The organism is Leptospira terpstrae serovar Hualin str. LT 11-33 = ATCC 700639, from assembly GCF_000332495.1.
Classification (GTDB): Bacteria; Spirochaetota; Leptospiria; order Leptospirales; family Leptospiraceae; genus Leptospira_A; species Leptospira_A terpstrae.
The window spans coordinates 115,343-173,013 of record NZ_AOGW02000016.1; the positions used below are offsets into that span (position 1 = coordinate 115,343).

General features: G+C 38.7%; 55 protein-coding genes (1 of these 55 cut by a window edge). 22 read left to right on the forward strand and 33 right to left on the reverse strand.

Annotated elements, in window-relative coordinates; genetic code table 11:
• On the forward strand, positions 1–540 hold the 3' portion of the coding sequence (locus tag LEP1GSC203_RS15855) for a putative glycoside hydrolase (protein ID WP_002975087.1). The gene continues 423 nt to the left of window position 1, outside the view; the window shows 540 of its 963 coding nt (coding positions 424–963); its start codon lies off the left edge, out of view; the stop codon is at positions 538–540.
• Positions 541–589: 49 nt separating this feature from the next.
• On the opposite strand, the gene LEP1GSC203_RS15860 is transcribed toward LEP1GSC203_RS15855, so the two are convergent.
• The 4 genes from LEP1GSC203_RS15860 to LEP1GSC203_RS15875 all read right to left on the reverse strand — a co-directional run bounded on the left by LEP1GSC203_RS15860 (position 590) and on the right by LEP1GSC203_RS15875 (position 4,953).
• Positions 590–1,612, reverse strand: a complete 1,023-nt coding sequence (locus LEP1GSC203_RS15860) for a lipase secretion chaperone (protein WP_002974998.1) — start codon at positions 1,610–1,612, stop codon at positions 590–592.
• A 94-nt stretch (positions 1,613–1,706) separates the two neighbouring features.
• Entirely contained in the window at positions 1,707–2,618 is a 912-nt protein-coding gene (locus LEP1GSC203_RS15865; protein WP_002975094.1) for a lipase family alpha/beta hydrolase, read from the reverse strand.
• A gap of 102 nt (positions 2,619–2,720) precedes the next feature.
• Entirely contained in the window at positions 2,721–3,758 is a 1,038-nt protein-coding gene (locus tag LEP1GSC203_RS15870) for a hypothetical protein (RefSeq protein WP_002975148.1), read from the reverse strand.
• An 82-nt stretch (positions 3,759–3,840) separates the two neighbouring features.
• The gene (locus LEP1GSC203_RS15875; protein WP_002975032.1) at positions 3,841–4,953 is read right to left on the reverse strand and encodes a lipase family alpha/beta hydrolase; all 1,113 of its coding nucleotides are present in this window, start codon (positions 4,951–4,953) and stop codon (positions 3,841–3,843) included.
• A gap of 215 nt (positions 4,954–5,168) precedes the next feature.
• Between LEP1GSC203_RS15875 and LEP1GSC203_RS15880 the strand changes: the two genes are divergently transcribed.
• A complete protein-coding gene (locus LEP1GSC203_RS15880; protein WP_039938252.1) occupies positions 5,169–6,029 on the forward strand; it encodes a heparin lyase I family protein in 861 nt (286 codons plus the stop codon).
• A gap of 85 nt (positions 6,030–6,114) precedes the next feature.
• On the opposite strand, the gene radA is transcribed toward LEP1GSC203_RS15880, so the two are convergent.
• Both radA and LEP1GSC203_RS15890 read right to left on the reverse strand, forming a co-directional pair.
• Positions 6,115–7,482 carry a DNA repair protein RadA gene (radA, locus tag LEP1GSC203_RS15885; protein ID WP_002975140.1) on the reverse strand — a complete coding sequence of 456 codons (1,368 nt, stop codon included), beginning with the start codon at positions 7,480–7,482 and terminating at the stop codon, positions 6,115–6,117.
• A complete protein-coding gene (locus LEP1GSC203_RS15890; RefSeq protein ID WP_002975064.1) occupies positions 7,482–8,120 on the reverse strand; it encodes a ribonuclease D in 639 nt (212 codons plus the stop codon). The genes radA and LEP1GSC203_RS15890 overlap by 1 nt, the downstream gene beginning before the upstream one ends.
• Before the next feature lie 54 nt (positions 8,121–8,174).
• Between LEP1GSC203_RS15890 and LEP1GSC203_RS15895 the strand changes: the two genes are divergently transcribed.
• The 4 genes from LEP1GSC203_RS15895 (at position 8,175) to LEP1GSC203_RS15910 (ending at position 14,055) form a co-directional block, all read left to right on the forward strand.
• Positions 8,175–10,061 carry a glycoside hydrolase family 36 protein gene (locus LEP1GSC203_RS15895; RefSeq protein ID WP_002975039.1) on the forward strand — a complete coding sequence of 629 codons (1,887 nt, stop codon included), beginning with the start codon at positions 8,175–8,177 and terminating at the stop codon, positions 10,059–10,061.
• Positions 10,062–10,136: 75 nt separating this feature from the next.
• Complete coding sequence (locus tag LEP1GSC203_RS15900) at positions 10,137–10,595, forward strand: putative lipoprotein (protein ID WP_002975147.1); 459 nt, start codon at positions 10,137–10,139, stop codon at positions 10,593–10,595.
• Between the two features lie 353 nt (positions 10,596–10,948).
• Positions 10,949–12,436, forward strand: coding sequence for a hypothetical protein (locus LEP1GSC203_RS15905; protein WP_002975126.1), 1,488 nt, complete (start codon positions 10,949–10,951; stop codon positions 12,434–12,436).
• On the forward strand, positions 12,433–14,055 hold the full coding sequence (locus LEP1GSC203_RS15910) for a hypothetical protein (RefSeq protein ID WP_002975095.1): 1,623 nt from the start codon (positions 12,433–12,435) through the stop codon (positions 14,053–14,055). The genes LEP1GSC203_RS15905 and LEP1GSC203_RS15910 overlap by 4 nt, the downstream gene beginning before the upstream one ends.
• Here the strand turns inward: LEP1GSC203_RS15910 and LEP1GSC203_RS15915 are convergent.
• The 3 genes from LEP1GSC203_RS15915 to LEP1GSC203_RS15925 are packed head-to-tail and all read right to left on the reverse strand — an operon-like array spanning position 14,012 to position 16,866.
• Complete coding sequence (locus LEP1GSC203_RS15915) at positions 14,012–15,124, reverse strand: SpoIIE family protein phosphatase (RefSeq protein ID WP_002975028.1); 1,113 nt, start codon at positions 15,122–15,124, stop codon at positions 14,012–14,014. The genes LEP1GSC203_RS15910 and LEP1GSC203_RS15915 overlap by 44 nt on opposite strands.
• A gap of 27 nt (positions 15,125–15,151) precedes the next feature.
• Positions 15,152–15,967 (reverse strand): hypothetical protein, encoded by an 816-nt coding sequence (locus LEP1GSC203_RS15920; RefSeq protein WP_002974991.1) that lies wholly within the window; start codon positions 15,965–15,967, stop codon positions 15,152–15,154.
• Positions 15,967–16,866 carry a histone deacetylase family protein gene (locus tag LEP1GSC203_RS15925; protein WP_039938230.1) on the reverse strand — a complete coding sequence of 300 codons (900 nt, stop codon included), beginning with the start codon at positions 16,864–16,866 and terminating at the stop codon, positions 15,967–15,969. Before LEP1GSC203_RS15925 ends, LEP1GSC203_RS15920 begins: the two co-directional genes overlap by 1 nt.
• A gap of 91 nt (positions 16,867–16,957) precedes the next feature.
• Here LEP1GSC203_RS15925 and pyk point away from each other — a divergent pair, with 91 nt between their 5' ends.
• Positions 16,958–18,394, forward strand: a complete 1,437-nt coding sequence (gene pyk, locus LEP1GSC203_RS15930) for a pyruvate kinase (RefSeq protein ID WP_002975041.1) — start codon at positions 16,958–16,960, stop codon at positions 18,392–18,394.
• On the opposite strand, the gene LEP1GSC203_RS15935 is transcribed toward pyk, so the two are convergent.
• From LEP1GSC203_RS15935 to LEP1GSC203_RS15965, 7 genes are all read right to left on the reverse strand, one after another.
• Positions 18,387–19,637: an aminoacetone oxidase family FAD-binding enzyme gene (locus LEP1GSC203_RS15935; RefSeq protein ID WP_002975096.1), complete on the reverse strand. Its 1,251-nt coding sequence runs from the start codon at positions 19,635–19,637 to the stop codon at positions 18,387–18,389. The genes pyk and LEP1GSC203_RS15935 overlap by 8 nt on opposite strands.
• Positions 19,638–19,639: 2 nt before the next feature.
• Entirely contained in the window at positions 19,640–20,062 is a 423-nt protein-coding gene (locus tag LEP1GSC203_RS15940) for a VOC family protein (RefSeq protein ID WP_002975124.1), read from the reverse strand.
• Positions 20,063–20,070: 8 nt separating this feature from the next.
• Positions 20,071–21,255: a sterol desaturase family protein gene (locus tag LEP1GSC203_RS15945; protein ID WP_002975075.1), complete on the reverse strand. Its 1,185-nt coding sequence runs from the start codon at positions 21,253–21,255 to the stop codon at positions 20,071–20,073.
• A gap of 139 nt (positions 21,256–21,394) precedes the next feature.
• The gene (locus tag LEP1GSC203_RS15950) at positions 21,395–22,006 is read right to left on the reverse strand and encodes an ABC-type transport auxiliary lipoprotein, LBF_0736 family (RefSeq protein ID WP_002975162.1); all 612 of its coding nucleotides are present in this window, start codon (positions 22,004–22,006) and stop codon (positions 21,395–21,397) included.
• 5 nt (positions 22,007–22,011) lie between these two features.
• Complete coding sequence (locus tag LEP1GSC203_RS15955; protein WP_002975098.1) at positions 22,012–22,959, reverse strand: MlaD family protein; 948 nt, start codon at positions 22,957–22,959, stop codon at positions 22,012–22,014.
• Positions 22,956–23,723, reverse strand: a complete 768-nt coding sequence (locus tag LEP1GSC203_RS15960) for an ABC transporter ATP-binding protein (RefSeq protein ID WP_002975019.1) — start codon at positions 23,721–23,723, stop codon at positions 22,956–22,958. The genes LEP1GSC203_RS15955 and LEP1GSC203_RS15960 overlap by 4 nt, the downstream gene beginning before the upstream one ends.
• The gene (locus tag LEP1GSC203_RS15965; protein ID WP_039938232.1) at positions 23,720–24,844 is read right to left on the reverse strand and encodes an MlaE family ABC transporter permease; all 1,125 of its coding nucleotides are present in this window, start codon (positions 24,842–24,844) and stop codon (positions 23,720–23,722) included. The genes LEP1GSC203_RS15960 and LEP1GSC203_RS15965 overlap by 4 nt, the downstream gene beginning before the upstream one ends.
• Before the next feature lie 87 nt (positions 24,845–24,931).
• On the opposite strand from LEP1GSC203_RS15965, the gene LEP1GSC203_RS15970 reads away from it, so the two are divergent.
• From LEP1GSC203_RS15970 to fliE, 6 genes are all read left to right on the forward strand, one after another.
• Positions 24,932–26,020: a helix-turn-helix domain-containing protein gene (locus tag LEP1GSC203_RS15970; protein ID WP_039938233.1), complete on the forward strand. Its 1,089-nt coding sequence runs from the start codon at positions 24,932–24,934 to the stop codon at positions 26,018–26,020.
• A gap of 113 nt (positions 26,021–26,133) precedes the next feature.
• Positions 26,134–26,994: a sterol desaturase family protein gene (locus LEP1GSC203_RS15975; RefSeq protein ID WP_002975079.1), complete on the forward strand. Its 861-nt coding sequence runs from the start codon at positions 26,134–26,136 to the stop codon at positions 26,992–26,994.
• A gap of 300 nt (positions 26,995–27,294) precedes the next feature.
• Positions 27,295–28,152, forward strand: a complete 858-nt coding sequence (locus LEP1GSC203_RS15980) for an SDR family NAD(P)-dependent oxidoreductase (RefSeq protein ID WP_002975013.1) — start codon at positions 27,295–27,297, stop codon at positions 28,150–28,152.
• Between the two features lie 443 nt (positions 28,153–28,595).
• A complete protein-coding gene (flgB, locus tag LEP1GSC203_RS15985; protein WP_002975016.1) occupies positions 28,596–29,027 on the forward strand; it encodes a flagellar basal body rod protein FlgB in 432 nt (143 codons plus the stop codon).
• A gap of 10 nt (positions 29,028–29,037) precedes the next feature.
• The gene (gene flgC, locus LEP1GSC203_RS15990) at positions 29,038–29,499 is read left to right on the forward strand and encodes a flagellar basal body rod protein FlgC (RefSeq protein WP_002975027.1); all 462 of its coding nucleotides are present in this window, start codon (positions 29,038–29,040) and stop codon (positions 29,497–29,499) included.
• 104 nt (positions 29,500–29,603) lie between these two features.
• Positions 29,604–29,969, forward strand: a complete 366-nt coding sequence (gene fliE, locus LEP1GSC203_RS15995; RefSeq protein WP_002975092.1) for a flagellar hook-basal body complex protein FliE — start codon at positions 29,604–29,606, stop codon at positions 29,967–29,969.
• A gap of 15 nt (positions 29,970–29,984) precedes the next feature.
• Here fliE and LEP1GSC203_RS16000 read toward each other — a convergent pair whose 3' ends face one another.
• From LEP1GSC203_RS16000 to LEP1GSC203_RS16020, 5 genes are all read right to left on the reverse strand, one after another.
• Positions 29,985–30,413 (reverse strand): hypothetical protein, encoded by a 429-nt coding sequence (locus LEP1GSC203_RS16000; RefSeq protein ID WP_232225917.1) that lies wholly within the window; start codon positions 30,411–30,413, stop codon positions 29,985–29,987.
• A 13-nt stretch (positions 30,414–30,426) separates the two neighbouring features.
• Entirely contained in the window at positions 30,427–31,359 is a 933-nt protein-coding gene (locus LEP1GSC203_RS16005) for an MBL fold metallo-hydrolase (protein WP_002975073.1), read from the reverse strand.
• Between the two features lie 61 nt (positions 31,360–31,420).
• Positions 31,421–33,025 (reverse strand): glycerol-3-phosphate dehydrogenase/oxidase, encoded by a 1,605-nt coding sequence (locus LEP1GSC203_RS16010; protein WP_002975129.1) that lies wholly within the window; start codon positions 33,023–33,025, stop codon positions 31,421–31,423.
• Positions 33,022–33,873 (reverse strand): aminoglycoside phosphotransferase family protein, encoded by an 852-nt coding sequence (locus LEP1GSC203_RS16015; RefSeq protein WP_002975063.1) that lies wholly within the window; start codon positions 33,871–33,873, stop codon positions 33,022–33,024. Before LEP1GSC203_RS16015 ends, LEP1GSC203_RS16010 begins: the two co-directional genes overlap by 4 nt.
• Before the next feature lie 16 nt (positions 33,874–33,889).
• Positions 33,890–35,488 carry a xylulokinase gene (locus tag LEP1GSC203_RS16020; protein WP_002975000.1) on the reverse strand — a complete coding sequence of 533 codons (1,599 nt, stop codon included), beginning with the start codon at positions 35,486–35,488 and terminating at the stop codon, positions 33,890–33,892.
• Between the two features lie 109 nt (positions 35,489–35,597).
• Here LEP1GSC203_RS16020 and LEP1GSC203_RS20100 point away from each other — a divergent pair, with 109 nt between their 5' ends.
• Together LEP1GSC203_RS20100 and LEP1GSC203_RS16025 are read left to right on the forward strand one after the other, a co-directional pair.
• Positions 35,598–35,732 carry a hypothetical protein gene (locus LEP1GSC203_RS20100; RefSeq protein WP_002975067.1) on the forward strand — a complete coding sequence of 45 codons (135 nt, stop codon included), beginning with the start codon at positions 35,598–35,600 and terminating at the stop codon, positions 35,730–35,732.
• Positions 35,729–36,934, forward strand: coding sequence for an MFS transporter (locus tag LEP1GSC203_RS16025; RefSeq protein ID WP_002975165.1), 1,206 nt, complete (start codon positions 35,729–35,731; stop codon positions 36,932–36,934). Before LEP1GSC203_RS20100 ends, LEP1GSC203_RS16025 begins: the two co-directional genes overlap by 4 nt.
• 95 nt (positions 36,935–37,029) lie before the next feature.
• On the opposite strand, the gene LEP1GSC203_RS16030 is transcribed toward LEP1GSC203_RS16025, so the two are convergent.
• From LEP1GSC203_RS16030 to LEP1GSC203_RS16045, 4 genes are all read right to left on the reverse strand, one after another.
• Positions 37,030–37,428 (reverse strand): hypothetical protein, encoded by a 399-nt coding sequence (locus LEP1GSC203_RS16030; protein WP_002975131.1) that lies wholly within the window; start codon positions 37,426–37,428, stop codon positions 37,030–37,032.
• A gap of 15 nt (positions 37,429–37,443) precedes the next feature.
• Positions 37,444–37,938: a DUF7000 family protein gene (locus tag LEP1GSC203_RS16035; protein WP_002975043.1), complete on the reverse strand. Its 495-nt coding sequence runs from the start codon at positions 37,936–37,938 to the stop codon at positions 37,444–37,446.
• A gap of 72 nt (positions 37,939–38,010) precedes the next feature.
• A complete protein-coding gene (locus tag LEP1GSC203_RS16040; RefSeq protein WP_002975136.1) occupies positions 38,011–38,667 on the reverse strand; it encodes an HAD family hydrolase in 657 nt (218 codons plus the stop codon).
• Between the two features lie 54 nt (positions 38,668–38,721).
• A complete protein-coding gene (locus LEP1GSC203_RS16045) occupies positions 38,722–39,372 on the reverse strand; it encodes a TetR/AcrR family transcriptional regulator (RefSeq protein ID WP_002975130.1) in 651 nt (216 codons plus the stop codon).
• 166 nt (positions 39,373–39,538) lie between these two features.
• Between LEP1GSC203_RS16045 and LEP1GSC203_RS16050 the strand changes: the two genes are divergently transcribed.
• Positions 39,539–41,008, forward strand: coding sequence for an aspartate aminotransferase family protein (locus LEP1GSC203_RS16050; RefSeq protein ID WP_002975037.1), 1,470 nt, complete (start codon positions 39,539–39,541; stop codon positions 41,006–41,008).
• Between the two features lie 250 nt (positions 41,009–41,258).
• Positions 41,259–42,959: a flagellar basal-body MS-ring/collar protein FliF gene (fliF, locus tag LEP1GSC203_RS16055; protein ID WP_002975108.1), complete on the forward strand. Its 1,701-nt coding sequence runs from the start codon at positions 41,259–41,261 to the stop codon at positions 42,957–42,959.
• Position 42,960: 1 nt separating this feature from the next.
• On the opposite strand, the gene LEP1GSC203_RS16060 is transcribed toward fliF, so the two are convergent.
• A complete protein-coding gene (locus LEP1GSC203_RS16060) occupies positions 42,961–45,522 on the reverse strand; it encodes an adenylate/guanylate cyclase domain-containing protein (RefSeq protein WP_002975084.1) in 2,562 nt (853 codons plus the stop codon).
• Between the two features lie 77 nt (positions 45,523–45,599).
• Between LEP1GSC203_RS16060 and LEP1GSC203_RS16065 the strand changes: the two genes are divergently transcribed.
• The gene (locus tag LEP1GSC203_RS16065; protein ID WP_002975135.1) at positions 45,600–46,496 is read left to right on the forward strand and encodes an alpha/beta fold hydrolase; all 897 of its coding nucleotides are present in this window, start codon (positions 45,600–45,602) and stop codon (positions 46,494–46,496) included.
• 79 nt (positions 46,497–46,575) lie between these two features.
• Here LEP1GSC203_RS16065 and LEP1GSC203_RS16070 read toward each other — a convergent pair whose 3' ends face one another.
• Genes LEP1GSC203_RS16070 through dapA form a run of 4 tightly spaced genes read right to left on the reverse strand, consistent with a single transcriptional unit; the run spans position 46,576 to position 50,131 of the window.
• On the reverse strand, positions 46,576–47,622 hold the full coding sequence (locus tag LEP1GSC203_RS16070) for a CdaR family protein (RefSeq protein ID WP_002975160.1): 1,047 nt from the start codon (positions 47,620–47,622) through the stop codon (positions 46,576–46,578).
• Positions 47,619–48,449, reverse strand: coding sequence for a diadenylate cyclase CdaA (cdaA, locus tag LEP1GSC203_RS16075; protein ID WP_002975081.1), 831 nt, complete (start codon positions 48,447–48,449; stop codon positions 47,619–47,621). Before cdaA ends, LEP1GSC203_RS16070 begins: the two co-directional genes overlap by 4 nt.
• 1 nt (position 48,450) lies before the next feature.
• Positions 48,451–49,254 carry a 4-hydroxy-tetrahydrodipicolinate reductase gene (gene dapB / locus LEP1GSC203_RS16080; RefSeq protein WP_002975113.1) on the reverse strand — a complete coding sequence of 268 codons (804 nt, stop codon included), beginning with the start codon at positions 49,252–49,254 and terminating at the stop codon, positions 48,451–48,453.
• Entirely contained in the window at positions 49,247–50,131 is an 885-nt protein-coding gene (dapA, locus tag LEP1GSC203_RS16085; RefSeq protein ID WP_002975128.1) for a 4-hydroxy-tetrahydrodipicolinate synthase, read from the reverse strand. Before dapA ends, dapB begins: the two co-directional genes overlap by 8 nt.
• A gap of 77 nt (positions 50,132–50,208) precedes the next feature.
• Here dapA and LEP1GSC203_RS16090 point away from each other — a divergent pair, with 77 nt between their 5' ends.
• A complete protein-coding gene (locus tag LEP1GSC203_RS16090; RefSeq protein ID WP_002975090.1) occupies positions 50,209–51,276 on the forward strand; it encodes an MraY family glycosyltransferase in 1,068 nt (355 codons plus the stop codon).
• A gap of 27 nt (positions 51,277–51,303) precedes the next feature.
• A complete protein-coding gene (locus LEP1GSC203_RS16095; protein ID WP_002975170.1) occupies positions 51,304–52,287 on the forward strand; it encodes a DUF368 domain-containing protein in 984 nt (327 codons plus the stop codon).
• Here LEP1GSC203_RS16095 and LEP1GSC203_RS16100 read toward each other — a convergent pair.
• The 3 genes from LEP1GSC203_RS16100 to LEP1GSC203_RS16110 are packed head-to-tail and all read right to left on the reverse strand — an operon-like array spanning position 52,253 to position 56,357.
• Positions 52,253–53,758 carry an aromatic amino acid ammonia-lyase gene (locus LEP1GSC203_RS16100; RefSeq protein WP_002975078.1) on the reverse strand — a complete coding sequence of 502 codons (1,506 nt, stop codon included), beginning with the start codon at positions 53,756–53,758 and terminating at the stop codon, positions 52,253–52,255. The two genes, LEP1GSC203_RS16095 and LEP1GSC203_RS16100, sit on opposite strands and share 35 nt — an antisense overlap.
• Before the next feature lie 42 nt (positions 53,759–53,800).
• Complete coding sequence (locus LEP1GSC203_RS16105; RefSeq protein ID WP_002975083.1) at positions 53,801–55,270, reverse strand: sodium:proton antiporter; 1,470 nt, start codon at positions 55,268–55,270, stop codon at positions 53,801–53,803.
• Positions 55,271–55,325: 55 nt separating this feature from the next.
• Positions 55,326–56,357: an MBL fold metallo-hydrolase gene (locus LEP1GSC203_RS16110; protein ID WP_039938256.1), complete on the reverse strand. Its 1,032-nt coding sequence runs from the start codon at positions 56,355–56,357 to the stop codon at positions 55,326–55,328.
• Positions 56,358–56,438: 81 nt separating this feature from the next.
• On the opposite strand from LEP1GSC203_RS16110, the gene LEP1GSC203_RS16115 reads away from it, so the two are divergent.
• Together LEP1GSC203_RS16115 and LEP1GSC203_RS16120 are read left to right on the forward strand one after the other, a co-directional pair.
• On the forward strand, positions 56,439–56,840 hold the full coding sequence (locus LEP1GSC203_RS16115) for a hypothetical protein (RefSeq protein WP_002975101.1): 402 nt from the start codon (positions 56,439–56,441) through the stop codon (positions 56,838–56,840).
• A 30-nt stretch (positions 56,841–56,870) separates the two neighbouring features.
• Complete coding sequence (locus LEP1GSC203_RS16120) at positions 56,871–57,647, forward strand: YdcF family protein (protein WP_002975001.1); 777 nt, start codon at positions 56,871–56,873, stop codon at positions 57,645–57,647.
• The last annotated feature ends 24 nt before the right edge of the window (positions 57,648–57,671 follow it).

The window sequence follows — 57,671 nt, forward strand, 5'->3', positions numbered from 1 at the left end:
GGTGGAACCAACTTCAGTATGAGTTACGAAAAACGTTACGAATCAATCCTTGGAATCATCAAGGAACATAAAGAAAAAACCAAAGAGAGTTGTTCCAAAGACACTCGTTGGACTGCCGATATTTTCGGTAGAGTTCCCTTTATCGAAAATGATGTGATTGGCCAAAGAGTAGAACCTTTTAGCGAAGAGTTGAATGGACTTTATCCAATGCTTTATCCCTCTCATTTTTACGGACTTACCAAACGAGTAGCAGATCCCTATGGGACGATCAAAGACGGACTCGATTTAACAGTCAAACGTGCCAAACAAGGTACCAAAGCCATTGCTTGGGTCCAAGGATTCAATATGATGGTAGGACCAAGTAAACTCAGTTATACTGACTACATCAAAGTACAAATGCAAGGGGCGAAAGATTCTTTAGGTCATGGATTTATTGTTTGGAATGCTGGAAATGAATATAAAGACACCATGAATGCCTATGAAAAATACAAATCAGAGCCCACTCCAAACAACCAGAAAGTTACCAAAAACGAAGAATAGTTTTTTACAAAACCATATAAACACCTAAAAAAACTAAACAGGCGGGAACTTATTTTCCCGCTTCTTCAATATTTTTTCGCCTAACATAGGCATCTGCTTCTTCTTCAGAACCCAAAAATTGAATTCTTAAGTCTTTGAGTTTCTTTTCTTTCTCCGTAGCAGATAGATTGGCATTATCTCTCAAAAAATCCTTTTCTTTAGATTCATATTTGGAAATCGATTCTTTGAATTTAGTTTCTTTCGCTCTTTCTTCTGCCAAATTCGCAGCACGTTCTTTTCCAAAGTATTTTGTTTCGATCCGGTTTAGATACTTTTCTTTTTCTTTGGGATCACTGATGGCGCTGAATTCTTTTTCCCGAAGGCTCATTTCCAGTTGGTAATGATCAAATTTGTCTTCTCTGGAAACGAGAGAATCGTAATAGGTTCCGTATGTTTTTTTCTTTAAGTCTTCAAATTGTTTTACCCTTTGTTCGGCCGGTAAGTTTGCTGATTGTTTAATAAAATTTTGACTTCCTTCCAAAAAGGAAACTTGGGACTCTTCCATACCAAAAATCAAATCTGCTTTGTCTTCTAAGACATCTCTTCGTTTTGCTTTAATTTTTTCATACAACTCGACAAAGGATAAGTCAGTTGGTTGCTCCCATTTTCTATATTCTTCTTCATAACGAAAGTATGCGAGGAAAAGATCTTTTACTTTTTCTTTATCAGGTGATTCATATTCGGAATCAATATAGGCAAGGATTGTTGCATTACACTGGTCTGGAGTGTATTCTGCTTTGCACTTACGACGTAATGCCCAAACTTCCCAAACGAAGTTGACCCTTCCAGATTTCAGATCGTCTAACAACTCTAAATAGGGTTTAGCCTTATCTTCACGAAAAGGAGAGATTGCTTCTTCCCAAAATCCTTCTCCTGTTCCGAGTGGTGAAATTCGTTCCATTGCCATTTGTTCTTCTGGACTGAGTGAGCTTTTAGATTGGTTTGTGGAGGAATCTTGTTTTAAAAAGTATAATAAACCTAAGAAAAAAATAAGAAATAATACAACGATGATAATAATTTTTTTGAAATCCATACTGACTATGATTGAAACCTAATGAGGAGTTTAGACAAAAATTGTTTGGAAAGAAAAAAGCCGGACTTGGTATCCGGCTTTTGGAAGAGGGTTTTTATAAACCAGCTTTTGCGTTTTTCGCGATGTTCAAGTAATGACCTTGCACATCGTAATAGTTTTGTCCGCTCCAAGCCAAGTTGGTTGCTTGTAAGTGGTCAATTCCAGTAGCAAACCAATAAGAAGAAGGTGTTCCTTTCCAAGCTCCCCATTTTTGAGAGTTCAATGGAACCACACCATCGTTTGCACCACCTAATCCATAAAACAATCCACCAGCCCAAGTGATCGGGTGAGTGAGTGCCATGATCGGGTGTTGGATGAGGTCAGCCCAAGCCATTTGACTTCCATAAGAATAGTATTTAATTCCAGAGTTGTTAGGTGAATTTGCGTTAAAAGTCTTCACATAACTTACTGTTAGTGATTTTCCCATAGCGATTACATCTTGCGGACGACCATCGCGATAAACTAATTTCGCAAGCAAACTAAGAGCTGAGTTTGCAAAAGGTTGCAACCAACTAGGAATCACTCCGAGAACGATATCAGCCATTGGAGCCCCTTGGTGAAGGGAATTGATAGTAGTCACTGTTTGTGTTTTTCCAGAAAATCCTAAATTGGAAACCATATAACGAATGACAAGTCCACCTTGGCTATGGCCCATCAAATGAACCTTAGAACAACCGTTTGCTGTCATCCAAGAGGAAACAGAAGATTGGATTTGGCTTGCACGAGTAGGAATTGAGTTTGTCGCAGAACTTCCAGGAGTGGTGACTTTTGCACCTTGGCTGCGAAGGTAACCGTCAAGGCCTCCCCAATACTTTACGAGTCCACCAGCAAGTCCCTGTGTATCATCAAAACCAAGGATTCCATGGACAAGTGCAATGCACTGACCATCAAGAGGACCGGCAAACAGACCGGAGGTGGGGACGGAGAGGAGGGTCGCTAAAACCCCAATCAAGATTTTCTTTTTCATATTTCACCTGAACTTTCTATGTTTTTACAATATTTGCTCACAAGAATGACATGAGTCAATAACTTATGGCAATATTAAGTCAAATGTTTCGGAACAATGTTCTTAATTAACACCGTACGTTCTCTCGTCCTGGGCACGGAAATAGCCACTTGCCTCTTCATTTTTGATGATCTCAGCCTCTTCTCCGAAGTATTGTTTCCGTAAACTATCTAGCTGCTTTTCATCCTCAGGAGTCATACCTCCCTTTTTTGAGGAGAGTTGGGTGCGTTTGTCGGAATACTTCTGTTGGTTTTGCCAAGCCTTCTCCCTTTCTTCTTCCAAAGCATCCCATCGACCGAGGGCAGCGCTGTCCATTCCCATAGCAGAACGGATCTCTCGGAGGGCAGATTTCCTTTCCCCATAAGAAAGCACCTTTAAGTCTTTTTGCACGGAAACCATAAATCCTTCTGTCAGTTGTTGGCGTTTGTTCTCCATAATCCGAGGATATTCTTTCCCAAATTGTTCTCTTAAAGTTTGTGAATAGTTACTTAGTTTCGCATCTAAATTCCCTGCCGGACTTTCTTTGATCCGTTTCAAAGTATCTCCTATGGCAGTCATTTTCTTTTCCATTGCCCAAATTTGATCAGCCTTTTCTCCAAACAAACGGTATCTTTCTTTCCATACCATTTGTCTTCGGGCCTCGTCCGACATAAGACCCACCTTACTCATGTTTGATTCTCTAAATTTATTATAATTATAAAGATTTTCTGACATTCTCATGAGCTCTAATACTTTATCAGGAAAGGCATAACCAAGAATTTGATTTAAAACTTTTACCCAATCGTTAGGATAGAGTTTAGGAAGGTCTTTCATCAACTCTTCAATCATAGCAATTTGCGCGGCAGGGTTTTCAATGTTCTTTCCATACTTTTCCTGCAGAATCCGCGCAATCTCTTCGACAGAATATTCCATAAGTTTATGGTCGCCGTAGTCTTCCGGTAAAGTAGGAAGCTCACGGCTCTCAAAGGTTTTTCCTTCCGTCAAAATGGATTCAAAGTCTTTTTGGTTTTTGTCTTTTCCTGGTCGAAGGAAAAGAATGATAAGAAAAATTAAGGATATAGATAACAGAACAATGTATAAGAATTTTTTATTTTTGATCATAATAAGAAACTAAAAGGTATTATTTTTTTTCGATGGATTGGAATCCATTAGCGGCAACGATATGCCGCTAATGATCTTTAAGTTAACCGCCTTTGGTTACGATAAACTCTAAGATGGATGCGTAAAATTCTTCTTCATCAAATGTATCTGGTGGAACACCAACTACATCTAAATGGTCTTGGCTCACAACAGAAGATTTGGAAGTCATCTGTGCGGAAGTTGGTGCATTTAAGTTACTTACATAACCTAATGTAGAATTTACGGTAATGGTATCGAAACAAATTGCACATTCGTTGTATTGCAAACGATATCCCATTTGTTGGGAGTTGATCCCTACGAGTCCATCATCATCACCATTCCCACGAGTTCCGTCACCTTTCCCTGCAGCACCATCATTGTCACAGTCGTCTAAACAATACCCATCACCATCAATATTGTAGAAACCTTCTTTCAATAAAAACAATGCTGGATTTGTATTAAGACTGTCTTGTGCTGTGATGATCGATGCCCAATAGTTTGCAGTATCGGCACTTACATTATAATTGTTGTTAAATGCCTTCATCCCAGTGGTAACACCATCTGTAGAAGAATAATCATTATATACCAATTGTTTTGCAGCCGCAACTCCGTCGTTTCCCGATCCGTAGATGGTATTTCCGAATAGTTTTGCAAGTGCATCAATCACAGAAGTCACACCAGGACCTAAATCCAAAATGTATTTTGCCGTAGGGGATCCTCTATGAGGGCTGGATACAGAAATCATCACATGGACCACTTGTCTTCCATATCTTGCACGTAATACCGCCGCAGCTTTTCTTGCATCAATTCCCCCTTGCGAGTGACCAACGATATTTACCTTGGTAGCTCCAGTGGAAGTCATATAGTTTTGTATGCGGTCAGCAAGTTGAGTTCCACGTACTTCCGAAGATTGGAAGGGAGTGACACTGGCGGCTAATGCCTTTTGACCGGAGTGAATGCTACCGTTACACGCTGTTTCCAAAAACTCGTCACAAGGATCACCAACAAAGGTACCGTAATCGTTACCGAAGTAGTAGTATCCAAGTAAGTTGTCAAATCCGGAAAGCCCATGAGCAAATACCACCGGATATACTGTTTTCCTTGCACCAGCATGCAACCCAGTCGAAACGACAAGGAGGGCGATGAGGCAAACAAGGTTTCTCTTTTTAAAGTTCATAAATCACCTCTGAACAATCTACAAACCAGTACAAAATGTACGGATTTTGTCAAGCCAATTGTGTTAAATTTGTGTTAAATTGATATATTTAGTGCATATACTGAAGTTTTAGAAACATTTTAGACACACTTTAGGGATTTCTCTACGAAAAGGAAACTTGAAAAATGGCGGATGGATTTGTGAACTTAGTTCGTCTACAACCTGAGGAGAGGATCATGAAGACCCAATTGCTTAAATTCCTGACTTTAGGGATCTATCTCGGAATATGTTTCGCATTTTTCCAGTGCCAGAAGAAAGTAGAAGACCAAACGACAGACATTCTATTTGGTACTGCCCTTGCTTACCAAGCGGCCACTTCCATCACCTGTACCAGCGACCAATTGAATAAAACCCAAAATGCAAGGATCTTCCAAACTAGTTTCGAGTCCTCTTCAGAATTTGCTTCTTTTTATTCAGTTCCCTCTCCCTACCAGTCTGTTGCTACCCACGGCCAAAGCACTGAACAAAAACGTACTGGAACTTATTCTCATAAGGCTTCGATACTTGGGTTAGGACCTACTTGCCTTTACCCACAAAATTGTAACCATAGAGGGTATCCCACAATTCAGCTGAACAAACTTCCGTCAGGTGGTTTTAAAACCCCAGTGTTAATCGAGTTTTATGTATATTTGGATATGAATTTTCAGAGTCATTCTGATTGGTTTAGTTTTGCTACTTACTCTGCTGATCCGAGTGACCAGTGGAGGCGAGTGGTACTAATCAACATGGATTCAAAAAATTATGCCTATTTGATGCATGTCCCTTTTCATAACCAAAGCCAACACAGTTACCAAAATACAACCCTTGGTTTTCCGCAGCGCCAATGGACCAAACTAACGACTTGCCTTGACTTTTCTCCCACAGGCGGAATGGCCAAAGTTTGGATGGATGGAACTTTGATTTCCACTGCTACCGTGTCTGGTGGGTGTGGTGTTTTGGAACAAGCTCACTTTGGATTGTATGCCTCTCCTACTTTGAGTTCTGGTTCAGTGTATAATGATGACTTACGTATAGAAGAAGTGACAAGTTGCCCATAGGGAAATGTTAAATTTTAAATAAATATCTAAGATTCTATTTAGATAGAAAAACAGGCGCTTACCGATGAATCTATTTTATAAAAAACTAAAAACCTAATTCTTTTAAATGTTTTACAGGAGTGAGTTCTAAAGAAGTAAAAACTCCTTCAACTTCTTTGAAGTTCCCTTGGGGAATAAAGACTTTGGAGATTCCAATTCCTGCAAGTTCCTTCAATCGTAAGCTAATTTGACCCACACTACGCACTTCTCCTGAAAGACCTACTTCCCCTAAAAATCCAATTTCTCTGGAGACCGGTTTGTCTTTAAACGAAGAAGCAATCGATGCCGCAATCGCTAAATCGAGACTTGGTTCATCAATGCTTAAGCCCCCAGCTAAATTGCTAAAGATATCTGATTCGGATAATGGAAATCCCAAATACTTTTCGAGGACTGCGGAAAGTAAAATCACACGGCGGTTGTCTAGACCCTCCGCCATACGACGCGCTTGTCCGTATGAGGATTTTGTGACTAACGCCTGTACTTCGACGCTAATGGCACGTGACCCTTCCATCACAGAAGATAAAACACTCCCTGAACGTTCTTCGGACTCAGGAGAAATAAACAATCGATGACGATCTAAAACTTGTTTTAAACCACCAAATACCATTTCAAATATCGCAGTGTCTCCCACTGCCCCGAATCTGTTTTTGACAGCACGTAAAATTCGATAATAATTAAACCTGTCTCCTTCAAAATACAAAACAGTATCTACCAAATGTTCTAACACTTTGGGGCCGGCAATTTGTCCATCTTTGGTGATGTGACCAATAAGAAAAATGGGAACGGAAGTTCTTTTGGCAGTTTCTAAAAAGATTTGTGAAGATTCACGCAGTTGAGTGATGGTCCCTGCTTGGTTGACTAAACTTTCTTTGAGTATGGTTTGGATAGAATCTATAAAAACCACTCTGGGTTTTAAGTCAGAAATCATTTGGGAAATATTTTCTGCATATACTTCCGAAGAAAGGAGGATGTTTTCTGAAGTGACACCCATCCGTTTGGCACGAAGTCCAATTTGGGAAGCCGACTCTTCTCCTGAAATGTACAAAACCTTTCCTTCGTTTGCAATGTTTTTGGCAATTTCGAGAACTAGGGTTGACTTACCCACTCCTGGCTCCCCACCGACTAACACCAAACTTCCGGGAACAATCCCACCACCCAGAACCAAATCAAGTTCGCTAAATCCTGTAGTGGTACGAATGTGAGCATCACTCACTACAGAACCTATGGATTTGGGATCGGTATACCTTCTGTCTTTTGGTTTTTCAAATACAGGAGAATCAAATCGACCCGTAGAGGTGATCCCCACTTCATCGATTTGATTCCATTCCCCGCAGGATGGACATTTTCCTGCCCAACGACTGAAGGTATCCCCACAAGACTTACATTGGTATTGGGGAAGTTGTTTTTTTGCCATCAGTGTTCAAAAAGATTTGGCACTTCCAAAAGATCCAGTTCCACCTGTGTTTCCAAAAAAGCAAAACAACGTTCCGCAAGAGCAAACCTATTTTCTCGAATCATCATCTCTGTAAGAATAGACTCGAGAGCAATGAGAAACCGAACATCTGTGGATGCATAATCCACTTGGTCTTTGGTAAGAATTTTTTTGCCCCAATCGGAGCTTTGATTTTTTTTATCGATATTTTCTTCAAAAAATTCGCGAATGAGTTCCTTTAATCCGTGTTTGTCGGTGTAGGTTCTGGCAAGTTTACTTCCAATTTTTGTGCAAAATACATTTTGTACTTTGATACCAAGCCTTGCTCGGAGAAAGGTCATGTCCATTCTTGCGAAATGAAAGATCTTTGTGATGTCTTTGGATTCAAATAATTTTTGAATATGAGGAGCTTCTTTTTGTCCAGGGAGAATTTGAACGAGAGCGACTTTATTTTTGGAATCGGAAATTTGTACGACACAGAGTCTGTCCCTTCTGGGATTGAGCCCCATCATTTCACAATCCACAGCCAACCGGTCATCCTTTTTGAAGGCTTCAAAGAAATCTTCGTTCAGATCTCCTTGGAGGACGACTGGTTTTATAGTTGAACGTTTTTGGGTCATAATGGCTTACTATGGAAACCACCCTATCAAAATCATCAAATAGATTTTTCCAAGATGAAAATTCAATACAGAGTTCATAATTCAGTCACTATTTCGAACTTCCTTCCTATTAAGGCGGGGGTTTACCAATCCGAATGTAAAAAATTCGAACTTTTACTTACGTCCAATTCCGATCCGAAAACGGGTACGGTCCTCAGTCCTAAACTCATTTGGCGAGAATCCACAAGGCCCGAAGTCGGATTTTCTGTTGACCATTTGGAATTGGAGCTTGCGATTCTACCCGATGGCGGCGGTTATTCCCTCTTCCAACATGGTTACCAGTCCTGGTCCATCTCAAGGAAAGTGGAAAGTACAAACGTTGACAAACCTCCGTTTTTATCCTTTTTACAATACTCACAAGAGAATATTTATTCCAAACACGAATCCAAAGTGGGAAAGTTTATTTCCGAATACCTAACACTTGTTTTTAACAAAGAAACAGGAAATGGAATTTTATATGCACCCATCGAACAAGGAGAATTTGGAACCAAATTTGAAGTTGTTTTAGGTGATTCAGGAAATGTAACATCCGTTAAAGTCATTTATGATGTACATTGTTTGCCAGACCTTCGTCCCAATGCAAAACTAAGCATTGCTAAAATCAAAGTCCTTCCTTTCAAAGGACAACCGGAAGCAAAACTTGCAAAATACTTTGAAGAATTAGGAATTAAAGAAGGCCCAGGCAATTTACCTAAAAAAGTCCCCACGGGTTGGTGTTCTTGGTATTATTATTATACTAAAATTGATCAAAAAACCATTTTAGACAACCTAGCAAAAGTTAGAGAATTAAACCTCCCTTTTGAATTTTTTCAAATTGATGATGGGTACCAAAAGGAAATTGGAGACTGGCTTGTTCCCAACGATAAATTTCCCGGTGGGATGCGAATCCTTGCGGATGAAATCAAACGAGTAGGACTCAAACCTGGGATCTGGCTTGCACCCTTTCTTGTTAGAAAAAAATCCGAATTTTTTCGTAAGTATCCAGAAGCAATCCTCAAAGACCAAAATGGAAAACCTGTTCCTGCCATCTACCAACCACTTTGGGGAAGAGGGTATACCTATGCTCTCGACATCACTCACCCCACTGCCCTCGCTTATATAGAAAAAGTTTTTTCAACTATAGTCAAAGAATGGGGATATCCTTATTTAAAACTGGACTTTCTCTATGCTGGCCTTCTTCCGGGAGATGTGTATAACAAAAGTTTATCGCCACAAGCTAGGTATCGAAATGCATTAGAGCTCATTCGAAAAGTAGTTGGTAAAAATACCTTTTTACTCGGATGCGGTGCACCCATGTTGCCTTCCGTTGGAATTTTTGATGGGATGCGTATCTCTTGTGATGTCGCACCATTTTGGTATCCAGAAAAGTTACGTGTTTTCTTAAAAGATAGAAATGCCCTTTGCACAAGAACAGCTCTAATCAATGACATCACTCGTTCCTCTATGCATAGACATCTTTGGTTGAATGATCCCGATTGCCTTCTTGTTCGCAAAAAAAGAAATAAAATGAACGAAGCACAAACAAAACTGATGGCTTCCGTCATGGCAGTGTCAGGTGGGATGTTACTCGTATCCGATGATTTAACTAAATTAGAAACAGATCGTTTGGATCTATTAAAAAAGGCATTCCAACTCAATCGGGAATGCCAAGCCTATACCCCAGTTCCGATTGGTATTTTTCAAGATGAATTCCCACCAGCCATGTACAATCCTGCTGGATACCTTGGTATTTGGAATCCAACGGAAGAAGAACAAACCATTCGTGCCGCAGTTCCCCAAGGATTAAAAACCAAAGAACCATTTTTGGACTTTTGGACAGGTACAATGGTCAACCTAAGGATCATTGGTGGTCATTTTGAAATCACCTTACCTCCCTTTGGATCTGTCGTTGTTGCCGTTTGATCGAGAAAATTAATTGACGGTTTAGGGAATTGGCTTAGAATCTTTGCAATTCGTCGTAAGAGGTTTTTTATGCGTATGATTAAACATTTGAGTGTAGTTTCCGTAATTGCGGTACTTATTTCATTTAACAACTGTTCTTTCTTGGATTCTGCTTCAGGTAGCGTGAGTCGATTAGGTGTATCTGTTTCTGATTCTGCATCTGCCCTTGTAAAATCAGTATCGAACAGTATCTCTTCTATTTCTGATGAAGGAAAAGAAAAAGCAATGAACCAATACAAAGAAGATGTAATTGCTAGTGTTGCATTACAAATTCGTTACGAAAACCAAAAACAAGAATTGGAAAACCAACTATCTTCAATTGCTAAATCACACGGTGTTGTAGCATGGAGATCAAATAGTGCAACTTACATTGCTATTGGACAGGGATTAAAACAAGCTAATCTTTCTCCTTCTGAAATGAAGATGGTAGCGTCTGACGTTGCAAAACAAAATGCAGTAGTCGCAAAACTAATCTTAAACGGGTACAATCTATAATCCAGATCGTCTTTGGGCGGAACCAAACCGCCCATTCCTTTATTTTTTACCTAACTTTTTTCTTTTTATTATTTCCCCTACATTCTCAAACTAATTCAAATCCTTATGGTTTTTTATATATAGATTCTAATTCTGGTCAATCCAGTGGCGGACATTCTGCACTCCGGTTTGGAGATAGAGTTTACCATTTACAATATTCTTTTGAAGATAAAATCTTCCATATTGTTAGAGAACCTTGGCATGACTTTCGATTCCAATATGGAGTAGTCCAAAATCGAAATATAGAGTTTTACGAGTGGGAATTATCGGACTCTTCAAAACGTCTTTTAAGACAAAAATGGAATGAACTTTATTTGGTTCAGGAAACTCATATTCAAAACCAAAAAAAGTTAGAAAAGGAATGGGAAATCGCCGAAAATTCATTAGCGAATCAGCGTAACGCTTTGCCAATTTCTGGATTTGGTTATTTTACAAATATCTTTGATCCTGAATCCCCAATTCCAATGTTATTTTCTTTATCCAAAAATGAAAAAGAAACGTTAAAAAAGTCAATTGCCATTTGGAATGAAAAATCTAAGACGATTCACCTAACCAATAACAATCCTATTTTACCAAATACAGACTCTCCATATCAACTGATCCGTTCTATTCAAACCAAAACTGACCAATTCGATATCACACAGAAAAAAATTTTTGTTCGTAAATTTCTTTTAGATCCTGTATTACTTTATCAACCAGCATTTTTACAATTGGATGGGTCTGAATTTAAACTTAGTGAACCAGAAATAAAAATATGGAATCATTATCTTGGCCGGTTGGTCCAAGACTTACGATCCTGCCTATTTCAAGAGGATTGTAATGAATGGGAAGAGATGACATTACTCATCAGAATCCTTTACATACAAAATTCCATTACAGAAAAAACCATTGTCTTTCCAAAAAAAAATATGGATGGTTTCCAATACCTTCCTGTTGTCGAATTACCGGAATCGGTTATGGACACCAAACAGAGAGAATATGCTTTGTTATTTGCTTCGAACAAAAAAATCTTTGCTTCTGGATATGATCCTATCCATTTTTTCAATTGGGAATCGTTTCTTGTTCGTTACCAAGGATTTTTAGAATCGGGAGTGCCACCAGAGGGAATTGAATTCAATTGGGTAGGATACAATCCTTATCAAAATTCAGATCGAAACCTGAACCATTTTGACAATTTAGAAATTGAACGAACCGAAAAAAATTATAAAACCTATACAAAGGAAATCCAAAATCTCTACTCCTACCACTTGACACATCAAAATTGTACATCGGAACTCTTTCGTTATATGAATGAAATGTTTCCAGAGGGACGTGTAGGAAACGAAACATTCTGGGATCCATTGTCAAGTCAGGTAGTAAGCCTAAATTTTATTCCAGCAGTGGCCGCATGGAAACTAACATCCAATTCCGGCACCAAACAACGAAAAGTTTATCCTTCCTACAGAAACCTAAAGAGAAAAAAAATCGCAAACTTTACAGAAAAACATTTTAAAGAAAGTTTTGTCCTGAGTTCTAAAATTTATAAACAAAACCCAATGGATCATCCCTTTTTATTTTTCACTGAAGAAACAATTTGGAACCGTCCCCTCTTGGGATTGGCAAATACAGTTTTTGGGATTGGCTATACAGGAATAGGAGTTTTCAGTGCTCCCTTTGATAAAGGTAGTCGGTTTTCCAAAGGAACAGAGACTGTATTTTATAGCCTTCCTGAACTTGTGTTTTTTAATATCCGTAAAGGACATTTTCCTTTTATTGCTGCAGAAGAAATACCAAAAGAATATTATTTAAAAGAATCCTTATGAAAACAGCTTTTTTATATCTTCCTTACCTTTTCCTTTTAGGTTACCAATTTTTTCCCACAAAACCTTGGTTCCTTCCTGGAGAGCCGATTGTTTACATAATCATTTCTATCTTCTTTATCATTCTTCAATCCTTCTTTCTTTATAAAAAGGAAACTAATCCTCGTTTTGTGACCGAGTGGAAAACCCATATTCCATCCAACTGGATTCTAGCTTTTCTTTTTTTTATTTGTTTGGTGTTGTTTCCTATTAGGAATATGGATTGGGGTGATGGACTCCTCCTTTTGGAAACCAATCTTTTAGAAACAAAACTCTTCGGGTTCCAATTCACCTTGGATGAAATTTTGGAAACTGTCCTTCATAGCCAGGTTTCCAACTTTTTTACATTCCTTGGTTTTCCTGAAGATCCAAGAATTTCTTATACATTTTTATCTCAAATAGCAGGGATAGGAATCTTATTCGGTTTTTTGTGGTCTGCAAATAAAAATCATAAATCTAATATTGTTTCCATTCTCATCCTACTTTCATCAGGTGGAATTTTACTCACCTTTGGTTATGCAGAAAACTATACTTTAGTCACAGCATGCCATCTTCTCTTATATATTTTTGTATCTAGATATGTCCAAAACCCAAAAGACAACAATCTATTGTTGTATGGAGCCACAACTCTTGTAGCAGTCTCTATGTTATTTCATTTGGTGTCTGGATATTTAGTAATTTTACTTGTATACGTATGGTATGTTCATTCACCTAAAGATAAAAAACTAAAACACTTACTCATTTGTAGTTTTATTGGATTTGGTATTCTTCTTCCTGGGTTTATATATTTTTTATTCTTCCATGACCCGGCGATCGATAGAAACAGCACACATTTGATCCACCCTCCCTTTTATCCCAAAAGCCGATTGTTATCTTTGAATCATATCAAAGAAATCCTCAGTGTTTTGTATTGGAATGCTTCAATCGCTACTTTGTTTTTATTATATCAGTTTTTCTTTTTCAAAAAAGATTGGAAGGCATTTGTTAAAAGGCCGGAAACAAAAACTACTTTGGTCGCAAGTTTTGCATTTTTTCTCCACGGGTTCTTTCACAATCCTCAGTTAGGATTCCCTGCGGACTGGGACCTTATGGGATTTTATTGGTTACCCATCACGTTTTTGGCTCATGAGTTTTGGATCCAATCTCAAGAAGTTTCTCTCGAATGGATTCCTGTTTTTATTTTTGGAACAGTAATTGTGATTTTTTCAGCGGTAACGTTAAACAAAACAAATTCTAATAAAGAAATTCTTTGGGAAGTAACTAAAACAACAATTCAAAGTTATGTGACAGAAAACAAATCGTATATAGATAGATTACCAAAAGAAGATAAAAAGTTTTTTGCTAAAGGTGATTTTCTTTTTTACAAAGGAGGAGTGATTACCTCTCAACTCTGTGATTTTCCTTTAAAAAAAGAAATCATTCGGAAAATGAACTTACACAGAAAAGAATGGAAACATGGATTTGAAACAGGAACTTTCAGGTCCAAGGAACCACTCGGTCAATTTTTGACCGAAGCTACAAAAACTAATATAGAATATATTAAATCTCTAGAAGTAAATAAGATATGTCATCCGACGCCTTAGAAGAAGTTTCTAAGTATTGGATATAATTTGAGATCTCAGTTTTCATTCCTTCTACACGAGTCGAACCTCCAGGAAGCTGGATTAAAGTTTGAACCAAAGGATGGGTGCTAGAAGCAAGTAATCCATCCGAATACAAAAAGAGAATGTCCCCTTCTTCTACTTGGATTTCATTTTCTGCAAATTCCATATCTTTCAGAATTCCTAAAATTTGACCAGACTGGTCTTGTAAGATCAAAGGAGCTCGACTTTCCTTTTGAAAAACAATGGGAAAGGGATGTCCACCCCTGGCATAAGTGATTTTTTTCTTAGGATGATCCACAACAATACTAATGGCTGTCATACTATGAGTTCCAATTTCATTACAAAGCTCACCGTTCAATCGAGAAAGTAACTCGGAAGGTGCCACTGTTGTTGTTCGAGCTAGTTCCTTATGAATCGTTGTCATAAGAATAGCAATCAGGCCAGATGTCACACCATGACCTTCGATATCACCCATCAAAATCAATGTTTTATCTTCTCCCAAAGGTAAAACTTGAAAAAAATCACCAGATACAAAACTAACAGGTTTTATATCTGCATATATTTTGTGAGCAAGCGAAGGTAAATTCATTGTTTTTGTTTGAATTTTAGCAGCAAGTCTAAGGTCTCGTTTAATGGACTCATCCATAGACTCTTTATCTTTTAAAAAATTATAATATTCAAAAGCACGAGAAATCGCAGCTTCAATTGATTTGGTATGAAATGGTTTTAGAATAAAATCAGAAGCTCTGTGATAAAGAGAAGAAACGACAGTTTGTATATCATGTTCCCCAGTCATCATAAGAACTTGGGTTTTTGAATCATAAGCTTTGATTTTCGGCAAGAGGTCTAGCCCAGATGTTTGTGGCATATTGACATCTAAAAATACGATGGGATTCCTTTCCCCTTCGAAGTATTCCAAACCTTGCAGGGGGTTAGTAAAATACCTTACAAAATAACCCAGTCCATTGATGATGAGTTCAAGAGTTTCACATATTTCTGTATCATCATCTATGATTAGAATCTCGGGTTTAAAAGAATATTCGGACATCTACTATATTATCGGCTTTGGTCGGTCTTACTTTGAGACCAATGTGAATTTTAGTTTTTCTTTCACTTCCTCTACTTTCTTAAAATAGGCCTCATGGAAAACCTTTTTCTCCAAATAAACATCGGTACAGGAAATCATCTCTCCATATTTCCACTCGTAAGGATCGCCATTTTCATAACGAACTCTGTTCTGGTGGATTTGAGAAGATAAACTACGTAAATTTGTTCCACGAAAATTTTTCACAAGAGCACGAAACGTTCCTTCTTTTTCAGGATCAATAAAACGAAATTTGCGAGAAAACAAAACGGCATCATGAAAGTATTCGGGAACATTAAAGGCACCAGATGTTCCAAGTTTTTTGGAGAGGCCACGTATAAAATCGGTAAATTCGTTTAGAACATTTAAGCCCGGGTATTCTTGTCCAAAGTACAATTCCTTTTTAAGATCTCCAGGTTCAAAATTAATATTTTGAGTGAGGAGCCAATCAATATAAATCATAGGGAACTGTTCATCGTCACCCTTTAATTGAAATTGAGAAACTTTCAAACGTGTATGAACTAAGATTTTTCTATTTTCTGATTTTATATAAATTCTATTATCATAATCATTAAGAATTTCTAACTCAATGATAGAGTTATAAAACCCTCGTTTTTCCACAGCAGTGATTAAACCTGCATTTACTAACATCTGTTCTACTTCGTAATGAGTGAACCTATTAAATAATTTAGGTTCCATATTTAATGAAGTATTTAATTCTTTTGATACATCTACTAAAGACAAATCATCTAAATCAAGCCAATCGGATTGGTTTTTCTTTTTGTCTGTAGAGGAAAAAACTCCCATTACTTTTCACCAAATGCAGTGATTGTGTTAAAATGAATTTCAACCGTGTCGCGAAAGTCTCGTGCATAACCGCCCGCAAGAGTCACAACACAAGGTACACGCAGCGACTCTGCAAACTTACGAACCATCAAATCTCGTTCTTTCAGACCTTTCATGGAAATTTTTAATTCTCCAAGAGAATCATCTTCATAAGGATCAGCACCTGCAACATAATAAATTATATGGGAATCAAAATCTTTCTGAATTTGATTTAATGAAGTTTCTAATGTAGTTAGATACTCATCGTCTTTAGTATTTGGTTCTAAATTCACATCTAAGTTAGATACTTCTTTCTTTGGATAAAGATTACCTTGATGCATCGAAAATGTGAAAACCTTGTCATCATATTGAAAAATATACGAATTTCCATTACCTTGATGCAAATCTAAGTCAATGATGAGTGCATTTATATTCGGATTTGTTTCTTTTTGTTTCCGTATAGCAATTGCTACATCATTTAAATAACAAAAACCTTCCGCTTTATCCGGAAAACTATGGTGGTATCCTCCGCCCATATTAAAGGCAAATTGAAACTTTTTAGATAGTTCTGCTGCCATTATGGTGCCGCCAACACCATACATAAAACTTTCCACAATACTTCGATTAAGTGGAAGTTCCGAATACATGGTTCGCGAAGTGTGTTCATAACTAAACAAATCATCCAAGTATTCTTTAGTATGAACGAGTTCTAAATCTGCTTCTTCTGCTTTTTTAGGTAGCAAAATGTCCCAAGATGCATATACAGGATCTCTTTTGACACGATTATAAAGATGAGAATACTTATGAGCCGGGAACACATGACCCGGTAATTCGAGATTGTACGAAGAATGGTAGATGAGAGCGAGTGCATTAGATGCCATTAAAATGATATTTTTGTTAAAAATGACACAAGTCAATTCAAACCGTACAATTTACTTGCAGGAAAAAACAAAAAAGCTAAGAATAGGGTCTATGCCGGTAGACGAAAAAATCCCCAACAAACGCACCAAAATTATCTGTACCATCGGTCCCGCATCTGCTAACCGCGAAACTATCTTAAGTCTCATCTATTCGGGAATGGATTTGGCAAGGATGAACTTTTCTCATTCTACCCACGACTACCATAAAGAAATCTTCGAGTTGCTACGAGAGTGTGAACAAGAATCTGGTAAATCCATTGGTATCCTTGCCGACTTACAAGGCCCCAAAATTAGAACAGGGAAGTTGGGAACGGGGCCCTTGGAACTAAAAACGGGTGATCAAATCACCATCAATAATAAATCCGATTTCCTCGGCACAGAAAATGAGATTGGTTGCACCTACCAATACATCCTAAATGACATTGACGTAGGACACAAACTATTGATTGACGACGGCAAACTTTCGTTTGTCGTAAAATCCAAAACTAAAGAAAAAGCAGTTTTGGAAACAGTAATTGGAGGTACGTTAAAAGATAACAAAGGAATCAACCTTCCAGGAACTCCAATTTCGGCACCAGCTCTTTCAGAAAAAGACATAGAAGATTTACAATTTGCACTATCTTTAGGTGTAGATTATATTGCATTATCCTTCGTTAGACGAGCGAGCGATTTAGAGATGGCGCGTCAGTTTATGAAAGACAGTTATGCTGGCCTTATTGCAAAAATCGAAAGACCCGAAGCAATTCAAAATATTGAAGAGATTATAGACAATTGTGATGGAATCATGATAGCTCGTGGTGACTTAGGTGTGGAGTTAGATACACAATATGTTCCCATCATTCAAAAAGAGATGATTACAAAACTCAACCAAAGAGGAAAACCAGTAATCACCGCAACACAAATGTTAGAAACTATGATCGACAACCCACGTCCCACACGTGCGGAAGCAAGTGATGTTGCCAATGCTGTAATGGATGGAACAGATGCTGTGATGTTATCTGGGGAAACAGCTTCGGGAAAGTATCCAGTGGAAACGGTACGAACCATGACAAGTATCATCCAAGCTGCTGAAGAATCAGAAATTTATTTATCACATTTGAGAAATATGGATCGGACCGAATTTGAAGTCGAACGAACTGCCCTTGGTAGTGCTGCAGAATCTATTACTAGGTCTATCAATGCAAAAGCTATTATCAATTTCACAAGGTCAGGATACTCCTCCCTACTCTCTTCAGAGTTTCGTCCCTTAAAACCAATTTATTCATTTACACCTTTTCTTGGTACAGCAAGAAAGATGCAATTGTTTTGGGGAGTGGAAGCCTATGTGATGCCTATGATGGATAAGTTTCCAGATATGATTGCCTTTATGAGTAAAACTCTTAAATCAGAAGGAAAATTAAAATCAGGAGATACTGTTGTTATTTTGTCTGGTGCTCCAGGATCTGTGGCTCAGACTGTAGACTTCATCCAAATCCATAAAATCAAATAACGATTGTTTTGCGAATGCCTCGGGCTGCCAGTGTTGCGGTTGTCCAGGCATTCTGAAAATTAAAACCACCTGTAATTCCATCTACGTCAATAATTTCACCAGTCAAATAAAGCCCAGAACAAAGTTTGCTTTCCATGGTTTGGAACTGAATGTCCTTTCTGGAAACCCCTCCCGCTGTTACAAACTCTTCTTTAAATACTCCTTTGGCGACCATTCGAAGTTTGGATTGAGTTAACGAAAGACTTAAAGTCCTGATTTCTGACTTTGAAATTTCGGAGTAACGTTTGTTAGCTTGTATTTTGGATTCTTTTAAAATCCAATCCCAAAACCGAGAAGGTAGTTTCCATTCCGAATCGGGAGCCAATTTATCTGCCGGTGTTTTCTCTTTTTTTGATAAATAGTCTTCTTCTAAACTTTGAGTTGATTTTCCACCGATCCAATTTACAGAAAGATCCACTTTGTAATCAGCTTCAAATAATGTGCGAGCTTCCCAAGCAGAGAGACGAAGGGCACAAGGCCCACTTAGCCCCCAATGTGTAATCAGAATAGGTCCTTTTTGAGGTTTTCCTTTCGGCAATACTTTGAGTTCACAATGAGGAACCACAAGGCCTGTGAGCTCCATAAGATCTGTATTTTCTAAAGTCAAGGTAAAGAGTGAAGGAACAGGAGTGATGATTTTATGTCCTAACTTTTCAAGTATACTCCAAACCTTTCTGTTGGACCCGGTGGCTAGAAGTACAATATCAAAATTATCTTCCACTCCTCCTTCCCATAGAATCTTAAATCCTTTGGATTGATCTGAAACTTGGTTAGAATAAATTCCAACTAACCCTTGTTCAAAGTGAATTGGAATTTTTTTTAATTTTAATTCATTTAAAAAACATTGGATTATGGTATCCGAACTGTCAGTAGTAGGAAACATCCTGCCATCAGCTTCAGCTTTGAGTGTTACCCCTTTTTTTTGAAACCAGGCAATTGTATCTTTTGGTTGGAAAGCTTCTAATGCCCACCGAAGTTCCTTGTTTCCCCTGGGATACCTATCGGATAGAAGTTCTGGATCAAAAAGATTATGGGTAACATTACATCTTCCACCACCAGAAATTCGAAGTTTAGAAAGTGGTTCTTTCGACTTCTCAAAAATCTGAATATCACATAACCCCTGTAATTCTTCATGAATTTGTAAGGCAGCAAAACAACCGGAAGCTCCAGCTCCTATGATTGCAATTTTTGGTTTTTTTGCCAATCCTACCACTCACCTGTATTTTGCATGGAAACCCAAGGTTCTGCTAAAGGCAATGGTTTCCCTTTTTGGAGAAGTTCTATGGAAATTAAATCAGGTGACCTAACAAATGCCATACGACCATCCCGAGGGGGACGATTGATGGTAACTCCCATTTTTTGCATCTGCTCGCAGGTCTCATAAATGTTATCTACTTCATAGGCAATGTGTCCAAAGTTTCTACCTGAAGAATAGGGTTCGGTCTGACCCCAGTTGTAAGTGAGTTCGATCTCGGGTGCATCTGCTTCCCCGGTTGATAAAAATACTAGAGTAAATTTTCCCTCAGGATGCTCATTCCTTCGAGTGATTTTAAGTCCAAGTATCTCCACAAAAAAATGAAGGGCCCGATCTAAATCCAAAACGCGGATCATTGTGTGTAAATATTTCATCTGTCTTACTATAAGAAAAAATAGACCAAAAGCACAAGCCAAGAAATAAATTTAGGAATTTCATAGGGAAGCCAATCTTTATTTCCCTCTAATAGCCTCCCTAAAGAAACGAAGGAAAAAACCAAAAGTACAAAGACAGAAGCAATTTCTCCAAAAGAAAATAGATGCATACGTTTCAAAAAATACAAAGTGAAGATTGTGGGAACCAAAAATGAAATCAGGAGGAAGGACCGATACAAAACATTTCCAGACTTACGCCTGTATTGTGGTTCCAATGCCTTATATGCAATTTCTCCTCTGTGATGGCTCAACCATACTTTAGGATCTTTCACACCTCGATCCATAGGGGGCTGCAGATCATCAGGCCTTACAGAAGGATAAGATAAAAAGGAAATTAGTCCCTGCCACTTGTTTTTTGTAAGCATTAAATCAGAAAACAAATCTCGAAACACATGTAGTTCAGCCGTCACTGGATCATAAGTACGGAGTTGTGAAACAAGTCCATACCTTGGTTCTTTGATTTCTTCACAAAAGGTTCCGAATATTCGATCCCAAAAGATAAACACTCCCCCATAATTTTTATCTATATATTCAGGATTCATTGCGTGATGAACTCTATGGTGAGACGGTGTGACAAAAACAAATTCGAACCATGCCGGCAATTTACCAATGGCACGAGTATGAACCCAAAATTGGTAAGTACGGTTCAAAGCATCGATGATTAAATAAGATTCTACGGGAAATCCAATAAGTGCCAATGGCAAATAAAAAAGTCCAATCCCGATATTACGAACAAAGGATTGCCTGAGAGCTACTGATAAATTAAATTCCTCACTGGAATGGTGCACTACATGAGAAGCCCACAAAACTTTAATTTCATGGCTATAGCGGTGTGCCCAATAGAATAAAAAATCAAGTAGAACAAATAAAATAATCCAATGCGCAGGCGAGTTTGATGATAAAAAACCTTTGGAAAAAAATTCTGACCCCCAAGAGATTTGATACAAAGCGTTATAAACAAAAACCAAAGCAAGTAAAATAACGCCATCAAAAATGCGACTGAGGACTCCTAAACTTAAGTCTGCCAAAGAATCTTCGTAAAAATAATAATCCTGTTTTTTAAACCGAGTATAGAAAACCTCAACCAACATAAGTAGAATATAAATAGGGGCAATGGATTCAATGAGTCTCATAGGGTATCCTTAAGTCACTATTATCTATACTGGTATTATTTGAAATGCAACCTCGTTTCTAGTGATATGATCCTAATGTTTCGCAAAAAAAACATCCAAACAAGAACGTTATTTTATCAGAAAGATCGAACCCTTAGAATTATTTTAATTTATTACTTAAATCTAAATTCAATTCATTGAATGCATTGGTAAGTCCTTGATTCCAACCAAGGACCAGAGCTTCTGGATCTTTTTTCTCAATGGACTGGATTTGTTTGTATGTTTTTCTAAAAACTGGTGTAGAGATTGAATCTTTATCCTCATACACAACAACTTCAAATTCAATAACAGCCTTTGGTTCTTTGGTTCGGAAATCTCCATACATTTGAGATAAGTTCAGTTCTATAAAATGGGTAATATTTACCCTGGTATGCATACTAGCATCCCATTCAAAGTTCCCCGATTTTAAAAGCGAACGAACGAACTCTTCTTTAAAGTTGTGCGCAGGAGGGATAAAGAACCCATTATAATAATCTGATTCATAGACTGCATTTTCTTTGCGATAAACAAACTCTTTTCCCTCAAATCTCTGCGAGATAAAAACCTTACGCACAATGAAAGATTTTGGTTTAGATACAGAAAACAATTGTTTGGTGTCACCAGCTTCAATCAGAAAGAACCTTTTTTCAGGAAAGGTTTTACTAACACCAAAACAGTCGTTAAGTAAAAAAAGTAATCCAAAAAGAAATATAGATCGTATAAATGATTTCATTATTTTTATTTCCAGAGTTTAGACTTGTTTGGTGCTTCTCCGAAGAGAAACTGAGAAGGATATTTTTTAGCATTAGCAGTTACTTCTTTTAAGTCTTCAGAAGCAATTCGCAAATTTTCAATCGATGTTGAAATATCACCTTGGTTGGAAGCAAGTAGTGTATCCAAACGTTTTAAAGTTGTTTGTAGTTGTGTCACAGATGCGTCCAATTTTTTGGGTAACCCTTGTGTCTCTGGACTAGCGATGAGAGCCTTTACTTCTGCATTGGTTTTTCTTAGGTCAACCAAAAGTCCTGTGGATTCACGTGCTAAGTCTCCGAGTTTGGCTTCCTGGATAGTTTGATTTAAGTTACGGATCAGTTCCCCTACACCCAAAAGAATTTTATCTACATCTGCTTTTTCTACTTTATCAAAAAACTTATCGACTGAGGCCGTAAAACGAGAGATGGTGCTTGGCGCTGACGGTATATAAATAGTTTTTGGTTCCCATTCAATAGATAATGGCGGATTTTTTTCAGGATTAAGATAATCTACCTCAAGATAGGCAGTTCCAGTTAATCCTTGTGAGGCGAGACGAACCCGAAGCCCAGTTTGAATCATTCTTTTTACTGTTTTCTTTAAATCGTCGCCGTATACTCCTTTTACAAAGTCGGGGACAGACATTTTAATTAATACATACCTGCCGTAACGAAGTTCCGTATCCTCGGTGAGTTTATCCGAATATTCATTTTGTACAAAAGTAATTTCTTGGACAGTGCCTACCTTTACACCACGGTGTTTGACCGGGGACCCAATATCCAAACCTTGTACCGATTCATCGAAATAAGTTTCTAAACTTACGGATCTTTGAAAGATATTGCCTGCTGTAAATACTATCAAAAACAAAATGAGAGTAAAAAAACTAACAAGAACGAAAACCCCAACTTTAAAATAGATTTTACTTGATTGGTTCATAAAGGGGAACTCTCCTGTGGTATACGATTAAAGAATTGTTTTACAAATGGATCTTTTGATTTCTCTTTCAAATCTTTTGGTTTGCCTTCGGCAATGATCCCTTTTTTGGTTTTATCTAATACGATCACTCGGTCTGCCATAGTAAATACAGAAGGTAATTCATGTGTCACGATCACAAAGGTAACGCCAAGAGTCCTCGACAAACGAATGATTAGATAATCTAACTCAACACTAGTGATGGGATCAAGGCCAGCGCTTGGTTCATCTAAAAATAATATTTCGGGATCCATAGCCATTGCGCGTGCAATGGCAGCACGTTTTTTCATTCCACCGGAAAGTTCTGCTGGATAAAGATGAGCGAAAGGAAAAAGACCTACCATTTTTAATTTGGTCATTGCTATTTCATTCATGATGGCAAGTGGCAATTTCGTAAATTCTTCCAAAGGCAAACGAATGTTTTCGAGTAAAGTCATGGAACCAAAGAGTGCACTTTGTTGGTACATTACTCCAATTCGATTCCAAATTTCTATTTTCTTTTTTCCTTCCGCCAATACTATATCATCTTCATCAATCCATATACGGCCGCTAAATGGTGATGTTAATCCAATCATATTTTTTAAAACCGTAGACTTTCCACAACCCGAACCTCCGAGGATTCCAAAAATTTCTCCTCGGTTCACTTCAAAAGAAATATCTTCCATAATCACAGTATTGCCATATCCAGTGGTTAGGTGTTCTACTCGAATGATTGGTTTTTCTTTCATATTTTTAAGTAAAAGTATAAGACGGAAAAAATTCCATCTAAGATAGAAACAAGTATGATGGAACCAACCACTGCGGAAGTGGTTGATTCCCCAACAGCTCCTGCTCCTGATGCTGTTTTTAATCCTCGGTAACAACCAATGGACGCAATGATCATTCCAAAAAAATAAGATTTTAAAAGTCCACCTAAGATATCTGAAAGTCCCACCGCAAGATTCACTTGGTTGATAAAAGTAACGAGAGGAAATCCGAAACTAATCAACACAACTGCTCCACCAATGAGTCCAAACAAATTAAATACAATAGTAAGAAGTGGTGTCATCAGAAGGGAAGCCACCAAACGAGGAATAATGAGAAATTGTACGGGAGGAAGTCCCATCGTAGTCAATGCATCGATCTCTTCAGAGACTTTCATCGTTCCAAGTTCTGCTGCAAAGGCAGATCCTGACCTTCCCGATAAAATAAAAGCAGTCATCAAAGGACCAAGTTCTCGAAACAAAGAAAGACCCACCAAGTTTGCTACAAAGATTTCCGCACCAAACCTTCTCATAGGAATTGCCGACTGAAAAGACATGATGAGACCAAGCAAAAATCCTATCATCGCGATGATTGGGAATGCATTCACACCCATAGATTCCGCAACACGAAAAGTGTCCTTCCAACGAATTTTAGATGGATGTAAAAAAGAACGCCAAAAAGAAACCGTTAGTTCCCCGGTAAACGTGATTAAGTATTTAAACTCTAACAATGAATCAATGGTAAGTTTCCCGATTTTTTCAGATCTTCGAAGAGCGTTTGCTAGTATTTCTTTATTTTTTTTACTATCATCTTCAGCAATACTCAGTCGGTATTTGAATGCATCACCTAATCCATACAATGCGAACTGAATTCGTCTAGTTTCGCATTCCACTCGAATTAATTTTAAAAAAGAAATACCAGAAGTGTCTGATTCCTGTAAATTTCCAGCATGAACGGCGACGTTACGCGGTGGATTTTTTTTAAGGATTTCGAAAAATGTGGTCCAATCTTTGCCAGTTTCTTTGGCAGTTAGGACTGCAGGGAGGTGGATCTCTAAGGTGCTACCTTCCCTCAAAAAGGAGGATTGTCGTTGAATGGTATCCACGTTTCATACGTAATTCTAATTCAGAACGAACCCTAGGCAAGTGATTTTATTTTACAATCCAATCGATTGATTAAAAGATGAACCATAGTGTGGAATCTAACAAGTCATTTGATTGCTTTTTCTGCCGGACTTTCCTTGCTCTTTGCTTGGGGAGAATTCTTGCGAAAAAACAGCACAGGACAAACCAAAGTGCAAGGAATGTTATTTCTCTTTGCCGCCATGTTTCAGGCACATACCTATTTTACATCCACAGGCCTTTACCAATTTTTCCCTCATTTTTATCTCATCCATTTACCCTTCACCGCCTGTATTGGAGCACTTCTTAGGCGCTACTTCTCAGAACTCTGGGATGAAAGTCCCAATGGAAACCGGTTTTCTTACTGGGAATTAATTCCTGCAGGGATTGTCACTGTTTTACTCATTCCCTTTTATACATCCTCTGGCGAAGATAAAATTGCACTTCACACTCGCTATTTGAAGGAGGGTGTTCCACTGCTTTTTCAAATTACGATTCTCATCGCAGTTTCACCCATATTTTATGCGGCTTTTTATGTCTTCACTAACATGGTTAAATACATTCGTTTGGACAGATTCAGAAATTCAGCTCACCTTCGTTTGGTGGGTATTGTAGTCGGGATTGGTGCCTTTTCTAGTTTAATTGGAATTTATACTTTATTTTTCCACCAAAGGCATGGATTGGAAATTGTCTCCACATTCATCGCCTTACTCCTCATTGGTGTTTACCTCTTGCGACAAAAAAGTCCAGAATTATGGGGAGAAGTGCAGAGAATTGTCATCGAAGAAAAGAAGTATCAAACCTCGCAATTGGGCGGATTCAATTTAGAGAATCTTCAAAACCAACTAAGACAACTAATGGAAGTGGAAAAAATCTACAGAGACGAAAGTATCAATTTAGAAAAGTTGGCCATAGAGATGAATCTTTCAGAACACCAACTTTCTGAATATTTGAACCTCCACGAAAAGAAGAGTTTCTTTCACTTGGTGAATCACTATCGTATCGGGGAAGCTAAAGAACTGTTTTCGTTACATCCGGAAAGAAACATCCTAACAATTGCTTACGATGTGGGGTTTCCTTCCAAATCAACATTTTATGACGCATTCAAACGAGAGATAGGTACTAGTCCTAGTGAATTTAGAAAATCATTGAAACAATGATCCGAATGGACCCGTTCGGAATCATTTTTTATTCCGACTTTACCGATCCGGTCGATTTGGAGTTTGATTTTTGTTAGAATGGATTCATTCGTAAGTGTTGTTAGGAGATTTGTATGTTTGGTGGACCAGTTCAGTGTGAATTAGTTTTAGATTGTGTTACCAAAATTGGATTTGCACAAGGGATTTTGAATTTCCTACGTTATTATCCAATTGCAGGGTTAGCTTTTCTTTTATTCTATGTTTGGCGAAAGGATTTTTTCGAAACCTACCGCATTCAAAAAGTATACCCGAAAGCCGAAAAAGTATGGAAGGAATTCCGTCAATCGGCTGTCACACTCGTTGTCTTTACACTCGTCGCTGTGACTAACATCACTTTAATGAAGGCAAAAATTGTTCCGAGTGCAGTGTACTTTGGACCAGTATCCGGATGGTCTGGGGTTGGATATATTTTCTTAAGCTTCGCTCTCATCACAGTTTGGCATGAAACTTGGTTTTATTGGATGCACCGATTTGCTCACCTAAAAAAAGTATACCCACATGTGCATTCCGAACACCACCAATCGGTAAACCCTTCTCCACTTGCCGCCTATAGGTTCCAAGCAACAGAAGCATTTTTAGAAGCCATATACATTGTTCCTTTTGTGATGTTTATTCCCATTCATTTTTATGTGTTAATCTTTCATACCTTCTATGCTATGGTTTTAAATATTTGGTGGCATTTGGGTTATGAATTTTTTCCGAAAGGTTGGGCCTCACATCCTATCACAAAATGGATCAATACCTCCACACACCACAACCTCCACCACCAGAAGTTCCAAGGAAACTACTCTCTCTATTTCAATGTTTGGGACAGGTTGATGGGAACTAACTTCCCAAATTATGAATCTTACTTTGAACATGTGACTGCAGAAAGAGATAGGAAACGAAAAGAGAAAGTGGCAAGTGCCAACGTCGATCGTGAAGTTTTGGTTTAGAAAATTTAAGGTTATAAGTTATCTTTGCTTATAACCTTTCAGTTACAAATGATGAATCAGAAAGAACTGGTGTTAAGTTTAAAATATTAACAAATACTTCTGGAAATTTAATTTCATCTTAGAATTATAATAAACATAAAACCAAATAACCCAAAATGAATGTGCTAAGATTCATGATTCAATAAATTTACCATAGCAGATATTATCCCTATAAAAAAACAAAACCTGAATCTGATTCCTTTTGAATAACCAGTTGACCTATTTCTCCTTATCATCCCTAACAGAGATAGAGGGGAAGTTATGAAATATGAATTGAAAGACAAAGTAGTCCTAATCACCGGTGCCACTGGGGGGATTGGAGCTGCCTGTGCCAGAGAACTACATGCCAATGGCGCCAAACTGGTATTAACCGACATTTCTCAATCTTCAGTAAATGCTTTGGCATCAGAGTTTGCAAAGGAGAGAGTTTTAGCAAAGACGATGGATGTAACCAATTGGGAATCCATTAAAAAAGTAATCAAGTTGACTGTCGCTACTTTTGGTAGACTTGATATCACCATTGCCAATGCTGGAATCTCCTGGAAAGAATCCGCATACACTGTATTTAACTGTGATGAGGCTGAATTTGAAAAAATAATAGATGTGGACTTATTAGGTGTTTGGCGGTCAATCAAAGCGTCTTTACCGGAAGTAGTCAAAAACCAAGGCCAAATCGTAGTTACTTCCTCCATCTATGCCTTTACCAATGGAATGTGCAATGCACCTTATGCCACATCCAAAGCCGGAATCGAAATGTTGTCCCGCTCCCTTAGAGCAGAACTGGCTGGTAAGGGTGCAAGTGCGACTGTTTTATATCCTGGTTGGATCTCAACACCACTTACAGAAGGTGTTTTCGGTGGAGACAATCTAACAACAGAAATGCGGGAGATTGGATTTCCTCCTTACTTGAGAAAAGCAATCCCTCCTAAAAAAGTGGCCACAGCCCTAGTCAAAGGATTAAAGAAAAGAAGCCCAAGAATCATTGTCCCTGCAAGATGGATTCCTATCCAAATTCTCCGAGGGATAGTGGGTATAGTTTCCGATTGGTTTCTTGCAGAGAATTCAAAAATCCAGTCAATGCTTCTTGCATTGGAATCAAGGACCAAAAGAAGAAAGTAATTTTCAAAGGAAGGTGCATTTAGAAATCGCAAAAGTAACTTTTTGCAGTGGCCTACAAAGGTAAGTGACTTACTTTTTACAGCTGCTTTCAAAGGTAAGTGGCAAACTATCGAAAGTCTGTTTCCAAAGGGATGTTCCATAACTTTTACACCCACTTTCTTTATACAACGTGTCCATAATTAGGACTTGTTTGCTTTTCCACGGTCACCAAAAGCAAAGGAGATCATAGTCCTTTTTCGGCAACTTTCGAAAGGAACTGACTTTCAATCTACATTCACTTTCGAAAGAAAGCCACTTACCATTTGCACCTACTTTCCTACTCCGGTGACTCACCCAGACCAAATCTCAACCGAACTGACTTTCCTTTTTTCTCTCTGTGAGACATAAAATGCTTTAGGGGGAAGAAAATCCGACCGAAGGGGAGTGTAGAGAGGAAGAGAAATATGTTTGAAGCAACACATTTCATGAAAACTCAAGACCTTTTGGAACGTGGCCTTGGTGCGGCGACCCAAAGGCGAAAAGTGATTACTGATAATATCGCCAATGCGGATGTTCCCAATTTTAAACGCTCGGAAGTAGTGTTTGAATCTATGCTCAAACGAGCCATAGAGTCTGAGAAAATCGAAAAGGACAAAGCAGTACCGACAAAGATCACGAACGACCGTCATATAGAATTTTTTAAACCATTAGACTACCGCGATGCCAAACCCAAAACCAATTTGGATTATCTGACTACGATGCGTCCTGATGGAAACAACGTAGACATTGAAAAAGAAGTGGTCGAAGCCAATCAAAACCAAATGAGTTACAGCCTTATGATTGATAGACTCAACCAAAATAATCGCCTTCTCAACATCGTGATGAGAACCAACTAAGGAGTAAGTTATGGGAATGTTTGATTCTATTAATATTTCAGCGACAGGGCTTTCGGCCCAAAGACTCCGAATGGATGTCATTTCCAATAACATTGCAAACTCGACTACAACGAGAAATACCAATGGAGATGGTCCTTTTCGAAGAGACCGCGTCATACTAACACCGATTAACTTAAGAACCAATTGGAAAAGTCCAGTGTATCCTTTTGGTGTGGCTCCCGGCGAAGGCAAAGGGGTAAAAGTGATGAAAATTGAAAAGGACATGAGTCCTCTCAGGCTCACATATGATCCCACTCATCCTGACGCCATCCAAACGGGCCCCAAAAAAGGGTACGTGGAACTTCCCAATATCAACATCGTTACAGAGATGACGGATATGATCTCGGCATCCCGCTCCTATGAGGCCAATGTCCAACTCATCAATGGATCCAAAGCAATGATGAACAAAGCTATGGAAATCGGTCGGGCCTAAAAATCCGACCCAATCCCTTCCCAGCTTTCCCTTTTTTTAATGTGACATAATTTTTTTCTTTAGGTTTTCCCAATTTGGCCGATGAATAGAATGAGGAAACACCCATGGCCATTGATCGCATTTCCAATCTAAGTTCCCAAACCTACAAACCCTATTCCCTTCTCCCCCAAGGAGACAAGGTAGGAATCTTTCGTTCCGATGAACGCCACTATGGAAAAACGAATGAAGCTAAATCTCCTGATGAAGTAGCAGGGACTTTCGGAGATGCTTTAAAAAAAGCCTTTGAACAAGTGAATGACCAACAAGTAGAAGCAGATGAACTCACACAAAAAATTGTTTTTGATCCAAACTCTGTAGAACTCCACGATGTAATGATTGCTGCGGAAAAAGCTAGGATCTCTTTGACATTTGCAAAAACAATGTCTGATGGATTTGTAAGAGCTTACCGCGAACTAACAACACTTAGATAAACGATAGCCAATGGTTTATGGCGTAGGGCGACCAAACACGCGCTCTACGGCCTCGTATCGAATTTCAATTTTGTCACTCGGGCCTACGCGAACTCCTCGTTTCATTTGGACTCCATCCACTCTCTCTTCATTCACATACACCACCCAACCTTCGGACCAAGAATTTCTTTTTCCATTCACTTCCATAATTTCTTCCGTTCTATTGGTAGAAATAAAACGCATGGAAGGATCTTCTTTTTTAGATAATTCCGCAAGGATCAGTAATAAATCTTTTGATTCCAATAAAGATGAAGGGATGGATTTTGTTTCTTCATAATCCTCTGAGAAAAACTGAATTTGAATTTCAGGGGCTTTCGACTTTTTAGATTTTATGGGTAAATTACATTGAAGAAGGATTAAAACCATGCCGAGAGAAAAAACAGAATATAAAAGCTTTTGTTTCAATGGAAATGGACTTTTACCTTTTGAGTTCTGTTTTTTCAAAAGCATACACTAACCCTTGTGCATTTAAATTTACATCCAAACGCAATAGTTTCCAATCAGAATCCGTTAAGTGAATGGAATGTTTTGTTGCCAATGTTTGGATCATGGCTTCCACTTTTGATTCCATAAAGGACAACCTTTCCCCTTTAGCAATTCCACTCAACTGAAAGATGGCTTCCTGGCAAAGAGTGAGTCCTTCTTTTAAATCCTCTGCATTCTTTTTTAAGTCTCCAATCGGACCGAAATGAGTTAAATACGCTAAACTGGCCCCAGTTTCCAAAATTCTGTCGAGAGAACGAATGGCTTCCGCAAAATCAAAGTCAGTTGGTGTTGTAGTGGGAAAAATAAATCGTTTTCCATTTTCTAATTGTGGATAGGAGATTCCAAAGGAGTCTCCCGTGTAAATCCCATTTGTTTTTTGATCATAAATACAAAAGTGGTGGTTGGCATGGCCTTTGGTATACAAAAATTGAAAGGAATGCCCTTTCCATTCTAACCACTCCCCATCTTCCATTATGCGAATTTTTTCTTTTGGTATGGGTTTGATTTCTCCATATAAGGAATCAAAATTTTCTTTTCCATAAACCGAGGTAGCACTTTTGATGAGTAAACTTGGATCCATCAAATGTTTTGCGGTTTTCGGATGAGCAAGTAATATTGCATTGGGACAGGCTTCAAGAAGTGCCCAAGCTCCTCCGGCGTGATCCAGATGCACATGAGTGACTATCACAAAATCTAGGTTCTCTGGTTCTATCCCAAACGACTTCATCGCTGATAGAATCTTTGGAATGGCATACGTTGTATTGGTTTCAACAACAACACCTCGACCTTCTTCTTCTAGAAGATAGGCCGAAGCCACCTGATGGATGTTTGCATATTCGGTATCAATGGTTTGGACAGTACCCATAACCAATGATAAAACTAAATACTGTCACTTGTCAGCCGAAATTCCTAAAGGGGAATTGAATTCAAACAGGTAATTTTAAGATTTTATAAATTGTTTCTGTTTCTTTCCTTTTTGTCTCTTCTGACCACTTCCATTCCGCTGCTGCAACATCAATGATGGCCTTCATAATTTCATCAGAAAGAATCCCCAAAGTTCCAAGGCCTGTCCTTCTTAAAAAGATATCAGATAATGATTTGGCCATTTCGTAACGAATTACATAGACAACTTCCGCCAGTATTTCTCCATCGGGATTGAGAACGGCACTTAAGGTTTTGGTCTTTTTTGCCAATTCTAAAATCATCTCGTATTGTAAGCCGTAATGCCGGACCAAATAATCGATAGTCTTTTCAGAGAAATCCTTATTTTGTTTGATCGCACCTTGGATAAAAATTTCTACATTCGGGATTTGTGATGCGTATAAATATTGTTTTGCGGAAATATTGCCAGTGGCTTTTTTGGTTAATTTCTTTTTGATTCTTTTGAAAATTGATTCTGCAAAATTCCGACTCGTTGTATACTTTCCGCCAGCTGCAGTAATGAGACCTTCGACTCCATCCCGAGCATGGTCATACAATTCTGACCTTCTAGATGCAGAATAGGTATCATCAGAACTTTCAATTAATGGACGAAGGCCACCATAAGCAAAAATCACATCATCAATTGATAACTTCTCTTTGATATGAGATGTTTCATTGATATAATCAATGAACTCAAGTATACTTTCTCGAGTAAGTTTCCAATCTTCTACATTTCCAAAATAAGATTTTTCTGTTGGCCCAATCATGGAATGTCCTCTCCAAGGAGCAAAACTGAAATGACCTTTATCCCCTACATAGAGAGTCATTAAATTGGTTAGTTTTTTGGTAATGATATAAATTCCTTCGGACCTTTTCTTAGGGAGAGGTTGTTCGGTTTTTGGAGATTTAGAAAGTATATGATGAGTCCAGGGTCCTGAGGCATTGATTGTTACTTTGGAACGAATTTCGGATTCTGCATTGGTAAGTGCATCTCGAACGCGAATTCCCACAACGGCATTTCCTTTCCAAAGTAAATCTTCAACAACAGTATAGTTCGAAATTTTAGCGCCGTAAGCGACTGCCGATTTTAAAAAACTAAGCGTTAATCTTTCGGGACTCAAACAAATCGCATCATAAAAATAGGCAGCATCATCAAAGTCCCCCAAATTCTTTTCTAAAAGTTCCTTTCGTTTGAGGTATTTGTGATTTGGAATTTGTTTGGATTCATCCCAAGTCCACCTGCTATCAAAAGACAAAAGGTCATATACAAAAAGGCCAATCCTTGCGATGAGTCCCGGTTTTGGAAGCACCATAGGATAAGGATAAACTAAGTTAGGTGCAATGTTAGAAAGAATTCTCCTCTCCTTTAATGCTTCCCTCACTAGACCTATTTCAAATTGTTTTAGATAACGAAGCCCACCGTGAATGAGTTTACCTGTGGCAGCAGAGGTGGCTCCACCAAAATCTTTTTTTTCGACAAGAGCCACTGAATACCCACGACTAGCGCATTCATAAGCCAAAGTGGCACCGGTTATCCCTCCACCAACGATTGTGACATCGAATTCTTCCCCATCATATGATTCTATAAAACGGTCCAGTTTTAAATTCATACTTTACCACCGAGAGTAACCAAACGACTGATTTGTGATTTTAAGCTTTCTCTTTCGCTTTCAATATTCCAAAGCCCCAAACGAAGAATGAGGGCAGGCAATCTCCAAGCGGCAATTTCGGAATCAGTAATTCCACTGAGATGTTTATAGGCTTTGAGATAACCCTTTAAAATAAACTTTCGAATGAAGGTATAGAAAATGATTTTTAGTTTGGGAGTTCCCGGCCAAAGTTCGGCATCTGTGAAAAGAAGAAAAGTAAAAGCAACATCAGCCGCAGAATTTCCTTTTGCCGCAGTCATCCAGTCGATGATGATCTCCTCATTCCCCTGTACGATTACGTTTTCTGGATGGAAGTCCAAATGAAGAATGGAATTTCCATTCGGCAAACCTTGAATGTAAGATTTTGCTTTTGCTTTTTCTTCCGAATTCAAAAAGGAAAGAGGTTCTGATTTCAAACAAGATTCTAAAATAACTTTTATATCTTTATACTTATCTGATTTGATTTGATGAATCCCGTAGTGCAAACGAGCAAGTGTTCCCGCAATTCGGAAAAGTTCCAATGGATTTTTATCGGGAAGTTTTGTCAGAGAGATCCCTGTGATTCTATCAAAAATAAGTCCAAATCGATTTTCTACTTTTGCCTTTCCATAACACTTCATCTTTGAAGCACCTTTTCGATTTGCTTCAACAGTGTTCTCATACTCTAAATCAATTTCTGATTCCTTTGCATCTGGAAAAAATAATTTTAGAATTTGATTCTCTGGTAAAAGATATAAATCAGCTGACCTTCCGATGGCGAAAGGTTTTCCTAAACTCTCTTTAGTGAATTGAATGTTTTGTTTTTCCATACCCGATTTCCTTACTTTATGTATTTAAAATTGCAAAATTGTTTTGATTGGTCTTGTAGAGATTTTTAAAAACTTTAAAATTTCTATCGTAGATTGTTTTATGATTTGGATTCGGGATCCATTTGTCTTGGATAGGAATCATGGATTTGATATCTTCAAATTTTGGAATCATTCCAAGTCCGTATGCGACTATCGCTGCTGCACCCATCGCGCCAACGTTTTCTGGATGAACTACCCTTTCAATGGTTTTTCCTGTAATATCAGCTAACAACTGACAGATGAATCCTGACCTTGCCACTCCTCCCACAAAACGAATCGTATCCGATGTAGGGATTTTTTCATTGGAAAGTTCCAAAATCCAACGTTTATGAAAGAGGATTCCTTCTACCACGGAACGAATGAGAGTTCTTTTACCTGTTTGCAAACTAATGTTGAAGAAGATTCCTCTAGCTTTTGGGTCTTCAAAAGGACAACGGTTTCCATGCAACCAAGGTGTAAAAATCACACCTTGCGAACCAGGCTCTGTGTCCTTAATGGAATCAAACATAAACTCAAATAAACTTGCATATATGGCTTCTGGGCCATCCGTGATTTTCTTTTTTTCTAGATATAAATCAATTTCATCTAAGGCCAAATGGTCTTTGACCCATTGTAAACATTTCCCGGAAGTTTCTTGTTCTCCAAAGTAATTGTAATAACCTTCTCTCGCTCCAACGATAGAGGCGATCCTTGCTCCAATATCCACAGTTCTTTTTTTGGTAACAGTGGAGATCCATCCAGAAGTTCCTGCATAAATATGAGTGTCCCCCTCTTTGACAGCACCAGCACCCACACCTATGAGAGATGCATCGCCACCACCACCAAACACTGATATGTTTTCTTTTAGCCCTAAAAAATCGGCAGCTTCCTTTGTCAAACCACCTACCTTATCTGAAGAATTGACAATCTTCGGCAAATGATCCAACCTAACGCCGAATAACTTACATAAGAGGGGACTCCAATTACCTTTTCCCTTCCTTGAGTTGTATAAAAATGTAGCAAACGCAGAATCTCTTGTCATAACTGCAACGTTAGTACAACGAGCGATGAGAAATTCTTTTACATCCAACCACCACTTCGCTTTAGAAAATATTTCTGGTTCATTTTTTTCGACCCATTTGTATTTCCAAATTGGATCTTTGACACTGGCTGCCACGGCTCCTGTGATCCAAAGAGATAACAAAAGTTTTACGGCATTGATCCCTTCTATTTTTAAACCATGGACAATCCCTTCTTTCATTTCCAAAGTGGCCCTTTGGTCCATATAACTCATGGCAGGACGAACCACTTGAAATTCGGAATCCACAAGCACTAGGCCTTGCATCTGCGAACAAAAAGAAATCCCTTGGATGGAATCTGGATTGGTTTTGGATTCATTCAAAACTTGAGATGTGGTTTTTTTTAAAGCCAACCACCAATCCTCTGGGTTTTGTTCGGCCCCTCCGTTTTCAAGAAGTTGGATGGAGTATTCCAAACTGGCTGATTGGACAAGTTCCAAAGCATCTGACATCCGGAAGAGACATGTTTTGACTCCGGTAGTTCCAATATCATAAGTCAGTATGTATCCAGATTCCATGGTCACTCCATTCGCTCGATTTTCGCACACTCATGGTTTGGCCCGCCCTTAGAAAAACAGCCTTCCGGGGGTTTTTCGTTTTTCTCCAGGGAAAGGAAAAAAGTGAGTGATGACTCACAAAGATTCAGAATCATCGGCTCGGATGGCAATTCATTTTCCTTCGAGATCTCCCCTAAAGGGAATTTATTCCGAACGATTGGTTTCCATCCAAATCCATAACTTGCCAAAAAGGGAACTGAAATGAGCCAAAACCCTACCAAACTCTATCCATACCGCTGGGTTGTGCTTTTCGCCTATATAGTCATCACGGCAACCATTTGTTTGCAATGGTTGACCTATGCTCCCATTGCACGAGATGCCAAAGAGTTTTATCAAGTAAGTCCTATCCAAATCGATTTACTTTCTCTCGTTTTTCTTGGCGTTTTCGTTTTCATAGCAATTCCCGCCTCTTATGTGATCGATACTTATGGAATTAAAAAAGGAGTTGGTTTTGGTGCTGTATTAACAGGCGTTTGCGGGCTACTGAAAGGAATTTATGCAGCCGATTATACCATTGTGCTTCTTTGCCAAATAGGACTCGCAGTGGCCCAACCATTTCTTCTAAACGCAGTGACCAAAATTAGTGTTTTGTGGTTTCCCATCCAAGAAAGGGCCACCGCTGTCGCCCTCGGAACCTTAGCTCAATTCCTCGGAATCATTCTTGTGATGATCCTTACCCCTATTTTACTCCAAAATGGAAACTCCATCCCTGATGTGATGATGATGTATGGAATTGGTTCTGTGGTCTCTGCGATTCTATTTCTTACCCTCATCAAAGAAAAACCACCAACCTCTCCGAGTACCCATGGCGAAGACCACGAACTCACCTTTCAAGAAGGACTTCGTTTTTTATGGAAACAGAAAGATATGAGAAAAATTCTATTTTTGTTTCTCATTGGTCTTGGGGTTTTTAATGCTGTGAGTACTTGTATTGATCAAATCTGCGAAATCAAAGGCCTGAATATCGACGAATCAGGGTTAGTTGGCGGGGTGATGTTGATTTCTGGAATCATCGGTGGAGTGATCATTCCTCCCCTCTCAGACAAATTACAAAAACGAAAGTTATTCCTGATCGTTGCCATGGCTGGATTTTTAGTGGGCCTCAGTTTATTTGTATTGTTCCAAGGATTTATATTCTTACTCGTTGGATCGATTGTGATTGGATTTTTTCTATTGGGAATTGGGGCACCGATTGGATTTCAATACTGTGCAGAGATTACTTCACCAGCACCAGAATCCACTTCGCAAGGTTTACTCCTCCTTGTGGGACAAGTCTCAGGCATATTCTTTATCTTAGGACTTAACTTTTTTGGAATGATTTCCTTTTTATACATCCTTCTCTTTCTATCCCTGATCAATTTGATTCTGGTATTTTGGTTAAAAGAATCTCCGTTTATGGAATCTTAGGCTAAGGTATAAGGAATCAAGCGGTGAAGGGGAAACGAAGTTCGCCTCGTTTGATTCGGAAAATGAAGTGGTAGTGATTCAGCAATTTTGATAGATTAAATCACTAAAAAAGAAGTTATGGAATTGTATCTAGACAGATGTTTTGCAGTTAGAAATACGAAACAACCAAAAGGAATCTGAATATATAAACCCATGAGAATGTTTTGATTTCCGGAAGATAACCCGTAAGATAAATTGATCAGTATATCCAGGATCATAATGATAACAGCTAGAAAAACAGCGAATTTGTAAGAAAAGAAAAACAAAAAAATGACTAGAGGATCGAGAATCAGTAGTGAAGTCCAAAAGGCATTCCATAAGAACGGTGCAAAAGTATAACCAAAAAAACCTAACTTCACCATATCCATCGCATGGGAAATGGTTCCAATACCAAATCCAATCATATAGATTGTTATGAGTAATTGATTTTTTTTATTCCAATAATAGTTTGGCATGTTTTGCGAAAATTCTTATTTCAACTTACTCACTTTGATCTCTTGTATAATTTCTGCAGTCACTTGCACCAAACTCGCTTCAATTTGTTTGGAAAGTAAATCCAGATCATTAAAATTAGGTTTTTCAATGAGGACAGCTTCCAGAATGGAATACTGTGGTTTGGTGGTTCTATTTTTGTTCCACTTTGTATTTTTAAAATACTCCCAATACCTTTCCTGAATGGGTATGGTCTGTCCCAAAAGCCAAACTTCAAATTGCATTTTCGGATGGTTTAAGACAAGGCCCATTTTTAATTTTCTATCTTTTAAGAATTTGTTCGAGTAATAGAAATAGGTATAGTCCATATATCCCTGAAACAAACTTCCAAAAGCGTAACTTTTGGAAAGGTTCTTGGATAGAGTTGTACCAAGTTTAGTTACATATTTCACAAGGCCGGCATAGGCTTCTTGGATTTCCCCGATTTGGAGCTGCTTTTTGTATGAATTTACACAATCATTAAATTGTTTCATTAATTTGTCTTTTTTCCTAACCACCTGGCACAAGTTATAGTATCTTACAAAATAGAACCGAACTTTCCATTGTTATCCGAAATGGTTCTCATAGATCAAAACAGTTTCAATTTCTATAAAATTTCGAACAAAAGCAATATTTTCTTTCTGGAAAAAAGGAACGTGCCTATCATCATGAGCAATCCCTAAAAAATGAAATCCAAACTGGCTCGCCGATTCATAATCTGCAGGTGAATCACCTATATAGACAATTTCATTCTTATCGATATTTTCTATATTTAATAATGAAAAAATTGGCTCAAAGACCTTTGGATTGGGTTTATGAACCTCTGTGTGTTCTGAGCCCTGAATTTGCAGAAACAATTTTGTATTGATTTGTAGTTCATTCAACTCGCGAAGAACAACCTTCTCACTTGATGAAGTTACAATTCCAAATTTAAAGGAGTCTTGATATTTACTGATAAAGTCAAAAGCATTTGAATGGGGAACATTCCAATCTTTCTTTGAATATTCTATATAAAGACTCCAAAGGGAATCGATATCCTTAGAAAATCTCCCAAACAGTTTGAGTAAAAATGCTTCCGCAGGAAGTCCCCAGGCCTCATCAATTTCTGTTTCTGTGATCTTGGAGTTAAAAATCTCTTTCGATAGTTTATAGATCGTGGTGTAACGAGTCTTTCGTGTTTGGACCAAAGTGTCATCGTAATCAAATATTATTGCTTTGATCATATTATCAAAATATTCCCTATTGTACCACTTTAGCGCAAGTCTACCCAATTCTCCCTATCCACCGAGTGCTCTGCGGATCACCTTCATTACACCAGCTACAACTTCTTCATCTCTTTCAAACACATCTTCCCCAAGATAGATCTTCATTCGTTCTTTATAATATACAGTGGAATAAGAAAACTGTAAGGTCATAAAGATACTATCGAGTAAAAAAGCAGACAAGTTGCTATCCACTTCGGAGGAAATGTTACCTTCACTTTTTGCAAGACTTATCATCTCAATATAACATTTTGCAGACAAAGATTCAAGTTCTCCCGAAAGACGAGTGATGAGCTCATAGTTACTTTCTGTAGTCATCTCATTATAGAGGCGAATGATGTCTTGGTTGATGCGAGAATGGGTTTGGATGATGCGTATGATCTTTTCTATTTTTCCAAACAAATCCAAATCCATGGAAAGAACTGATTCCAAAGTTTTTTCTAACTGCGTGATTCCATGATCCACTACGGTTAAGAAAAAATCTTCCTTGGTTTCAAAGTATTTATAGAGAGAACCAACACTAATCCCTGCTTTTTGAGCAATGGTATTGGTATTGGCACTTGTAAATCCGCGGTTGGCGAATTCTGAAATGGCTATGGTTAAAATCCGGTTCCTCTTTTCTTCAGAAATCCGCTCAAAACTATCATTAAAATGCTTGGTTACCATACTCCGTCCCCGTCCAATAAACTAGATAAGGCTAAAATTTCTCCAGGAAATTTATCTAAATTTCTAAAGAATCAGCCAATCTCGAACTATTTTATAAATTCCTTCTTGACAATGAGTGATGACTCACTCATTGTCAAGAAAAAAGACCCGGAAGAGGAAAGATTATATGGCCCAAGGCTTTTCCATGAACGAATACCCCAATGTAGACCAAATCTACAAAGACCTAAGGAAATTAATTTCCCTTCCTATCCGCTCCATCCGCAAAGACGCGATGGAGGACATCATCCATAATTACTTCGATAAAAAATGCAGTAAATCCAAAGCGATGATCACCAAAGCTTCGGAATACATTCCAGGCGGAGTCCAACACAATCTTTCATTCAACCATCCCTTCCCTCTTGTTTTTACAAAAGCATCCGGTGCTTATTTATATGATTTGGATGGAAACAAATACATCGATTTTTTACAAGCGGGCGGGCCAACTGTACTTGGAAGTAATCCTACTTCAGTTCGTAAAAAAGTCATTGAACTATTAGATACAACAGGACCTGTCACTGGTCTCTTTCATGAATACGAATATAAGTTAGCTGAGAAGATTGTAGAGTTAGTTCCTTCAGTAGAAATGTTTCGGATGTTAGGTTCTGGAACCGAAGCTTGTATGGCATCCATTCGAGTGGCAAGGCTTGCGACAAAGAAAAAAAACATCGTAAAGATGGGTGGTGCCTATCACGGTTGGAGTGACCAATTGGCATATGGGCTACGAATACCAGGAACAAGACACTTCGAAGCCAACGGAGTTCCTAAATCCATTTTCAAATACACACAAGAATTTTATCCGAACGATTTGCACTCTTTGGAATCCGTACTCAAACGAAATCGATTTCGTGGTGGAACAGCAGCCGTTCTCATTGAACCAGTAGGCCCAGAAAGTGGAACAAGACCACTAGACTTCGACTTCAACAAGGGAGTGAGAGAACTTTGCAACAAGTATGGTGCCCTTCTTATCTTTGATGAAGTGGTGACCGCTTTCCGTATTGGTCTCAGTGGGGCCCAAGGATACTTTGGTGTGGATCCTGACCTAACTATTTTTGGTAAGGTGGTTGCCGGTGGATATCCATCCGCAGGAGGCCTTGGTGGTAAAAAAGAATTTATGAAATATGTTTCTGCAGGACTTCAAACCGGCACCAAAAAGGCGTTAATCGGGGGAACGATGGCAGCAAACCCACTCAGTTCCGCTGCAGGTTACTTTACCCTTTGTGAAATGGAAAAAACAGGGGCTCTTGAAAAATCAGGAAGGGCTGGTGACCGCCTAACAAAAGGATTGCAAAAACTAATCAAAAAGTATGATCTTCCTTTTGTTGCTTTCAACCAAGGTTCCATTTGCCACTTGGAGACAGTAGGGACTATGTTACTCGATATCAATATCAAGAAATTCTGGACCATCAAAAAAACCATCGCGGAAGCCCATAAAAGAAAACACGCCATGGAAGAGATGGGAGCCGCCTATATGTCAGAAGGTCTTGTGACTCTTGCAGGTAGCAGGCTTTATACAAGTGCTTCCGATACAGATGCCGTGATTGATGATGCCCTAAAAAGGTTTGAACGAGTGTTTCAAAAAGTGGAAGGTGTGGCTTAAGTAGAAAACCAATCAAAACGGTAATCTTTCCCTAGGTTTACTGTTACTGATTTCTATAGGAATCTAAATTCTAAATCTCACCCTTTTCCCGCCAAACAAGGCTGTGGATTGGGTGGGTTTTTCCTATCGGATCCTCCGATTCCTTAAATCCAATCGGAATCCCCCTTAATTTCATTCTCTCGTCGAAAAGTACTTGTACATTTCAGGAGAATCATGGCATTATGTCTCAAATCACGACGAGGCCCGTACTATGCCTGAACCACTGCAAAAAATCATCGATAATCTCAAAGAGTTATTCAACAAACTCGATAAAACCAAAAAAATGATTTTGGGTGGTGTGCTCGCCGTTGTGGTGGTGGCAGTCATCATCCTCTCCAACGTCTCGTCCCAAAGAAACCGAGTCGTACTCTTTAAGGATCTCGATTCCAAAGACTTCTCTGAGGTCACAAAAAAACTAGATGCCCTTGGTTACTCTTATGGATCCAGTGAAACAAGCCTAATCACAGTAGACCCTGAACAAAGGCAAGAGATCGTCACCAAACTCGCGCAAGAGAATTTGATTCCTGCAGGTGTGACTGGTTGGGAACTTTTTGATATTGAAAAGTTTACCGAAACCCAATTTGACAAAGACATCAAAAAATATCGAGCTCTGAAAGGTGCGATTGAAAAATCACTCAATACCTTAAGGCCAATTGAAAGATCCGATGTGAACATTGCGATTCCCGAAGGAGATCTTTTTGAATCCAACTCTTATCCTGTAAAAGCCAGTGTGATCTTACACTTCAAACCTGGTGTTGAGGGAATGAGTAAAAAAGAAATCAAAGGGATTGTCAACTTAGTCGCACGTGCGGTTCCCAAATTAAAACCTGAAAACGTAAGTGTGGCCGACCCTGACGGAAAAATCATTTCTGATTTTGAAGAAGATTTAGAAAAAGAAAGATTAGAACTTCGAATTGTTCAAGAAAAATTAAGAATTGAAGAAGAAGAACGTGTAAAACGTCTCATCGACATTCGCAACACCTTACGTTGGTATTTGGGTGGGGAAGATCGAGTGGACATCACTCGTTTTGAATATTCATTTAACTGGGACCAAGAGTCCTTAACAGAAAACGAAGTATTGCCTGTCGTTGCCGAAGAAGATAACCCTGATACTCCATATAACGAAAGGAAGTTGGTAGATGGATATTCGTTAAAAGTATCTTCCAAAGAAACTAAAGAATCTTTTAAAGGTCGTGGGTTTACACCTGACGGTCCTGCAGGAACCGAACCAAACCTTCCTCCTGGATACAAAGACACAGACTACCAAAAAGCAGAATATTCTAAAGACGAAAATATCAATAACTACGAATTTAACAAACGAGTGAAAGACATCAAACGACAACCATGGAAAATTGAAAAGATCGGACTTTCTGTTGTCGTAGATGGTGTTTGGGAACGTAAAGAAAGAGAAGATGGATTAGGGTATGATAGAAAATACATTCCTGTTGCCGAAAATGATCTAAAACTTGTTCGTAAAAACTTAGAAGCAGCAATTGGTTACACAAGATCACGTGGTGACCAAATCAGTGTCATTACCATTCCCAAAGATAGAACCGAACAGTTCCGCGCTGAAGATGAAGAGTTTCAAAAACAAAGAGCCATTCGAAATATGGTCATCGCTTCTCTTGTAATTTTGATCCTACTCATTCTTGCAATTCTTGTGTATCGAGCGATCAAAAAAGAAATCGCAAGAAGAAGAAGACTCAGAGAAGAAGAACTTGCAGCGCAACAACAAATGATGCGAGAAGCTGCACTTCGCGTGATGGACGAAGGGGGAGCGGAAGTCGAACTCTCCCTCGACGAAAAACTCAGACGCGAGTTACTGGAAAATGCAATCAACCTGGCAAAAGAAAAACCAGAAGATGTGGCTCAGTTACTCCGCACTTGGCTTGCTGAGGAAGAACAAACTTAAATTAGGCTTCGTTTTTCCAACGGATGTTGGCACCATTGGAGATCCGGGAATATACTTCCCGGAAATACTGGTTAGGTGCCTTTCCATCCGGATCTTGCGAATAACGAGGTCTTAGGCGATGCACAAAATACATATCCAAATCCCCTTTATTTTTTCCGTGGATTTTCCCTCTATACTCTGTGATAAAAAAATACTTCACTAGATCATAAGTCTCTTTAGATACATTGATTTTTCCTGTTTCGCCACCAGACTCCATTCGCGAAGCTGTATTGACAGTATCTCCCCAAATGTCATAAGCAAATTTAAACCGACCTACAACTCCGGCAACCACAGGACCTGTATGAAGCCCAAGTCTCAGTTCCCAAAAAGGCAAACCCAGTGTAGTTTTAATTTCTTTTAATTGGTTCATGAAACTTTGAATCTCGAGAGCCGCCAAACAAGCGTCAATGGCACTGGTTCTTGTTTCCACGGGAACTCCACCCGCACACATATAACTATCCCCGATAGTTTTTAGTTTTTCTAAATTGTTTCTTAGAATAATTTCATCAAACTGCGTAAAACAGGCATCGAGTTCTTCAATGAGACTTTGTTCATCCATTCCTTCGGCAACTTTCGTAAATCCTTTGAAATCAGTGAATAATACAGTTACATTTTCAATTCTTGTGGGAGTGACGCTACCTTTAAGTTTTAATTCTTGGGCTACTTTATATGGCAAAATGTTGAGAAGTAATTTCTCTGATTCTTCCATAGCTTCTTCTGCTTTATCTTGGGCAATCAGAGCTTTTTCTCTTTCTTCATCCGCTTTTTGTTTTTCTAAATCTAACAAAAAATAACTAATATCTAATTCTTCGGCCAGTGGACGTGACATGATGTACACTACAAGGTAGTTAAACAAAACCAGAGGCAATACAATCATGGTTAGATGGAATGCCGATTCCCCCACTCCATATTGTTCCCTAATGAGCGGGAAATACAAAATGGCAGCAATGGCCATGGTAATGAGCCCCAAGTTTGCCAATCGTTGGCTCAGTTGGATTGTCCGTCCTTCCAAAGACAAAGCACCATGACGAAGCACCGCATAACCAAGTAAAAACGCGGGAACAAATTGAAAATCTGCTAAAGGATAAATTGGAAATCCATGACTAGGAAGTAGTGCTGCTAAAAGTAAAATCGCAGACAATAAAAAGGAACCAATGATCCATTTCGAAGCAAAGTTGATATAACCTTTGTTTCGAATGAACGTAAATAAAACTAAGATCAGAGCAATGGCACCGTTTGCTCCCACGAGTAATTCTGCAGGTCCACCATGATGCACTCTGGACCATGGATAATCAAAATAACCCACAAATAAATAAGGAGATGGGGCAAGCACAGCTGCTGTCACACAAAGGAAGTCTATGACTTGGATCCATATTGGTGATTTTTGTCCAATCGCCTCAAATACTAAACGAACCATGATGCTCGGTGCAAAGGCAAAAGCAACAAAGGTCATCTGAGAAATTCTAAGTTGCACCACATACGATATGTTTAACTTCAAAGGAACCGATTGGATGACATAGAAACCTGTTAGAATCAATGCAAAAGCACAAAGTTGGTTGATCCTTGCGGATGGATTGGCACCTGCCACGATGATGGATAGAAATACGGCACCAAACACAGAGACTACGGGAGGGATACCCCAAGGATACCATTTTGCCGATTCATAAGCATCAGGGGAAAGCCCAAAGGAAACGCCAAAAGAAATAAAAATCAAAACAAAAGATAATAGTGCAAATAGGAAATAAAACATTCCATTCTTTTGAAACAACAACTCATTAACGTCAAAAAAGTCGGATCGAAACACTCCGTATGCAACAAGTAACATTGGAATGAATAAAAAGAACCCTCCCGGATACACTTTAAAACCTAAAATACTCGGTGCGTTTAATGTAGTGAGTAAAAATAATAAATTTACCCCATGAAATAATGTTAGGTGGTAGTGTTTTCGAATGTATTGGTAGTGTTTGATAAACGAAGGCAAAATCAAAAGAAAGTATCCTAGTGGCGCCAAAATTCCCCAAGGACGGACATAAGAACTTCCTCTCGGATACTTCCCAAAAGTAAATTCAAAGACTGTAGTTTCAAAACCCTTACCGATTAGAACTCCAAAATACAAAACAAAACTAGCAAACCAACAAAGATAAGAATAATACAATAACAACTTACTCTGTTTCCCAGTCATATGGTAGGCCATATAAAATGCAGTGGGAGCTAGTGGAGCCACAAGAAAGTAGAGTAGATCATTCCAAAATACTAATGTATTTACATCTTGGATCCAAGCACGAGTTGTAAGTACCAAACCAACAGTTCCAAAACTAATAAAGGAAATGGTAAGATTTAAATGGAAAAATCGATTTTCATCATCTGATTTACGAAATTTTTGGAAGGCAAAGTAACTAAGAAATAATCCTACAAAAAATGTAAGAATTCCAGGAGCACCATAAGGAATCTGATACCAAAAGTATTCCCAATCCGATATAATTCCTTCTGGTTTTACAAAATAAATGAGAGGGTATGATTCCATCCCTTTAAAGATCGGCTTTCGGGAAATCAGAAAGTAGCAAATTCTTCTATTTGACTCACTTCCTCTTTTGTTGTGCTATGTCCGATATGGTTGATCTAAACTTTTCAAAAAAGAACGCAACGGAATGGTTGGCTGCTGGTAAATTTTTCGAATATAAGAAGTTTCAAATTTTTTATATCCAAGAAGGAAGAGGCCAAAACCTGATTTTACTTCATGGGTTTCCTACATCCTCTTGGGATTATTCCAAAATTTTCAACGGACTTTCTCGTTACTTCAATACGATCGCCATTGATTTTTTAGGATTTGGTTATTCTTCCAAACCCAAAAAACATACATACACTTTGATGGAACAAACAGATATCATAGAAAACTTTATCGAGAAAAATGCTCTCCGAAGGGTGAAGTTTGTTTTTCATGATTATGCAGTCAGTGTAGGCCAAGAAATTTTAGCGAGGCATTTAGAACGCTCAGATCGTAAGTATGAAATTGACGGTGCTGTTTTTTTCAATGGAGGACTTTTTCCACATCTACATAGACCCACCTTCAAACAAAAACTTCTAGCAACACCAGTACTCGGTGCATTTCTTTCCAGATTTTATGATGAAAAAAAATTCGGTATCGCTTTTAGCAAAGTGTTTGGAAAAAATACTAAACCAACTGACAAAGAAATTTCTGTTCTTTGGAAATTGATTACCTACCCAAACAAAATATTGATTCCACACAAACTCCTCAAATACATTCCAGAAAGAAGATTACACGGGGAACGATGGAAGAATGCCCTTCTAAATACGGAAGTGCCACTACTCTTTATCAACGGGGGAGAAGATCCAGTCAGTGGAAGCCACCTAGCAGATGAAATTGAAAAACTTCCGATCAAAAACAAAAAACTCATTCGTTGGGACTCCATTGGACATTATCCACAATGGGAAAACCCAGAAGAAAGTTTTAAAGAAATCTACGAATTTTTAAAATAAGAATTTATCGAATCCATTTGTTATGATGTCTATAACTTTCTCCAAAGTTATAGTCTATCATAAATAAATACGAGGATGATTAAGATCGATCGGAAGGAATGGCACCTGGGACTTCCATCCCAGTCCCATCATCAGTTGGGTCTGCCTCAGGGTTTTGTTCTTTAACTTTGTAACGAATCTCAATTTTTTCAGGACTGATTTGTAAAATTTCAATTCCTTTGAGATCTTTGTTTTTGATGATTCGCACTTTAGCAACTTGCGGCTGTAATTCGGGAATGATTTTGTTTTTTATAGGATCAAAGATATAGTTACAAGGAACTTGCGCCGTAATCCCCGTTAAGATTTGTGCAGAACGAATTGGTTTTAATGAAAAATAACGAATCGCCACTTGTTCTTCAGAAAGTTCTGCATCTAACTTGCCATCCAGACCCGAACAAACAATTGGAATTCCTGCGGCCGTTTGTTCTCCTGTTTTATAAGAAAGAGGAATGATATTTACATTCACCGTGACATCTCTGGATCCAAGTACATTCACACCTTTAGGAAGATCAGGAATTCTCACAGTTTTTGCGAAAGGTTCTTTTTTGTCGGTTAAGGAAATTTCTGGTAATTGTACTTTGGTGATTTTTTCTAAATCTTGAGGTTTCCCGCTTAAAGTTACTTTTTGAGGACTTACAATTTGAGTCAGCTTTTCAAAGTTAGCTGGTGGTGCTCCTTCAAATACAACTTCCAATGGTACTACTTTCAGCCCACGAGATTCAATTTCAACAGGAACTGTTTTTTTCAGTTTTGTAACTTTGACTCCACTCGGAACACCCACAATTTTTTTAATGGGTACTTCCGTAACACCGAGTTGGACATCTTCTGGGTCAATCACAGCCTTCATAAATTGTGAATAATAATTCACAACATCTTTCAATCCTTCCACGCGAACTGGAATTGTTTTTTCTGGATTTTTAGAATAATTTAAATTACCAGATAACTTTGGATAGTCGACGGGGACATTAATAGTTTTAATTAATACTTTGGAATTCTGAAGGTTGACATAAAAAATACTTGCGATGATTAAAGATACAAGTTTCGCTTTCCAGTTTCGGACCACTTTTCCAAGTAACTTTAAAATCATATACTCACTCCGGTATCTTTCTCTTTTGATTTACGGAGAGATTCGTCCTTAGATCTACGGCTTCCTGACATAAGACCGCTAACAAGTGCTTTTAACTCAAGAGGTTTGACTGGGTGTAACATTTCCCCTTCATAACAAATGGTAATGTCACCCGTTTCTTCTGAAGTAACAATGATAATTGCATCTGTTTCTTCGGAGAGTCCCAATGCTGAACGGTGCCTTGCTCCAAGAGTGGCAATTTCCACTGAACTACTCATGGGCAAATAAGAAGCCGCACAAACAATTCTATTTTGTTCAATGATGACAGCCCCATCATGAAGCGGAGAATTTTTAAAGAAAATAGTTTGTAATACTTCTGAGGTTACTTGGGCATCCATAGGAACGGCATTTTCAGAAATATCTTTCAAACTAATGTCTTTGACTAAAACAATGATAGATCCGGTTTTTTCCTGAGACATGATCCGGACCGCTTCCACAATAGGATCTAAGTCAAACGTGGGTTTCAAAAAAAACAATCGTAACAAGCGGATGCGAGCCAAATCCCCAGTTAACCGACGTAACTCGGGTTGCAATAGAACAATGATAGCAAAGACAAGGGCTGGTCTGATATTTGTCAGAATCCATTCCAGAAGTTCAAAACCTAAATATTCCGCAAGGCTTCCTGAAATCCAAATGATTCCCACACCTAGTAGAAGTTGGATTCCTCTTGTCCTTCTGAGTGTGGTATAAGTTTTATATATTAAAAATGCGACGATTAATACATCCAAAGATATGGAGATATAATTTTTACTCCATGGAATGATGTATAATCCTCGAAAAAAATCCAATTTAGATTCCTAACACATCGAACATATTATAGAGACCTTTGGATTTCCCATACAAAAACTCTGCGGCCTTCACAGCCCCAGTAGCAAATGTTTTGCGATCCTGAGCTTTATGGGTAATTTCAATTCTTTCTTCAGAACTTAAAAAATAAACAGTATGTTCTCCAACCACTTCGCCGGCTCTCATTGTATGCATAGCGATTTCTTTCTGGTCCCTTTCTGGATACATTCCATGGCGACCATAAATAACATTGTTTTCGGATCGTTTGGTGGCATTCAATAAAACTTCTTTCAAATACATAGCCGTTCCGGAAGGAGCATCTTTTTTATGTCTATGATGGATATCCAAAACTTCCACATCGAAGTCTTCGTCTAACACCTTTGCTGCGATTTCAGTTAACTTAAATAACAAATTCACACCCACAGACATATTGGGCGAAAACACAATCGGAATAGAGTTCGCTGCCGATTGAATGAGTGATTTATCGGAATCTGTAAGCCCTGTGGTTCCAATTACTAAGGGTTTTTTATTTGCCAATGCAGAATTCAAAATGGATTCAAATCCCGTGTGTGTACTAAAATCTATCAACACATCGGAAGTTTCGCATGCTTTTTGTAAGTCGGTAGAAAGTAAAATCCCCGTTTCTTTGATCCCTGCATGGTTACCAGAATCAAAACCAGCATAGATGGCTCCTTCTCTAACAATAGCAGCACTTAACTCTGATTTTTTGGAAAGAGATAACACTTGGATGATGGCCTTCCCCATCCGTCCCCCAGCACCAATCACACCAACTTTGATTTTAGACAATGCCTTCCTCTTTTAATTGGAATACTGTTTTTTTGAAAGTATCTGCTGGTGAACCTTCAGATAATGTTGTCATTGGAAGACGAAGTTCATTTTCACAATATCCAAACCAACTCATAGCTGCTTTGATTGGAATAGGATTGGTCTCAATGAAAGCATTGATAAAAACAGGAAGGAGTTTATAATAAATCTTTCTGGAAGCTTCCAAATCCCCACGGAGATAAAGGGATACCATATCCACACAAGCTCTTGGAAAAAGATTGGAGACTACAGAAACAACTCCCTTCCCCCCAATAGACAATACAGGCAATGTTAGGTTGTCGTCCCCTGACAACAAATCAAAGTCAGGCGGTGTGGAAGCAATGACCTTAGCCATTTGTCCCAAATCCCCAGTGGCTTCTTTGATCGCCGCGATTTTTGGGTGGGCCGCAAGCCTTGCTACAGTTTCTGGAAGTAAATTCACATTGGTTCTTCCTGGAATGTTGTACAACATTACCGGTTTGGAAGATACATTGGCAATCTCTGTAAAATGACGATACATCCCTTCTTGTGTAGGTTTGTTATAGTAAGGATTGACGGAAAGAATTCCGTCCACCCCATCGGCACAAGCAGACTCTGTGAGTTCGATGGCTTCTTTTGTGGAATTGGAACCCGTGCCAGCAATGACTTGGATTTTCCCAGCTACAACTTGAACTGTCTTTTGGATGAGTTCTTTATGTTCTTCATAAGAAAGGGTGGGAGATTCCCCCGTTGTCCCACAAGGAACCACTCCTGCCACGCCGGACCGGATTTGGTTTTCTAGGATTTTAAAATAACTATCATAATCGATTTTCCCCTGGCGGAAGGGGGTGATGACCGCAGTATAAACGCCCTGAAACATAAATTAAACATCGAAGAGGGACGGAATTTTGCAATAAAAAACTGCCAAAAGACCCCGTACCGATAAACTTTGCGAAAATGGTCTCTTTTTTCCCACCAATCCTCGCCATTCTTGCCGTTATTAGCCTTATTTTGCATTCAATCTATGTCCATTCCCGCTTTGGAGTCAAAGATGTGCCAAACGAACGCAGCCTTCACGACGCCGTGACCAAAAAATCAGCTGGGATGTTTTTTATTCCCGTCTTTCTCGTCTCCGTATTTTATCTCCTCTTTTCCCAAACCGAGGCAAATTCACTTGTTTTCCCTAAGGAACAAAACCAAAGAATAGGCATCTATCTTTTGTTAGCTGGTGTTCTCGTTTTTTGTATTTTAGGTTTCGTAGATGATTTGTATCACCTCAGCCCAAAACTCCGGTTGTTTTTAGAGCTCTCTGTTGTAGCTGTATTTTTAGTTTGGACAAACACTGAGATTACCTTTTTTGGAGTGATTTCACTTCCAAAATTTGTCCAGATTTTTGCACTGACCATCTTCCTTGTTTTTGCAGTCAACTTGGTGAACTTTATGGATGGAATGGATTGGTATTTAGTAACCACGCTTTTCCTTTCTTATTTTTCATTGGCAAGTGTTGCTCCTCAATTTTATGCAATAGGTCATTTTGGTTATAGTTTGTATCTGATTTTGATGATTTCAATGTTTGGATTTATATATTATAATTTTCCAAAAGCAAAATTATTTATGGGAGATAGTGGATCCTTATCCTTAGGTTTTTTTGTTTTGGCATTACCTTTGTTTGTTGGTAAATGGGAAAATTCAAATTCAAATGTTTGGGATGTGACTAATTATTTTTATTTGTTTCCCTATTTCTGGTTGGATGGAATTTTTATTCTGATCAAACGTTTCTTCCAAAAGAAACATTTGTTCTCAGCACATAGAGAACATCTCTACCAACGAATCACGGAAACCAAATTTGGGAAAATCGGATCTTTGGTTATTTTTTCCTTCTTAAACCTCACGGTTGTTTGTATACATTTTGTATTGAAGTCCAATGGAATTTCTAACCTGCTAATACTTACCATCATTTTCCTTTATTCGGTCATTAGTTATGGACTCCTTTGGACAATTGTACCTAGAAAAAACCTTGCATAAAGTCTTCGCACTCCCATCCTTTCCTTTATGCCTCTATCGAAAAAAGAAATTCTATTCTGCCTTCTCAATGGTTTTCTCATCGGGATTGCCAACCTCATCCCCGGTGTTTCCGGAGGGACTTTTGCACTCATCCTTGGACTATATGACAGGTTGATTACTGCCATCACTTCCTTAAACTTAGAAACCATCAAAGTATCGTTAGCTTTAGTGTTTGGTTTTTGGAAAGAAGATGTAAGAAAACGTTTTGCAGAAGAGATGAAACGAATTGATTTCTGGTTCCTAGTATTTCTGGGAATTGGTCTTTTGTTATCCGTTGTTTCTGGAGCCAAACTCATTCAGTTTTTACTCCAAAACTACCCACAAGCAACACTTGCATTGTTTATCGGACTGATTTTCCCTTCGCTTGCTGTTCCTTACAAACTCATCGAAAAACATAGCTTAGTGGTTTGGTTGTTCCTCATCCCAGGAATTCTTCTCACCATCGTCCCTAGTTTTTTTATGGGAGATACTACGGGTTCCGAAAATCCACTGATAGCTTTTCTTACAGGAGCTGTTGCTATTTCTGCAATGATTCTTCCAGGGATCTCTGGTTCTTACATTATGCTCGTGCTCGGTGAATACCAAATCGTAATTGGAAAACTATCCACCATCCTCGAACCAAGTTCGATAGTATTTCTGGGAGCCTTTGGGATTGGATGTTTACTAGGACTTCTTATTTTTACTCATTTTGTAAAATGGTTATTTTTGAAGTATAAATCTCATACAATGACATTTTTACTTGGTCTTATCCTTGGATCTTTCTTTATCCTTTGGCCATTCAAAGACTACGCCAATGGTCAGGCGATCGTGGGAAGATCAGGAGAAGTAAAAAGAGACATTCAAATCGCCACAGCAAAAAATGTATTCCCTAAAGACTTTACTGAAGCGCAAATCCCACTCGCAGCTCTTGCCCTTGGACTCCTTCTAGGTTTTGGTCTCAATCGATTGGAATCTTTACAAGAGAAGAAGTAGAATTACTTAACCTTTCCATTAAAGTCTGGATTTCAAAATCCAGACTTCTATCTTCTGCCATTGTCTCTATCCCAAGAAATAAATCCAAGTTCGGAACTAAATCCTTTCTTTTAGCAAACCTTGAAGATTGGTAAATAGTAAAAGCTAAAATCGATAACAACTTATACCCGCTAGCAACCGTTCGGCGATTTCTCAAAACAGAGATGGCTCCCATCGGAACAATATCTTGGTTATTTCCATTCGTGGGAATAGACTGAACAGAACCCGGCATACTATCTCTTCGCACTTCTGCTGTTAGATGTGTGGACATAAGCCCTAATCCTGAAAGGCCCGCATAAGTCCCTGGTTTTTCTGATAACATCAGCGGGAACTCACCATTTTCTTTTGGTTCAAAAAGATAATTCAAAAACCGGTCCACCCAAGTAAACCAAACTGCCATGGCATTCTGCAAACGATCTGCTGCAAAACTCACTTGGGCTGCATAAAAACCACCACCTTCGGCAAACCGTAGACCATCTTCTGATTGAATCAAAACTGGATTGTCTGAAAGAGAATTTAACTCCCGTTCTACGGTCTCCCCAACAGATACAATTTCATCTAAGAGGGAACCTAGGATTTGTGGAATACAGCGAATGGAATAAATATCTTGGATTCTGCTTCCCTCTTGTTTCTCTTTGGAGTTTTGGGACACGGTAGGATAAAGAATACGAACGATTTTTTTTGGGCCGTCAAACTGTTTGTGGTTGTGATAGGCAGGATGAAAGGCATCAGCAAACACTGAGTGAAAACTAAATAGGTATTGTAAAAGTTCTACTGAGTAAGAAAGAAGGTTACGAAACTCTAAGACCTGGAGACCAAGTAAGGCCGTTGTAAAACTGGTTCCATTGGTGAGGGAAATAGCTTCTTTTGCTTCTGGAGACCAAGGAAACCCTGGAATTTTTGACTTCCCTCCATTCCACCGGCTGGGTCCTAAATCCTTACCAAGACCTGTAAATCCAGACTCACCAAGAAGGGCTAATGGGAGATAACTCAAAGGAATCAAATCTCCCGATGCAGAAAGGGAACCCCTTTCTGGCAAAACAGGTATACAATCCAATTCCAAAAGTGCATTCAATAGTTCTAATGTTTCAAAACGAATGCCCGATCCACCAAGCGATAAACAATGGATCCTTGCTGCAAGGACTGCCCTTGCTTCTTTGTGATTTAGATGGGAATGCGGAATCCCATCTTTGGAAAAAACTGGTTCTACTGTCAGATGGTAAATTAAAGATTTTTGGATTTTTACAACATCCTCATTGGAAGTGAAGGCATGAGGGCCAAATCCCGTATGAATTCCATAGATTAGTTTTTCTTTAGAAGATTTTAGAATGGCTTGAACTTGAGTTCGTTCTTCGTCGATTTTAGGACGAACGGAAGTTAAATGGGAAAAGGAACCAGATTTGGATAATGTTTGGAGTGTAGATAAGTTCAAAGTAATTTAAAACCGGGGAATCTCCCCGGTTTGTCCAAAAGTTTAGACGAAGAATACGAAGGTAATTAGGATAAATACAGGAACTAATATTCCCATAGAGTATGCTAAGTAACCACCAAAGGATGGCATCTTTACTTTGTTTTCTTCTGCAACAGATTTCACCATAAAGTTAGGAGCGTTACCAATATAGGTGTTGGCACCCATAAAGACCGCACCAACTGAAATGGCTTTTAAAATTTCTTCCGCTTGGACATTTCCAATGAACTGACCTAAAGTGAGAGGGCTTGCAGCACCCACTGGAGTGAGTAAACCAGAAGCTAACGAACCGAAGGTGAGGTAAGTTGGCGCATTGTCAAGAACCGACGAGAAAGCTCCTGTTGCCCAGAAAAACTGCCAGTTTTGTGTGATTCCCAGTTCCTTACCATGTGCTTCGAGTAATACAAGCGCAGGAATCATCGTAATGAAAATTCCAATGAAAAGATAAGCAACTTCTTGGATGGGGTGGAGAGTGAAGTTGTTGAACTTACGGTTTTCTTCTTTAGAAGTAAACTTAGAAAGACCAATCAATACAAGTAAAACGGCTTCTCGGATAAATCCAAGAGTAGGAGTTTCATTGATTTGTGGAATGTAGTTACTGTTTAAAAAAGCAACAGCTAAAATCACACCAAGTAACCAAATGAAGTTTACCTGACCACCGATCGAGAATGGAGTCGCAAGTTTATCGTCTTTTTTAATGTCCTTTTTTGTTTCCTTTTTGTAAGCGAGAGTGTCCCATACAAAATAAACGGCAAGTAAGATCACAGTGGCAAACAACATCTCAGGCAAGAGTTTGAATGTCCAAGTGAAAGGAACTCCTTTTAAATAACCAAGGAAAAGTGGAGGATCGCCTAGTGGTGTTAAGGAACCGCCAATGTTGGAAACAAGGAAAATAAAGAATACAACCGTGTGAACCACATGTTTTCTTTCGCTATTTGTTTTTAACAAAGGACGAATGAGTAACATCGAAGCACCTGTGGTTCCAATAAAGGAAGCAAGGCCCGCACCGATTAACAAGTACAATGTGTTATTGAGTGGGGTAGCATGGATGTCTCCCTTGATAACAATTCCACCGGAAATATAAAACAAAGATCCGAGTAAAATAATAAAAGGGATATAATCGAAGAAAACTGTATGAACTATATTATGGCTGTAACCATAAACAAGTAGAACCACAAAAGAAATGGCTCCGAGTCCAACAGCAAGAATCAATTTGTTATTATTGTCTTCCCACCAATGAGAAGTTTTGTGAGAAGCAACTGGCAAAATTGCAATGGAAAGTAAAATGGCAACAAATGGCAATACTGACCAATATGGCAATTCCTGATGTACTGATTCGCCGTGAGACGAATGTCCTGTTTCTTCCTGAGTGGTTGGTTGCGTCGGAACCGAAGTCGGGTCTTCCGCAAATAAACCTGCTGTTGTCACTGACAAACAAACCAGGAATACTATCGTTGTGAGAAGCTTCTTCAACATGCTCACCATCCTATTTTTTTTAGGACAGCTTACCTGAAATCCAAACCTCGTGGAACTAAAAAAACCGAGATTCTCCAATTTTTAAAGGAATGAAATGATCTTCTGAGATACCCGCTCTTTTTAACTCCTCTTTAGTGCGGGGCACAGGAGAATCTAAGGCCTCATCCGAGAGAACAAAGGTCATATAATGCATCGGAACCAAATATTTAGCCTTCAAGTCCACAAAAGCTTGGACCGCTTGGATTGGATCTACATGTACGGGTTCCATCATCCAGCGGGGTTCTGTCGCTCCAATGGGTAAGATGGCAACATCAATCGGTCCCAATCGTTCCGAAATTTCACGAAAATGGGTATAATATCCGGTATCTCCTCCAAAGTAGACTTTTTCCTTTTCGCCAGAAATTAGATAACTCCCCCAGAGAGTTTCATCCCTATCGAATAACCCACGCCCGCTAAAGTGTTGGGTAGGGGTGAAAGTGATGCTTAAATCGTTAGTTTTTGTTTCTTCCCACCAATCCATTTCCTTCACATTTTTTAAACCTTCAGCTAACAAGAGTTTACTGTTTCCGATTCCCGTAAAAACTAGGGGATGGAATTTTTCTTCTAATTGTTTCAGAGTGGGCAGATCCGTGTGGTCGTAATGATTGTGTGATAAGATGACAATATCAATTCGAGGTAGGTTTTCGATTTTGATTCCGGGAGGAGTGTAACGTTTTGGTCCAATAAAACTAACCGGCGAACACCTCTCACTCCATATAGGATCTGTTAGGATGTTCACTCCATCGATTTGAATGAGAGTTGTGGCATGCCCAACCCAAGTCACAGATAGTTTGGAATGGTTAGTCAACAATTGGTTCCCATCATTTTGCAAAATGGGAAAGGGTGGATAATCTTTCGGATCTAAACTATGGGGAAGTTGGAAACGTTGGAATTGCCAAGAGATTACATTCCATAAACCTTTGGTTTCAAAGTTGGGGTTTGGGTTTTTAAATCCATCGGCTGTATGGTGGGAATTACGAACACTGGCATCGGCAAAACAGGACAACGAAAAAAAGACAAGTAAGGATATTAAAGATAGGGACTTCACGAGGATTAGACCGAAACAAACTTCGTATGTTAGGAATTTTCGATTGCGTTTTTTAAAAACGGGAACCACCTTTTTGTTATTATGTTTAGGTTCAAAGAAACAAAAGATTTGATGATTGCCTATGCAAAATGGAGAGATACTGTCGATCGAACCGAAGGAAGTGAAACTGTCTTTGGAGCCAACGCGGAAGTTTCCGAAATTGCTCGTGACCTCCGAGAAGATGCAGAGTTCGAACTTAGAATTCTCATCCAAGATTTAAAAAAACAAAATCCTTCTGCCATCAAAGAATGGGTAGAGATGACCAAAGTGTATTTAAATAAAATCGAAAGTACTGTTCCCGAAGAACAAATCCAACAGCGAAAACAAATTGCACGCGATTGGAAGTATTTGCGCACTCCCTTAGGAATTTCCGTACGTTACCCGCACCCTTCTCAATATTGGGGAAGTGGGATTGGTGTTTTAGGTCCAGATTTAGACTGGTAAGATTTCCTTCCTTTCCGAATCCTACTACCAATGGATTCAATATTCTTTACACTATCCAAATTTGGAACTGTTCTACTCTACCCACTTCCTTTATTTTTTCTTTTGGCCTTCCTACTTGTTCTTAAAACCAAATCGGGACAAGGAAAGTTTCGTCTCTTCCGAATTGTTTTGTTTTTATATTTAGCATCTAACGCCTATGTTGCTAACCTCCTTGTACAGTCACTGGAAAAAGATTACCCACCAGTTGCGATTCAAGATGTGCCCAAATCAGACGTTGCCATCGTGTTAGGTGGTATGATCCAAACGATATCTTTACACCCTGGAAGGCCAGAACTATCCGACTCCGCAGACCGATTGACAGATGCCATTAGACTTTATAAAGCCGGGAAGGTAAAAAAGATCCTGTTTACCGGTGGATCGGGACTTCTTTTTGCAGATGCTTATAAGGAAGCAGACTTAGCAAAAGAAATTTTTTTAGGGCTTGGGGTTTTGGAAAAAGATTTAATTTGGGAAAACAACTCTCGTAACACTTTTGAAAATGCAGTCGAAACAAAGAAGTTGTTAAATGAAAAAAAACTAGAATCAGCGGTTCTCATCACTTCTGCTTTCCATATGAAACGAGCAGCCGGATGTTTTGTAAAACAAGGAATCACTTTTTTTCCCTATCCTACGGACTATCGTGCTACCAATCTCCAATCAGGGGCATTCGAACTATACATCCCTTCTGCTAGTTTTTTGGACCAAACCACTCTCTCTATCAAAGAATGGGTAGGGTATTTTGTGTATCGTGCTAAATCCTATTTGTAAGCCTTCTAAATCTGCTGTTTTTTT

What these genes read in the sequence shown, in the direction of transcription:
- LEP1GSC203_RS15860 (WP_002974998.1), bottom strand. Translation starts at nt 1,612, where the DNA reads ATGGATTTCAAAAAAATTATTATCATCGTTGTATTATTTCTTATTTTT.
- LEP1GSC203_RS15865 (WP_002975094.1), bottom strand. Translation starts at nt 2,618, where the DNA reads ATGAAAAAGAAAATCTTGATTGGGGTTTTAGCGACCCTCCTCTCCGTC.
- LEP1GSC203_RS15870 (WP_002975148.1), bottom strand. Translation starts at nt 3,758, where the DNA reads ATGATCAAAAATAAAAAATTCTTATACATTGTTCTGTTATCTATATCC.
- LEP1GSC203_RS15875 (WP_002975032.1), bottom strand. Translation starts at nt 4,953, where the DNA reads ATGAACTTTAAAAAGAGAAACCTTGTTTGCCTCATCGCCCTCCTTGTC.
- LEP1GSC203_RS15880 (WP_039938252.1), top strand. Translation starts at nt 5,169, where the DNA reads ATGAAGACCCAATTGCTTAAATTCCTGACTTTAGGGATCTATCTCGGA.
- radA (WP_002975140.1), bottom strand. Translation starts at nt 7,482, where the DNA reads ATGGCAAAAAAACAACTTCCCCAATACCAATGTAAGTCTTGTGGGGAT.
- LEP1GSC203_RS15890 (WP_002975064.1), bottom strand. Translation starts at nt 8,120, where the DNA reads ATGACCCAAAAACGTTCAACTATAAAACCAGTCGTCCTCCAAGGAGAT.
- LEP1GSC203_RS15895 (WP_002975039.1), top strand. Translation starts at nt 8,175, where the DNA reads ATGAAAATTCAATACAGAGTTCATAATTCAGTCACTATTTCGAACTTC.
- LEP1GSC203_RS15900 (WP_002975147.1), top strand. Translation starts at nt 10,137, where the DNA reads ATGATTAAACATTTGAGTGTAGTTTCCGTAATTGCGGTACTTATTTCA.
- LEP1GSC203_RS15910 (WP_002975095.1), top strand. Translation starts at nt 12,433, where the DNA reads ATGAAAACAGCTTTTTTATATCTTCCTTACCTTTTCCTTTTAGGTTAC.
- LEP1GSC203_RS15915 (WP_002975028.1), bottom strand. Translation starts at nt 15,124, where the DNA reads ATGTCCGAATATTCTTTTAAACCCGAGATTCTAATCATAGATGATGAT.
- LEP1GSC203_RS15920 (WP_002974991.1), bottom strand. Translation starts at nt 15,967, where the DNA reads ATGGGAGTTTTTTCCTCTACAGACAAAAAGAAAAACCAATCCGATTGG.
- LEP1GSC203_RS15925 (WP_039938230.1), bottom strand. Translation starts at nt 16,866, where the DNA reads ATGGCATCTAATGCACTCGCTCTCATCTACCATTCTTCGTACAATCTC.
- pyk (WP_002975041.1), top strand. Translation starts at nt 16,958, where the DNA reads ATGCCGGTAGACGAAAAAATCCCCAACAAACGCACCAAAATTATCTGT.
- LEP1GSC203_RS15940 (WP_002975124.1), bottom strand. Translation starts at nt 20,062, where the DNA reads ATGAAATATTTACACACAATGATCCGCGTTTTGGATTTAGATCGGGCC.
- LEP1GSC203_RS15945 (WP_002975075.1), bottom strand. Translation starts at nt 21,255, where the DNA reads ATGAGACTCATTGAATCCATTGCCCCTATTTATATTCTACTTATGTTG.
- LEP1GSC203_RS15950 (WP_002975162.1), bottom strand. Translation starts at nt 22,006, where the DNA reads ATGAAATCATTTATACGATCTATATTTCTTTTTGGATTACTTTTTTTA.
- LEP1GSC203_RS15955 (WP_002975098.1), bottom strand. Translation starts at nt 22,959, where the DNA reads ATGAACCAATCAAGTAAAATCTATTTTAAAGTTGGGGTTTTCGTTCTT.
- LEP1GSC203_RS15960 (WP_002975019.1), bottom strand. Translation starts at nt 23,723, where the DNA reads ATGAAAGAAAAACCAATCATTCGAGTAGAACACCTAACCACTGGATAT.
- LEP1GSC203_RS15975 (WP_002975079.1), top strand. Translation starts at nt 26,134, where the DNA reads ATGTTTGGTGGACCAGTTCAGTGTGAATTAGTTTTAGATTGTGTTACC.
- LEP1GSC203_RS15980 (WP_002975013.1), top strand. Translation starts at nt 27,295, where the DNA reads ATGAAATATGAATTGAAAGACAAAGTAGTCCTAATCACCGGTGCCACT.
- flgB (WP_002975016.1), top strand. Translation starts at nt 28,596, where the DNA reads ATGTTTGAAGCAACACATTTCATGAAAACTCAAGACCTTTTGGAACGT.
- flgC (WP_002975027.1), top strand. Translation starts at nt 29,038, where the DNA reads ATGGGAATGTTTGATTCTATTAATATTTCAGCGACAGGGCTTTCGGCC.
- fliE (WP_002975092.1), top strand. Translation starts at nt 29,604, where the DNA reads ATGGCCATTGATCGCATTTCCAATCTAAGTTCCCAAACCTACAAACCC.
- LEP1GSC203_RS16005 (WP_002975073.1), bottom strand. Translation starts at nt 31,359, where the DNA reads ATGGGTACTGTCCAAACCATTGATACCGAATATGCAAACATCCATCAG.
- LEP1GSC203_RS16010 (WP_002975129.1), bottom strand. Translation starts at nt 33,025, where the DNA reads ATGAATTTAAAACTGGACCGTTTTATAGAATCATATGATGGGGAAGAA.
- LEP1GSC203_RS16015 (WP_002975063.1), bottom strand. Translation starts at nt 33,873, where the DNA reads ATGGAAAAACAAAACATTCAATTCACTAAAGAGAGTTTAGGAAAACCT.
- LEP1GSC203_RS16020 (WP_002975000.1), bottom strand. Translation starts at nt 35,488, where the DNA reads ATGGAATCTGGATACATACTGACTTATGATATTGGAACTACCGGAGTC.
- LEP1GSC203_RS20100 (WP_002975067.1), top strand. Translation starts at nt 35,598, where the DNA reads ATGACTCACAAAGATTCAGAATCATCGGCTCGGATGGCAATTCATTTT.
- LEP1GSC203_RS16025 (WP_002975165.1), top strand. Translation starts at nt 35,729, where the DNA reads ATGAGCCAAAACCCTACCAAACTCTATCCATACCGCTGGGTTGTGCTT.
- LEP1GSC203_RS16030 (WP_002975131.1), bottom strand. Translation starts at nt 37,428, where the DNA reads ATGCCAAACTATTATTGGAATAAAAAAAATCAATTACTCATAACAATC.
- LEP1GSC203_RS16035 (WP_002975043.1), bottom strand. Translation starts at nt 37,938, where the DNA reads ATGAAACAATTTAATGATTGTGTAAATTCATACAAAAAGCAGCTCCAA.
- LEP1GSC203_RS16040 (WP_002975136.1), bottom strand. Translation starts at nt 38,667, where the DNA reads ATGATCAAAGCAATAATATTTGATTACGATGACACTTTGGTCCAAACA.
- LEP1GSC203_RS16045 (WP_002975130.1), bottom strand. Translation starts at nt 39,372, where the DNA reads ATGGTAACCAAGCATTTTAATGATAGTTTTGAGCGGATTTCTGAAGAA.
- LEP1GSC203_RS16050 (WP_002975037.1), top strand. Translation starts at nt 39,539, where the DNA reads ATGGCCCAAGGCTTTTCCATGAACGAATACCCCAATGTAGACCAAATC.
- fliF (WP_002975108.1), top strand. Translation starts at nt 41,259, where the DNA reads ATGCCTGAACCACTGCAAAAAATCATCGATAATCTCAAAGAGTTATTC.
- LEP1GSC203_RS16060 (WP_002975084.1), bottom strand. Translation starts at nt 45,522, where the DNA reads ATGGAATCATACCCTCTCATTTATTTTGTAAAACCAGAAGGAATTATA.
- LEP1GSC203_RS16065 (WP_002975135.1), top strand. Translation starts at nt 45,600, where the DNA reads ATGTCCGATATGGTTGATCTAAACTTTTCAAAAAAGAACGCAACGGAA.
- LEP1GSC203_RS16070 (WP_002975160.1), bottom strand. Translation starts at nt 47,622, where the DNA reads ATGATTTTAAAGTTACTTGGAAAAGTGGTCCGAAACTGGAAAGCGAAA.
- dapA (WP_002975128.1), bottom strand. Translation starts at nt 50,131, where the DNA reads ATGTTTCAGGGCGTTTATACTGCGGTCATCACCCCCTTCCGCCAGGGG.
- LEP1GSC203_RS16090 (WP_002975090.1), top strand. Translation starts at nt 50,209, where the DNA reads ATGGTCTCTTTTTTCCCACCAATCCTCGCCATTCTTGCCGTTATTAGC.
- LEP1GSC203_RS16095 (WP_002975170.1), top strand. Translation starts at nt 51,304, where the DNA reads ATGCCTCTATCGAAAAAAGAAATTCTATTCTGCCTTCTCAATGGTTTT.
- LEP1GSC203_RS16105 (WP_002975083.1), bottom strand. Translation starts at nt 55,270, where the DNA reads ATGTTGAAGAAGCTTCTCACAACGATAGTATTCCTGGTTTGTTTGTCA.
- LEP1GSC203_RS16115 (WP_002975101.1), top strand. Translation starts at nt 56,439, where the DNA reads ATGTTTAGGTTCAAAGAAACAAAAGATTTGATGATTGCCTATGCAAAA.
- LEP1GSC203_RS16120 (WP_002975001.1), top strand. Translation starts at nt 56,871, where the DNA reads ATGGATTCAATATTCTTTACACTATCCAAATTTGGAACTGTTCTACTC.